Annotated in this window: 54 protein-coding genes, 1 tRNA gene and 3 pseudogenes (2 of these 58 cut by a window edge); 34 read left to right on the top strand and 24 right to left on the bottom strand. The window is 65.8% G+C overall.

Annotated features, from left to right (window positions below):
• Both nirB and M1248_RS24320 read right to left on the bottom strand, forming a co-directional pair.
• Positions 1-2,354 carry the 5' portion of a nitrite reductase large subunit NirB gene (nirB, locus tag M1248_RS24325; RefSeq protein WP_317149962.1) on the bottom strand. The gene continues 139 nt to the left of window position 1, outside the view, so 2,354 of the gene's 2,493 nt are visible here — the first part of the coding sequence; it begins with the start codon at positions 2,352-2,354; its stop codon lies off the left edge, out of view.
• A gap of 1 nt (position 2,355) precedes the next feature.
• Complete coding sequence (locus M1248_RS24320) at positions 2,356-2,709, bottom strand: molybdopterin oxidoreductase (protein ID WP_317149961.1); 354 nt, start codon at positions 2,707-2,709, stop codon at positions 2,356-2,358.
• 174 nt (positions 2,710-2,883) lie between these two features.
• Here M1248_RS24320 and M1248_RS24315 point away from each other — a divergent pair, with 174 nt between their 5' ends.
• Positions 2,884-4,299, top strand: coding sequence for a nitrate/nitrite transporter (locus M1248_RS24315; RefSeq protein ID WP_410506728.1), 1,416 nt, complete (start codon positions 2,884-2,886; stop codon positions 4,297-4,299).
• A 110-nt stretch (positions 4,300-4,409) separates the two neighbouring features.
• Positions 4,410-8,171, top strand: a complete 3,762-nt coding sequence (locus M1248_RS24310) for a bifunctional nitrate reductase/sulfite reductase flavoprotein subunit alpha (protein WP_317149959.1) — start codon at positions 4,410-4,412, stop codon at positions 8,169-8,171.
• Here the strand turns inward: M1248_RS24310 and M1248_RS24305 are convergent.
• A complete protein-coding gene (locus M1248_RS24305; RefSeq protein WP_317149958.1) occupies positions 8,168-8,788 on the bottom strand; it encodes an FMN-binding negative transcriptional regulator in 621 nt (206 codons plus the stop codon). The two genes, M1248_RS24310 and M1248_RS24305, sit on opposite strands and share 4 nt — an antisense overlap.
• 4 nt (positions 8,789-8,792) lie before the next feature.
• A tRNA-Leu gene (locus M1248_RS24300) sits at positions 8,793-8,878 on the bottom strand.
• Between the two features lie 107 nt (positions 8,879-8,985).
• On the opposite strand from M1248_RS24300, the gene M1248_RS24295 reads away from it, so the two are divergent.
• Together M1248_RS24295 and M1248_RS24290 are read left to right on the top strand one after the other, a co-directional pair.
• On the top strand, positions 8,986-10,329 hold the full coding sequence (locus tag M1248_RS24295; protein ID WP_317149957.1) for a M20/M25/M40 family metallo-hydrolase: 1,344 nt from the start codon (positions 8,986-8,988) through the stop codon (positions 10,327-10,329).
• A 31-nt stretch (positions 10,330-10,360) separates the two neighbouring features.
• Positions 10,361-10,897, top strand: a complete 537-nt coding sequence (locus tag M1248_RS24290; RefSeq protein WP_163727781.1) for a YbhB/YbcL family Raf kinase inhibitor-like protein — start codon at positions 10,361-10,363, stop codon at positions 10,895-10,897.
• Here M1248_RS24290 and M1248_RS24285 read toward each other — a convergent pair.
• The 3 genes from M1248_RS24285 to M1248_RS24275 are packed head-to-tail and all read right to left on the bottom strand — an operon-like array spanning position 10,894 to position 13,269.
• Positions 10,894-11,961, bottom strand: a complete 1,068-nt coding sequence (locus M1248_RS24285) for a quinone-dependent dihydroorotate dehydrogenase (protein ID WP_317149969.1) — start codon at positions 11,959-11,961, stop codon at positions 10,894-10,896. The genes M1248_RS24290 and M1248_RS24285 overlap by 4 nt on opposite strands.
• A 7-nt stretch (positions 11,962-11,968) precedes the next feature.
• On the bottom strand, positions 11,969-12,229 hold the full coding sequence (locus M1248_RS24280) for a DUF5703 family protein (protein ID WP_174262224.1): 261 nt from the start codon (positions 12,227-12,229) through the stop codon (positions 11,969-11,971).
• 5 nt (positions 12,230-12,234) lie between these two features.
• Positions 12,235-13,269, bottom strand: coding sequence for a hypothetical protein (locus tag M1248_RS24275; protein WP_163727787.1), 1,035 nt, complete (start codon positions 13,267-13,269; stop codon positions 12,235-12,237).
• A 131-nt stretch (positions 13,270-13,400) separates the two neighbouring features.
• Between M1248_RS24275 and M1248_RS24270 the strand changes: the two genes are divergently transcribed.
• From M1248_RS24270 to M1248_RS24230, 9 genes and pseudogenes are all read left to right on the top strand, one after another.
• Complete coding sequence (locus tag M1248_RS24270; RefSeq protein WP_163727790.1) at positions 13,401-13,709, top strand: hypothetical protein; 309 nt, start codon at positions 13,401-13,403, stop codon at positions 13,707-13,709.
• 44 nt (positions 13,710-13,753) lie between these two features.
• Positions 13,754-14,584, top strand: coding sequence for an undecaprenyl-diphosphate phosphatase (locus M1248_RS24265; protein ID WP_163737091.1), 831 nt, complete (start codon positions 13,754-13,756; stop codon positions 14,582-14,584).
• A complete protein-coding gene (locus tag M1248_RS24260) occupies positions 14,581-15,297 on the top strand; it encodes a histidine phosphatase family protein (protein WP_163727793.1) in 717 nt (238 codons plus the stop codon). Before M1248_RS24265 ends, M1248_RS24260 begins: the two co-directional genes overlap by 4 nt.
• A gap of 57 nt (positions 15,298-15,354) precedes the next feature.
• Positions 15,355-15,942 (top strand): DUF3090 domain-containing protein, encoded by a 588-nt coding sequence (locus tag M1248_RS24255; protein WP_083123296.1) that lies wholly within the window; start codon positions 15,355-15,357, stop codon positions 15,940-15,942.
• On the top strand, positions 15,926-16,771 hold the full coding sequence (locus M1248_RS24250; RefSeq protein WP_174262225.1) for an SCO1664 family protein: 846 nt from the start codon (positions 15,926-15,928) through the stop codon (positions 16,769-16,771). The genes M1248_RS24255 and M1248_RS24250 overlap by 17 nt, the downstream gene beginning before the upstream one ends.
• Positions 16,772-16,845: 74 nt before the next feature.
• Positions 16,846-17,619: a 3'(2'),5'-bisphosphate nucleotidase CysQ gene (locus tag M1248_RS24245; protein WP_163727797.1), complete on the top strand. Its 774-nt coding sequence runs from the start codon at positions 16,846-16,848 to the stop codon at positions 17,617-17,619.
• A gap of 58 nt (positions 17,620-17,677) precedes the next feature.
• Positions 17,678-18,916: a cysteine--1-D-myo-inosityl 2-amino-2-deoxy-alpha-D-glucopyranoside ligase gene (gene mshC / locus M1248_RS24240; RefSeq protein ID WP_163727800.1), complete on the top strand. Its 1,239-nt coding sequence runs from the start codon at positions 17,678-17,680 to the stop codon at positions 18,914-18,916.
• 41 nt (positions 18,917-18,957) lie between these two features.
• On the top strand, positions 18,958-19,833 hold the full coding sequence (locus M1248_RS24235) for an SDR family oxidoreductase (RefSeq protein ID WP_317149956.1): 876 nt from the start codon (positions 18,958-18,960) through the stop codon (positions 19,831-19,833).
• Positions 19,833-21,265 (top strand): annotated as a pseudogene (locus M1248_RS24230) (DUF1254 domain-containing protein). Before M1248_RS24235 ends, M1248_RS24230 begins: the two are co-directional and overlap by 1 nt.
• Positions 21,266-21,305: 40 nt before the next feature.
• Here M1248_RS24230 and M1248_RS24225 read toward each other — a convergent pair.
• Entirely contained in the window at positions 21,306-22,172 is an 867-nt protein-coding gene (locus M1248_RS24225; RefSeq protein ID WP_163737097.1) for a PAC2 family protein, read from the bottom strand.
• Positions 22,173-22,466: 294 nt separating this feature from the next.
• Between M1248_RS24225 and metH the strand changes: the two genes are divergently transcribed.
• The 7 genes from metH to M1248_RS24190 all read left to right on the top strand — a co-directional run bounded on the left by metH (position 22,467) and on the right by M1248_RS24190 (position 31,834).
• Entirely contained in the window at positions 22,467-26,234 is a 3,768-nt protein-coding gene (gene metH / locus M1248_RS24220; RefSeq protein WP_163727806.1) for a methionine synthase, read from the top strand.
• Positions 26,235-26,482: 248 nt separating this feature from the next.
• Complete coding sequence (locus M1248_RS24215) at positions 26,483-27,166, top strand: HAD family hydrolase (RefSeq protein ID WP_163727809.1); 684 nt, start codon at positions 26,483-26,485, stop codon at positions 27,164-27,166.
• 82 nt (positions 27,167-27,248) lie between these two features.
• A complete protein-coding gene (locus M1248_RS24210; RefSeq protein ID WP_317149955.1) occupies positions 27,249-28,724 on the top strand; it encodes a sugar porter family MFS transporter in 1,476 nt (491 codons plus the stop codon).
• 45 nt (positions 28,725-28,769) lie between these two features.
• The gene (locus tag M1248_RS24205) at positions 28,770-29,051 is read left to right on the top strand and encodes a phosphoribosyl-ATP diphosphatase (protein WP_163727815.1); all 282 of its coding nucleotides are present in this window, start codon (positions 28,770-28,772) and stop codon (positions 29,049-29,051) included.
• Positions 29,052-29,056: 5 nt separating this feature from the next.
• Positions 29,057-29,902, top strand: a complete 846-nt coding sequence (gene hisG / locus M1248_RS24200; RefSeq protein WP_163737099.1) for an ATP phosphoribosyltransferase — start codon at positions 29,057-29,059, stop codon at positions 29,900-29,902.
• 68 nt (positions 29,903-29,970) lie between these two features.
• On the top strand, positions 29,971-30,453 hold the full coding sequence (locus M1248_RS24195) for a DUF4126 family protein (RefSeq protein WP_163727818.1): 483 nt from the start codon (positions 29,971-29,973) through the stop codon (positions 30,451-30,453).
• A gap of 10 nt (positions 30,454-30,463) precedes the next feature.
• Positions 30,464-31,834, top strand: a complete 1,371-nt coding sequence (locus M1248_RS24190) for an FAD-containing oxidoreductase (protein ID WP_317149954.1) — start codon at positions 30,464-30,466, stop codon at positions 31,832-31,834.
• Here M1248_RS24190 and M1248_RS24185 read toward each other — a convergent pair.
• The 6 genes and pseudogenes from M1248_RS24185 to M1248_RS24160 form a co-directional block, all read right to left on the bottom strand.
• A pseudogene (locus M1248_RS24185) lies at positions 31,785-32,433 on the bottom strand (flavodoxin family protein). The gene M1248_RS24190 and the pseudogene M1248_RS24185 sit on opposite strands and share 50 nt — an antisense overlap.
• Positions 32,434-32,435: 2 nt before the next feature.
• Positions 32,436-32,933, bottom strand: a complete 498-nt coding sequence (locus tag M1248_RS24180) for an SRPBCC family protein (RefSeq protein WP_317149953.1) — start codon at positions 32,931-32,933, stop codon at positions 32,436-32,438.
• On the bottom strand, positions 32,930-33,247 hold the full coding sequence (locus M1248_RS24175) for a metalloregulator ArsR/SmtB family transcription factor (RefSeq protein WP_317149952.1): 318 nt from the start codon (positions 33,245-33,247) through the stop codon (positions 32,930-32,932). Before M1248_RS24175 ends, M1248_RS24180 begins: the two co-directional genes overlap by 4 nt.
• Before the next feature lie 105 nt (positions 33,248-33,352).
• A pseudogene (locus M1248_RS24170) lies at positions 33,353-33,508 on the bottom strand (DinB family protein); the annotation flags it as partial.
• On the bottom strand, positions 33,505-34,302 hold the full coding sequence (locus tag M1248_RS24165) for a thioesterase family protein (protein ID WP_317149951.1): 798 nt from the start codon (positions 34,300-34,302) through the stop codon (positions 33,505-33,507). The gene M1248_RS24165 and the pseudogene M1248_RS24170, both read right to left, overlap by 4 nt.
• Entirely contained in the window at positions 34,299-35,180 is an 882-nt protein-coding gene (locus M1248_RS24160) for a RecB family exonuclease (RefSeq protein ID WP_317149950.1), read from the bottom strand. The genes M1248_RS24165 and M1248_RS24160 overlap by 4 nt, the downstream gene beginning before the upstream one ends.
• Positions 35,181-35,264: 84 nt before the next feature.
• On the opposite strand from M1248_RS24160, the gene M1248_RS24155 reads away from it, so the two are divergent.
• Positions 35,265-36,104 (top strand): tRNA (adenine-N1)-methyltransferase, encoded by an 840-nt coding sequence (locus M1248_RS24155; RefSeq protein WP_163727836.1) that lies wholly within the window; start codon positions 35,265-35,267, stop codon positions 36,102-36,104.
• Between the two features lie 21 nt (positions 36,105-36,125).
• Here M1248_RS24155 and M1248_RS24150 read toward each other — a convergent pair whose 3' ends face one another.
• From M1248_RS24150 to M1248_RS24140, 3 genes are read right to left on the bottom strand one after another with little or no spacing between them, the layout of a single operon-like run.
• Positions 36,126-36,422 carry a DUF503 domain-containing protein gene (locus M1248_RS24150; RefSeq protein WP_317149949.1) on the bottom strand — a complete coding sequence of 99 codons (297 nt, stop codon included), beginning with the start codon at positions 36,420-36,422 and terminating at the stop codon, positions 36,126-36,128.
• Between the two features lie 10 nt (positions 36,423-36,432).
• On the bottom strand, positions 36,433-36,978 hold the full coding sequence (locus M1248_RS24145; RefSeq protein ID WP_317149948.1) for a hypothetical protein: 546 nt from the start codon (positions 36,976-36,978) through the stop codon (positions 36,433-36,435).
• A gap of 28 nt (positions 36,979-37,006) precedes the next feature.
• A complete protein-coding gene (locus M1248_RS24140) occupies positions 37,007-37,498 on the bottom strand; it encodes a hypothetical protein (protein WP_163727842.1) in 492 nt (163 codons plus the stop codon).
• Positions 37,499-37,644: 146 nt separating this feature from the next.
• Between M1248_RS24140 and arc the strand changes: the two genes are divergently transcribed.
• On the top strand, positions 37,645-39,477 hold the full coding sequence (gene arc, locus M1248_RS24135; RefSeq protein WP_163727845.1) for a proteasome ATPase: 1,833 nt from the start codon (positions 37,645-37,647) through the stop codon (positions 39,475-39,477).
• Between the two features lie 30 nt (positions 39,478-39,507).
• On the opposite strand, the gene M1248_RS24130 is transcribed toward arc, so the two are convergent.
• Positions 39,508-39,792 carry a DUF732 domain-containing protein gene (locus M1248_RS24130; RefSeq protein WP_163727847.1) on the bottom strand — a complete coding sequence of 95 codons (285 nt, stop codon included), beginning with the start codon at positions 39,790-39,792 and terminating at the stop codon, positions 39,508-39,510.
• Positions 39,793-39,991: 199 nt separating this feature from the next.
• Between M1248_RS24130 and M1248_RS24125 the strand changes: the two genes are divergently transcribed.
• Complete coding sequence (locus tag M1248_RS24125; protein ID WP_174262029.1) at positions 39,992-40,624, top strand: hypothetical protein; 633 nt, start codon at positions 39,992-39,994, stop codon at positions 40,622-40,624.
• On the opposite strand, the gene M1248_RS24120 is transcribed toward M1248_RS24125, so the two are convergent.
• From M1248_RS24120 to M1248_RS24110, 3 genes are read right to left on the bottom strand one after another with little or no spacing between them, the layout of a single operon-like run.
• Positions 40,621-41,775: a hypothetical protein gene (locus M1248_RS24120; RefSeq protein ID WP_163727849.1), complete on the bottom strand. Its 1,155-nt coding sequence runs from the start codon at positions 41,773-41,775 to the stop codon at positions 40,621-40,623. The genes M1248_RS24125 and M1248_RS24120 overlap by 4 nt on opposite strands.
• A 30-nt stretch (positions 41,776-41,805) precedes the next feature.
• The gene (locus tag M1248_RS24115) at positions 41,806-42,951 is read right to left on the bottom strand and encodes a hypothetical protein (protein WP_317149947.1); all 1,146 of its coding nucleotides are present in this window, start codon (positions 42,949-42,951) and stop codon (positions 41,806-41,808) included.
• Positions 42,944-43,117, bottom strand: coding sequence for a hypothetical protein (locus tag M1248_RS24110; RefSeq protein WP_163724386.1), 174 nt, complete (start codon positions 43,115-43,117; stop codon positions 42,944-42,946). The genes M1248_RS24115 and M1248_RS24110 overlap by 8 nt, the downstream gene beginning before the upstream one ends.
• 39 nt (positions 43,118-43,156) lie before the next feature.
• Between M1248_RS24110 and dop the strand changes: the two genes are divergently transcribed.
• From dop to prcA, 4 genes are all read left to right on the top strand, one after another.
• Positions 43,157-44,653: a pup deamidase/depupylase gene (dop, locus tag M1248_RS24105; RefSeq protein ID WP_163727853.1), complete on the top strand. Its 1,497-nt coding sequence runs from the start codon at positions 43,157-43,159 to the stop codon at positions 44,651-44,653.
• A gap of 104 nt (positions 44,654-44,757) precedes the next feature.
• On the top strand, positions 44,758-44,952 hold the full coding sequence (locus M1248_RS24100) for a ubiquitin-like protein Pup (RefSeq protein WP_014213325.1): 195 nt from the start codon (positions 44,758-44,760) through the stop codon (positions 44,950-44,952).
• A complete protein-coding gene (gene prcB, locus M1248_RS24095) occupies positions 44,949-45,845 on the top strand; it encodes a proteasome subunit beta (protein ID WP_163727855.1) in 897 nt (298 codons plus the stop codon). The genes M1248_RS24100 and prcB overlap by 4 nt, the downstream gene beginning before the upstream one ends.
• A complete protein-coding gene (gene prcA, locus M1248_RS24090) occupies positions 45,842-46,573 on the top strand; it encodes a proteasome subunit alpha (RefSeq protein WP_163727858.1) in 732 nt (243 codons plus the stop codon). Before prcB ends, prcA begins: the two co-directional genes overlap by 4 nt.
• 3 nt (positions 46,574-46,576) lie before the next feature.
• Here prcA and M1248_RS24085 read toward each other — a convergent pair whose 3' ends face one another.
• Together M1248_RS24085 and M1248_RS24080 are read right to left on the bottom strand one after the other, a co-directional pair.
• Positions 46,577-47,461, bottom strand: a complete 885-nt coding sequence (locus M1248_RS24085) for an alpha/beta hydrolase (RefSeq protein ID WP_317149946.1) — start codon at positions 47,459-47,461, stop codon at positions 46,577-46,579.
• Positions 47,462-47,509: 48 nt separating this feature from the next.
• Positions 47,510-49,111: an alpha/beta hydrolase gene (locus M1248_RS24080; protein WP_317149945.1), complete on the bottom strand. Its 1,602-nt coding sequence runs from the start codon at positions 49,109-49,111 to the stop codon at positions 47,510-47,512.
• A 152-nt stretch (positions 49,112-49,263) separates the two neighbouring features.
• On the opposite strand from M1248_RS24080, the gene pafA reads away from it, so the two are divergent.
• Positions 49,264-50,622 carry a Pup--protein ligase gene (pafA, locus tag M1248_RS24075; protein WP_174262030.1) on the top strand — a complete coding sequence of 453 codons (1,359 nt, stop codon included), beginning with the start codon at positions 49,264-49,266 and terminating at the stop codon, positions 50,620-50,622.
• Here pafA and M1248_RS24070 read toward each other — a convergent pair.
• Positions 50,615-51,205, bottom strand: a complete 591-nt coding sequence (locus M1248_RS24070; protein ID WP_317149944.1) for a class I SAM-dependent methyltransferase — start codon at positions 51,203-51,205, stop codon at positions 50,615-50,617. The genes pafA and M1248_RS24070 overlap by 8 nt on opposite strands.
• 22 nt (positions 51,206-51,227) lie before the next feature.
• Between M1248_RS24070 and M1248_RS24065 the strand changes: the two genes are divergently transcribed.
• The 6 genes in view from M1248_RS24065 to M1248_RS24040 are tightly spaced (at most 50 nt apart) and all read left to right on the top strand, a layout consistent with a single transcriptional unit that may run on beyond the window.
• Complete coding sequence (locus tag M1248_RS24065; RefSeq protein WP_317149943.1) at positions 51,228-52,232, top strand: YafY family protein; 1,005 nt, start codon at positions 51,228-51,230, stop codon at positions 52,230-52,232.
• Positions 52,229-53,197, top strand: coding sequence for a YafY family protein (locus tag M1248_RS24060; RefSeq protein WP_317149942.1), 969 nt, complete (start codon positions 52,229-52,231; stop codon positions 53,195-53,197). Before M1248_RS24065 ends, M1248_RS24060 begins: the two co-directional genes overlap by 4 nt.
• A gap of 29 nt (positions 53,198-53,226) precedes the next feature.
• Positions 53,227-53,508, top strand: a complete 282-nt coding sequence (tatA, locus tag M1248_RS24055; RefSeq protein WP_317149941.1) for a Sec-independent protein translocase subunit TatA — start codon at positions 53,227-53,229, stop codon at positions 53,506-53,508.
• Between the two features lie 50 nt (positions 53,509-53,558).
• Positions 53,559-54,509: a twin-arginine translocase subunit TatC gene (tatC, locus tag M1248_RS24050; RefSeq protein WP_317149940.1), complete on the top strand. Its 951-nt coding sequence runs from the start codon at positions 53,559-53,561 to the stop codon at positions 54,507-54,509.
• Positions 54,493-57,282, top strand: a complete 2,790-nt coding sequence (locus tag M1248_RS24045) for an RNA helicase (RefSeq protein WP_317149939.1) — start codon at positions 54,493-54,495, stop codon at positions 57,280-57,282. Before tatC ends, M1248_RS24045 begins: the two co-directional genes overlap by 17 nt.
• A gap of 37 nt (positions 57,283-57,319) precedes the next feature.
• A protein-coding gene (locus tag M1248_RS24040) for a DUF4333 domain-containing protein (protein ID WP_317149938.1) crosses the window boundary here: on the top strand, positions 57,320-57,535 show its 5' portion. 642 nt of this gene lie beyond the right edge of the window; only the first 216 of its 858 coding nucleotides appear in the window; it begins with the start codon at positions 57,320-57,322; its stop codon lies beyond the right edge, outside the window.

The raw sequence follows: 57,535 nt of genomic DNA, 5'->3' as shown, positions 1-57,535 counted from the left end.
GCGATGCCCTCGGCATCGTCGACGACGACGGCGCGGACCGTGTCGATACCAACACGAGGCACGAACGCGTACGTGCGCTCGAGCCAGTTCGCATTCTCCCGGTAGTACTGCAGGAACCGGCCGGTGAGTGTGATGACCGTTGCCGTGTCATCGACAGTGGCCAACAGGTCCCCCTTGCGGACGTGCGCACCCGCCGCGCCGCCGACGTAGATCTCCCAACGGCCGCCGTCGATCGCCACCACGCCGAGGTCCTTACACAGCGCCTCCGCGCAGTTTCGGGGGCAGCCCGTGACTGCCAGCTTCATCTTGGCCGGGCTGGCGAGGCCTTGATACCGTTCCTCGATCGCGATGCCCAGTGCCGTCGAATCGCCGACCCCGTACCGGCAGAAGTCAGTGCCGACACAGGTTTTGACCGTCCGGAAGCTCTTGCCGTAGGCGTATCCCGACGGCATGTCGAGGTCCGCCCAGACGGCGGGCAGGTCTTCCTTGCGCACACCCAGCAGGTCTATGCGCTGGCCGCCGGTCAGCTTGATCATCGGTATCTCGTATTTCTCTGCTACGTCGGCGATTCGGCGCAACTGCGCGACATTGGTGACCCCGCCCTTCATCTGTGGGACCACCGAGAAGGTGCCGTCGCGCTGGATGTTCGCGTGTACCCGGTCGTTGATGAACCGCGCGTCCCGCTCGTCGACGAATTCGTCGGCCCACATCGTCTCCAACAGCGAGGCCAAGGCCATCTTCGAGCTCGCGTCCTCCTTGCCATCCGGGGCAAGGGCGGCGAAAACTGATGACACAGAATGCAGTTCGAGTCCACGGATATGGCGCATCAATGTCGGCTTGTCATAGGGAATGCTCGGCACGTACCACGACGCGGACGGGTCATCGGCGACCGTGCCGCCTGCGGCCCACTCGACGATCTGACCGACGAGTTCCTTGCACGAGCCGCAGCCCTTCCCGGCCTTGGTTCTGGCCATCACCCCACTCACCGACGTCTCACCGTCCTGCACACATCGCACCAACGCCGCCTTGTTCACGCCGTTGCAATTGCACACCTGACCGTCGTCGGCCAACTCGGCAACACCGATCTCCACGTCGGGGGTGCCGATGTCGAACATCAGCGACACCCGCTCCTCGGGGAGTGGTAGACCGCTGTCAAACGCCTGGGTGAGGAACGACACCTTGCTGACGTCGCCGAGCAGCGTTGCGCCGACCAGTTTTCCGTCCCGGATGACGATGGTCTTGTAGACGCCGTGGCGGGGTTCGGAGTACTGCACGAACTCGTCTTCGGGAAGCTCGGGAGCCTTCAGTCCCATTGCCGCGACGTCGACTCCGGCGACTTTGAGCTTTGTCGCTGTTCGTGAGCCGTGGTATGAGGCGGTCCTGTCGGCGCCGGTCAGATGGTCGGCGAGCACTCCCGCCTGTTCCCAAAGCGGCGCGACGAGCCCGTACACCTGACCACGGTGCTGGGCGCACTCGCCGACGACATAGATGTGGTCGTCGTCGATCGAGCGCATGTGGTCATCGACGACGATCGCCCGCTCGACGGTCAGGCCCGACCTCTGCGCCAGGCCGACGTTCGGACGGATACCGGCAGCGATCACCAGCATGTCGCACTCGATGGAACTGCCGTCGGAGAACACGATTCCCGCCAGGCGGCCGTTCTCGTCGGTGCGGACCTCGGTGGTGCGCTTCGACGTGTGAACGAGAATTCCCAGCGCCTCCACCGAGCGGCGCAAGATCGCCCCGCCCATGTCGTCGAGCTGAGCGTTCATCAACACCTGCCCGGCGTGCACGACCTCGACGTGCAGGCCGCGGTTCTGCAGGCCGCGTGCGGCCTCGAGGCCGAGCAGCCCGCCACCGATGACGACTGCCCTTGTGCGGTGCTCGGCCTGGGTGATCATGCCCATGCAATCGTCGAGGCTACGGAAGCCGAAGACGCCGTCGGTCAGCGTCTTGTCGTCGGCCCACAAACCCGCCATCGGTGGGAAGAACGATCTGCTGCCGGTCGCCAGGATCAGGTGGTCGTAGCGGGTGACCGTCCCGTCGTCGGCCTGCACCAGTTTCGCGTAGCGATCAATACGGACCACCCGCACGCCTGCCCGCAGGTCGATCCGGTTCTGGGCGTACCAGTCCATCGCGTTCAAGAAAATATCGTCCGCATCGGCTTCAAGGCTCTGACTGCCGGCTAGGACGTTGCTCAGCAATATCCTGTTGTAATTTCCGTACGGCTCGTCGCCGAACACCGTGATCTGAAAAGGTTCAGCACATTTTCCGCGTTCCTGTCGGGCCAGAACCTCCTCGATCGCCCGCACGCCGGCCATGCCGTTGCCGACGACCACCAGTTTGGGGGCCATCTCAGACCTCCACCAGTCCGAGGTCGACGACTACCGTCCCCGTGCAGCCCGCGGGTGCGGCGACGAACAGTTCGAGAACCGTGTCCCCGAGGAGGTCTTCGACCACCCGCAGTGCCACGTGAGTCGCACCGCGGGCCGCAATAGGGAAGTAGCGCATCGGTTTTCCATCACGGAACAACACGACGGTGATCATGTCGTCGCTGGAATTGCCGCCGCGGAAATACACCGGCTGGGTTATGGAACCCGCGGGCACCACATACCGCAGTGAATCGTCGAGCAGCAACGGTTTGTCCAACCCGTTGCCCTCGAAATCGAAGGGGCCCTGCAGGAATCGGGGAGTGCTGCCGTCGCTCACCCTCCCTGAAGCTAGGGTGCATATGTTTCAGATTCGTTTCCGAAGTGAGTCGGCAATGAATCCCCTGGCGCACCCGGGCCTGTGCAGTGGATGTGAGCGGGTGTTGACATTGGCGACACTGCGGTGCAATCGAAGCGGAATGGCCGGGCCGTAGAAATAGCCCTCGTGACTACTTTGACCCGTACCCGCACCATCGAGCACTGGGACGCCGAAGACGTGGCGGCCTGGGAGGCCGGTGGCAAGCAGATTGCCAAGCGCAACCTGATCTGGTCCATCTTCGCCGAACACGTCGGCTTCTCGATCTGGTCGATCTGGTCCGTGATGGTGCTGTTCATGCCGCAGAACGTCTATGGAATCGACGCGGCGGGCAAGTTCTACCTGGTGGCGGTGCCCACATTGGTCGGCGCCTTCATGCGGATCCCGTACACGATCGCGCCCGCCAAATTCGGTGGTCGCAACTGGACGATCGTCAGCGCGCTGCTACTGCTGATCCCGACTGTCTTGACCTGGTGGGCGATGAAGAACCCCGGCACGTCCTACACCACGTTCATCGTGGTGGCGGCGTTCGCCGGCTTCGGTGGAGGAAACTTTGCCTCGTCGATGACCAATATCAATGCCTTCTACCCACAGCGGCTGAAGGGATGGGCACTTGGTCTCAACGCCGGCGGCGGCAACATCGGCGTGCCGGTCATACAACTCGTCGGCCTGCTGGTGATCGCCGCCGTTTCCAACACCGCACCAGAGATCGTCTGCGCCATCTACCTGGTGCTGATCGCGTGTGCCGCCATTGGCGCAGCGCTTTTCATGGACAACCTCGGCAATCAGCGTTCGAACCTCGGCGCGCTGGCAGAAGCGTTGCGCTACAAGCACTCCTGGGTGATGAGCTTCCTCTACATCGGTACGTTCGGATCTTTCATCGGATTCTCCTTCGCCTTCGGTCAGGTGCTGCAGATCAACTTCCTGGCCGGCGGCGACACCGCCGCGCAGGCGTCACTGCACGCGGCGCAGATCTCCTTCCTGGGCCCGCTTCTGGGGTCGATTTCGCGACCGTTCGGCGGCAAGCTTGCCGACCGGATCGGTGGCGGGCGGATCACCATGTACACCTTCGTGGCGATGATCTTCGCCGCCGGCATCCTGGTGGGGACCGGAATGCTCGACGACGGCATGGCGGGGGCGCCGACAGGTGGCCAGATGATCGCGTACGTCGTCGGATTCATCGTGCTGTTCATCCTGTCGGGCATTGGAAACGGATCGACGTACAAGATGATCCCCTCCATCTTCGAGGCGAAGGCGCAGGGCCACGACGACTGGAGCCCCGCGGAGAAGGCGGCATGGTCGCGCAGCATGTCCGGGGCGCTGATCGGGTTCGCCGGCGCCGTCGGAGCACTGGGCGGTGTGTTCATCAACGTTGTCCTGCGGGCCTCGTACGTCGGTGAAGCCAAGTCCGCGACAAACGCGTTCTGGGTGTTCATGGCGTTCTATGTGATCTGCGCCATAGTCACCTGGGCGGTCTTCCTTCGAATGAAGACTGCGCGCGTCGATACCGGAGAGCACATCGGCCGCCCGGCGGTGCCCGTCGCCGCGGGCTGACCTGCACAAACTGATGCTCACCGCGAGGACAACCCCGCGGTGAGCATCAGTTTTCCTCGCCATAACGTGCGCGGAAACATTCCGGAACAGTGCCCACACACCATGAACTCATGGCCGTCACCCGCACCGCGTGTTCGTACTGCGGAGTCGGCTGCGGCATAAAGGTCGAGACCACCACCCAGGACGGCCGCGCGGTGATTGCCCGCGTGTCGGGAGACAAGCTCCACCCCACCAACTTCGGCCGGCTCTGCACCAAAGGGTCGACACATGCCGAAATGATGGCGGCGGTCGACGGCCGGCTGACCTCCGCACTGCTGCGGCCCGCTCGAGGCGAGGAGGCAGTCCCCGTCCCGGTCGACGACGCGGTCGCCGAGGCGGGACGGCGGCTGCGCGCCATCGTCGACGAGCACGGAGCCGACGCGGTCGCGCTCTATGTATCGGGCCAGATGTCCATCGAGGCGCAGTATCTGGCCACGAAACTGGCCAAGGGCTTTCTGCGCACCGTGCACATCGAGTCGAACTCGCGGTTGTGCATGGCAAGTGCGGGAACCGGTTACAAGCAGTCGCTCGGCGCCGACGGGCCGCCGGGGTCGTACACCGACTTCGACTGTGCCGATCTGTTCTTCGTCACCGGCTCCAACATGGCCGACTGTCACCCGATCCTGTACCTGCGGATGGTGGATCGGCTGAAATCCGGCGCCAAGCTGATCGTCGTCGACCCGCGCCGCACCGCCACCGCCGAACGCGCCGACCTCTTCCTGCAAATCAGACCCGGCACCGACCTCGCACTGCTCAACGGGCTGCTGAACCTGCTCGTCGAAAACGAAGACATCGACGCCGATTTCATCGCCGACCACACCGAGGGCTGGGACACCATGCCCGCCTTCCTTGCCGACTACACACCCGAGGTGGTCGCCCAGATCACCGGCCTCGCCGAAGAAGACATCCGCACCGCCGCGAAGATGATCGGCGAAGCAGGTGAATGGATGAGCTGCTGGACGATGGGGCTGAACCAGAGCACCCACGGCACCTGGAACACCAATGCGATCTGCAACCTGCACCTGGCCACCGGCGCAATCTGCCGGCCCGGCAGCGGCCCGATGTCGCTGACGGGGCAGCCCAATGCGATGGGTGGCCGCGAAATGGGTTACATGGGGCCGGGTTTGCCCGGTCAGCGTTCTGTCCTCGCGGCCGCCGACCGAGCTTTCGTCGAGCGGCAATGGGGACTGGAACCGGGTACCATCCGGACCGACGTCGGACCCGGCACCATCGACATGTTCAGCCAGCTCGCCGACGGTCGCATCAAGGCGTGCTGGATCATCTGTACCAATCCGGTTGCCACCGTGGCTAATCGCGCGACGGTTATCACCGGTCTGGAAGCCGCTGAGCTCGTCATCACACAGGACACCTATCGCGACACCGCCACCAACCGCTACGCCGACATCGTGCTGCCCGCCTCGTTGTGGGCCGAGTCCGACGCGGTGATGGTGAACTCCGAACGTAACGTCACACTGTTGGCGCAGTCGCTGCCGCCGCGCGGGGAGGCACGGCCTGATTGGCAGTTGATCTGCCAGGTGGCAACGCATCTGGGATTTGGCGAGCACTTCGCCTACGAGTCCAGCGAGCAGATCTTCGATGAGATCCGCCGCTTCCACAACCCGAAGACCGGATACGACCTTCGTGGTGTGAGCTACGCACGGCTGCGCGAGACATCGTTGCAGTGGCCGTGCCCACCCGGTGACGACAACGACCGTCACCCGATCCGCTACCTCAATGACGGCGTCAGCCAGGATCACTTCGTCGACGAGAACGGCCACGCACCGCGGCTGGCGTTTGCGACGCCGTCTCGACGCGCGGTCTTTCATGCCCGACCGCACATGAATCCGCGCGAGCTGCCCGATGACGACTTCCCGATGGTGCTCAATACCGGCCGCCTGCAACATCAGTGGCACACCATGACCAAGACCGGCAGGGTCGACGCGCTCAACAAACTGAACAGCGGGCCGTTCGTGGAGATCCACCCACTAGATGCCGTCGCGCTTGACATCGTCGGCGATCAACCCGTCGAACTCAGCACGCGGCGCGGTCGCGCCGTGCTCCCCGCAGTCGTCACCGATCGAGTGCGTCAGGGCACCTGCTTCGTGCCATTCCACTGGAACGACGAACACGGTGAATATCTGACGGTCAACGCACTCACCAACGACGCCGTCGACCCCGACTCACTGCAGCCCGAATTCAAGGCCTGCGCCGTCAGCCTGCGACCGTTCGCCGCACCGCTGCGCAAGCCCACGCCTTTGACGCCTCCGGAACTGACCGAGGGGCCGCTGGTGCTGTGGGCGTCGCAGACCGGCACCGCCGAGGAGTTCGCGGGCAAGGTGGCCGCCGCCATCGGCGCGCCGAACCTGGTCAACATGAACGACATTGCCCTCGCCGACCTCGCCACGCGCGACGTTCTCATAGTCACCAGCACTTTCGGCGAAGGCGGACCGCCCGACAACGGTGCCGAGTTCTGGAACCGGCTGAACTCCCCGGACGCCCCCACGTTGACGGGTGTGCGCTACGCGGTTCTCGGCATCGGTGACCGCACGTACGACAACTTCTGCGGCCACGCCAAGGCCATCGACACACGATTGGTCGCGCTGGGCGCAGCACGCTTGCTCGAACGTGTCGAATGCGAAGCCTACGACGACGAACCGATGAGCCGATGGGTCGATCAGGTCGCCACCCTGCTGGGACGCTCGGTGTCCTCGACGCCCGCCTCCGTCGCCGAACCGTTCACCCGCGCGCATCCGATCGTCGCACCGTTGTGCAGGAACGTTCTACTGAGCTCGCCCTCGGCGCTGAAAGAGGTGCACCAGTTCGGCTTTGACATCTCCGGGTTCGACGTCGCCTACGCGGCGGGTGACTCACTCGGCGTGTATCCGACCAACGATCCGGCTGCCGTCGACGCCTGGCTGGCCGCCACCGGTATGCACGGCGAGCACCACGTCGTCGTCGACGGCACCGAGTTGTCGATGCGCGAGGCGCTCACATCGCGTTACGACTTCTGTCGCGTGACACCGGACCTGCTGCGGTTCATCACGGAGAACTGTCGCGACGCGAAGGCGCTACGCGCCCGCAAGGACAAGCTCGACAAGTGGCTCGTCGGCCGCAACGGACTCGACCTCGTACAAAAATTCGTCGTGCACGCCGACCCTGACCAATGGCTCGAGGTGCTCGTGCGGTTGACCCCGCGCAACTACTCCATATCCTCGAGCCCACTGGTGAGCCCGCACGAGGTGCAGCTGACGGTCTCGGTGGTGCGTTACCGAGGCGCCGACGGCGGCCGGCGTGGGGGAGTGTGCTCGACGTTCCTCGCCGACCGCGCGACCACGGCTCCGGTGTTCTTGCAACGATCCCCGCACTTCCGGCCTCCGGAAGACAGCGGAACACCGATGATCATGGTGGGTCCGGGAACGGGTATCGCGCCGTTCCGCGGGTTCCTGCAGGAACGTCGTGCGCTCGGCCACGCAGGCCGCAACTGGCTGTTCTTCGGCGATCAACATCGCAACGAAAACTTCTACTACCGTGACGATTTGGAGGACATGGCCCGTGACGGCTTTCTCAGCCGCCTCGATGTCGCGTTCAGCCGGGACCAGGCCAAGCGGGTCTATGTACAGCACAAGATGCTTGATCGCGGCGCCGATGTGTGGCGCTGGCTCGACGACGGCGGGCACTTCTACGTGTGCGGCGATGCCTCCCGGATGGCCAGCGACGTCGATGCGGCGTTGACGACGATCATCGAAAGACACGGCGGCATGTCACGCGAGCGGGCCCACGACTACAAACGCGAACTCGTGGCCGCGAAACGCTACGTTCGCGACGTGTACTAGAGATCCTGTTCCATCGCGGCGGCGACTTCGCCCGCCTCGTAATGACTTTCAGCGAGCAGACCGGCCACCACCCCACGGCGGTCGGCCTCCGAACGGTTCTGGCTCAGCTTCGCCTTGCCCTCGACGCGGGTAACGGTGATTTCGAGCCCCACGATTCCGCCGAGTTGGCCGTCGATGTAGCGCTCGGGCGCGTCGCTGACGCGCCACGGCTCACTACGCACGTTCTCGTGCACACCGGTCAATCGGGTGACGACGTCGCGCAGCCAGGCACGGTCCTCGTGCACGCGCACGGTGCCGGACAGGTGCACTGCGATGTAGTTCCACGTCGGCACCACGCGACCGTGTTCGGCCTTGGCCGCGTACCACGACGGGCTGATGTAGGCCTCAGGCCCCGTAGAGATCAACAGCGCCGGGCTGCCGGGAGCAATGGACTTCCACTGCGGGTTGGCCTTCGCCATATGCGCCACCACGACGTCGCCCTCCCACATGATCGGCAGCAGGGTCGCGACGGGAGTCCCGTCGCTGCCGACCGTTACGAACTCGGCCGATCTCGTCGCGGCGACGAAGCGCCGAATCTCGTCGTCGTCGTCGATACGGTTGGAAGACGGGATATACATCTTGTGTCCGAGGGGGGACTTGAACCCCCACGCCCGTTAATAGGGCACTAGCACCTCAAGCTAGCGCGTCTGCCATTCCGCCACTCGGACCAGTTCGAAGGCAGCTTAGGTTATCGGATCACCCTGGCCGGACCCAAACCAAGGGAGACACGACCTTGGGGCGGGGCGGAGTCCCCGGGGAAGGCCGAGTGGTACGAATGGTGACTGTGAGCCCTCCGTCTGCAGCCGAAGCCGAGGTGGTTGATCTCGTCAGCGCGCTCATACGCTTCGACACGTCGAACACCGGTGAGCCCGAAACCACCAAAGGCGAGGCCGAATGTGCCGCTTGGGTGGCCGGACAACTGCAGGAAGTCGGCTACGAGACCGAGGTCATCGAAGCCGGTGCCCCCGGACGCGCCAACGTGTTCGCGCGGCTGGAAGGGACTGATCGCCAGCGCGGCGCCCTGATGCTGCACGGGCATCTCGACGTGGTGCCCGCCGAAGCCGCCGACTGGAGCGTCCATCCGTTCTCGGGCGCAGTCGAGGACGGCTACGTGTGGGGTCGCGGTGCCGTCGACATGAAAGACATGGTCGGGATGATGATCGCCGTCGCCCGCCATTTCAAACGCTCGGGCACCGTCCCCCCGCGTGACCTCGTTTTCGCCTTCGTCTCCGACGAGGAGGCGGGCGGCAACTACGGCTGCAAGTGGCTGGTCGACAACCGTCCCGACCTGTTCGAGAGCGTCACCGAGGCGATCGGCGAGGTCGGCGGTTTCTCGCTGACGATCCCGCGGCGTGACGGCGGTGAGCGGACGCTGTACCTGATCGAGACGGCCGAGAAGGCGATGCTGTGGATGCGGCTGACGGCGCGCGGGCGTGCCGGCCATGGGTCGATGATCCACGACAACAACGCCGTCACCGCGGTCGCCGAAGCGGTCGCAAAGCTCGGCAAGCACCAGTTCCCGGTGGTCCTCACCGAGTCGGTGGAGCAGTTCCTGACCGCCGTCACCGACGAGACCGGCTACACGTTCGACGTCGCCTCACCCGATCTCGAGGGCGCCATCGCCAAACTCGGCCCGATCGCCCGCATCGTCGGCGCGACGCTGCGTGACACCGCCAACCCGACGATGCTCAAGGCGGGCTACAAGGCCAACGTCATCCCGGCTACGGCCGAGGCGGTCGTCGACTGCCGCGTACTGCCCGGCCGGCTGGCCGCCTTCGAACGCGAGGTCGACGAGATCATCGGCCCCGACGTCACCCGCGAATGGATCACCAACCTGCCGTCCTACGAGACCGGCTTCGACGGCGAGCTGCTCGAGGCGATGAACGCCGCGATCCTTTCCGCAGACCCCGACGCCCGCACAGTTCCGTACATGCTGTCCGGCGGTACCGACGCGAAACACTTTGCGCGGCTAGGCATTCGCTGCTTCGGCTTCGCTCCGCTCAAACTGCCGCCGGACCTCGACTTCGCCGCCCTGTTCCACGGCGTGGACGAACGGGTACCCGTTGACGCATTGACGTTCGGTACCCGCGTTCTAGAACATTTCCTGCTGAACTGCTGACCGCACGACTGACCACTCGAAAGGATCGAAAATGGCGTTCGACTACAACCCCTACGACTTCCTGCCGCAGCTTCCGACGTTCACGGTGACGTCGGAGACGTTCAGCGACGGTCAAGCGTTCGGTAACGACCAAGTCAGCGGCATCATGGGCGCAGGCGGTTCGGATGTGTCCCCGCAACTGTCTTGGTCGGGATTCCCCGAGGCGACGCGCAGTTTTGCGGTAACGATGTACGACCCCGACGCGCCGACGGCGTCAGGCTTCTGGCACTGGGCAGTGGCCAACCTGCCCGCCACCGTCACCGACCTGCCCGCCGGGGTCGGCGACGGAAGCACCAGCGGATTTCCCGGCGACGCACTCACTTTGGCCAATGATGCAGGCCTGAAGCGCTTCATCGGCGCTGCACCACCGGCCGGACATGGCATGCACCGCTACATCATCGCCGTGCACGCCGTCGGTGTGGAGAAGCTTGACCTTCCCGCGGAGGCCACCCCCGCCTATCTCGGCTTCAACCTGTTCGGGAACGCGATCGCGCGCGCAATCATCACCGGGACCTACGAACAGAACTAGTTCTCGCGAACGGCCGAGCCCACAGCATCGGCCAACGACGCGAAACCTCCGTCGTGCAGGCGGTGAGCCAGGCCGTCGTGAATGCGCTTGGCCCACAGCCCGCCGCCGTAGATGAAGCCGGTGTAGCCCTGCAGCAGTGATGCGCCCGAAACGATGCGGTCCCAGGCATCCTCTGCGGTTTCGATGCCGCCGACGCTGATGAGCACCAACTGGCCGCCCACGCGCCGGTACAGCCGCCGCAGCACCTCCGCCGACCGCTGCGCGACGGGCGCTCCGGAGATGCCGCCCGAACCGAGCTCATCGACTCCCGGCGACTTCAGTCCCGCTCGAGACACCGTGGTGTTGGTGGCGACGATACCGGCCAATCCCAATTCGACTGCAAGATCAGCGATCTCGTCGATCTCCTCGTCGGCCAAATCGGGCGCGATCTTCACCAGCACGGGAGTGGTCGTCTCCGCCCGGACCGCCGCGAGGATGGGCCGCAGTGATTCGACCGCCTGCAGATTGCGCAGACCCGGCGTGTTCGGCGAGCTGACGTTCACCACTATGAACGACGCCAACGGCCCTAGCTGACGGGCGCTCTCGGCGTAGTCTTCGACCGCCGACTCGGCCGGGGTGGTCTTGCTCTTGCCGATGTTGACGCCGATCGGCACCTCGGGGTTTTGGCGTGCGAGCTGAATGGCCAACTCACCGGCCCCGTGGTTGTTGAACCCCATCCGGTTGAGCAGGGCCCGGTCTTCGGGCAGCCGGAACATCCGCGGCTGCGGGTTGCCCGGTTGCGCGACCGCGGTCACCGTGCCGACCTCGGCGTAACCGAAACCCAGTGCGCCCCAGGTCTTCAACCCCCGGCCGTCCTTGTCGAAGCCGGCGGCCAAGCCCAGCGGAGCCGGGAACCTAACCCCGAACACCGTGCTCGCCAATACCGGGTCGTGGGGCGCCAGCCATCGCGTCAGCGGACGGCGCGTGACCGCCAAGGCCGTGACGGCCCGCAACACCGCGAAGACCCAGGTGTGAATGCGTTCGGGCGCGATCAGAAACAGCACCCGCTGCAGCGCGCGGTACATCATGGGCTCACAGCGCGGGCTGCTCCGGGACGACAGTTTCTCGAGCCGCAGACTTCTTGCGGCGCAGCAGCACCCGCCGCGACCCATCGGTATAGAGCCGCACGCGGGTCAGCTCCCATCCGCGGTATTCTGCCTCGATCGACAAGCGGGTCGAGGCGTTGATCCGCGTCAGATCGGGCGGCAGCCGCAACGGAATCCATTCGTAATCGTCGGACAGATCAGCCGCAATCACGTCCGCCCAGCCCTCGGGCATCCGGCCGCGCTGCATCGTCGTCACGAGCCCACCGCCGCACCCGGGATCACCTGCACGCCCGCCCCTGAGCCCGACACCACGTACAGGGTGCCGGAGGATTCATCGAATACCAGGGAGTTCGGCTGCTGCACGGTTCGATAGCGCACCTTCTCGACGGGGATGCCGGTTGACAGATCGTAGCCAACCACAGCGTTCGACGCAGTCTGCGACACCCAGGCCAGCGTCGGAGTTCCGGCCAGACCATACGGCGCGTCCCGCACCGGATAAGCCTGGCGAAGGATCAGCGGGTCGAGGCCGTACACCAGTAGCTGGCCGCCGCGAGTGTCGGCCACCAAAACCCTGCCCGCGTCGTCCGCCGCCATCGTGGTCGCGCCCTCGCCGGCGCGCAGTGCGTGCTCACCCTCGGCGCCGTCTTCAGACAGAGCGGTGACGGATGTCTGCCCACGGTCCAGCACCACCGCGGTATTTCCTTGTGTGACAAGGTCATCCACTCGGGCGAAGATCTTCAGCTGCGCGCCGACAGCGGTGTCGGAGCTCAACGTGAAGACGGTGCCGTCGGCGCTGCCGAGTACCAATTTGCCGTCCTCGCGGCGCGCTATCGCGGTGAAGTCGGTGTCCTGCTGCCCGTCGACATCGACCAGCGTCGCGGTGTCCTCGACGAGGTCGACCCGGAAATAGCCTCCGCGCGTCGTTACGTACAGCAGACCTTCGTCGTCTCCGGTCATCGCGGTGCCGTCTCCCGGCAGGGGTACCGCCCGGGAGCCGTCGAACTCGCCGAGGACTGTGACCACAGACTCCTCGGCGGATTTCGGGCTGAGCACGGCCAACGACGCGGTTCTCGCGTCGAATATCGCGGCGATCGCATGCTCGGGCAGCGGCTCCACCGAACCGTCCGGTTTTCCCGCCGCCGCCGGCGACACCGCGGCCTGAGCAGGGGTGATAGTCGGCGGAGGCGCATCGGATGGGGTCGACGCGCACGCCGAGATTCCGACGGTTGCGAGCCCGATAGCCAATAAACGAAGAATCTGATCTTGGCTGTTTACGCGAATCGGCAAGGGGTAGCTCTCGGACGTGCGAATTGATCTTCTCTCGACCTGCAGTCTAGGCAGATCCCGAAGCGAGATATTGCGGGCAGCTTCCCGCGCCCGCCTGTCTCACCGGCATGAGTAGAGTTATGGTCAATGTCATGACCCTTGCCGCAGACCGGGAACTGGGAAGCCAAGAGTTTGCTATCGAAGACATTTCCACTGGTGTACACGCTAGTGGGTTTGGCCAAGTTGGCGACGGCCGGAGCTTTTCATTTCACGTCGAACGCCAGTCACTGATGATCGAGGTGTACCGCCCACGGCTGACCGGGCCCGTCCCGCAGAGCGAGGACATCGTCGCGGTCGGCACCCGCAAGCTCATCGACATCGACCTCTCCGACAGGCGAAGCCTGGCGGCGGCGGTCCGTGACGCGGTGGCGGCAGCGCAACCGGTGCGACCCATCCGCTGACACCGCCCCCCGGTACGGTCGTCGTCGTGACGGACGTAGCGGCGATGTCGTGGGTCCAGGTGATCGTTCTCGCGATCCTGCAGGGCCTGACGGAGTTCCTGCCGGTGTCGTCGTCCGGACACCTGGCGATCGCGTCGCGGGTCTTCTTCACCGACGACGCCGGCGCCTCGTTCACCGCGGTCACCCAGCTCGGCACCGAGGTGGCGGTGCTCATCTACTTCGCACGTGACATCGCCCGCATCATCAAGGCGTGGTTCAACGGCCTCTTCGTGACCGCCCACCGCACCGCCGACTACTGGCTGGGCTGGTGGGTCATCATCGGAACGATCCCGATCAGCGTGCTCGGCCTACTGTTCAAAGACCAAATCCGAACGGGCGCACGCAATCTGTGGTTGATCGCGATAGCGTTGATCGTGTTCTCGGCGGTCATCGCCGCGGCGGAATACTACGGCCGTCAAGCGCGACAAGTCGAACAGCTCACGTGGAAGGACAGCATCATCGTCGGCCTCGCGCAGTGCCTTGCCCTGATTCCGGGTGTGTCGAGATCCGGCGCAACGATCAGCGCCGGCCTGTTCCTCGGCATGGACCGTGAACTCGCCGCACGCTTCGGCTTCCTGCTCGCCATCCCAGCGGTGTTCGCGTCGGGCCTGTACTCGCTACCCGACGCGTTTCATCCGGTCGGCGAGGGAATGAGCGCCACCGGCCCACAGCTGTTGGTCGCGACGGTGATTGCGTTGGTCGTCGGCTATGCCGCCGTCGCCTGGTTCCTGCGCTTCCTCATCCGACACAGCATGTACTGGTTCGTCGGATACCGCGTGCTGCTCGGCACCGTCGTGCTGATCCTGCTCGGCACCGGGGTGGTGTCGGCGGTATGACGGTCATCCTGCTGCGCCACGGGCGGTCGACCTCGAACACCGCCCACACCCTCGCCGGCCGCAGCGAGGGTGTCGACCTCGATGAAAAGGGCCAGGAACAGGCTGAAGGTCTGATTGCGCGCATCGGCACTCTGCCGGTCCGCGCGATCGTGCGATCACCGCTGCTGCGGTGCGAACGCACTGTCGCGCCGCTGGCTGCCGTGCTGGGCCTCGATCCCGTCGTCGACGAGCGCATCTCCGAGGTCGACTACGGCGCGTGGACGGGGCGCAAGATCGGCGAATTGGTCAAGGAGCCGCTGTGGGCGGTTGTGCAGCAGCAGCCCAGCGCGGCGGTGTTCCCAGACGGCGAAGGACTCGCCGCGGTCCAGGCGCGCGCTGTGGGCGCGGTACGAGAGCACGACCGGCGGCTGGCCGAACAGCACGACGGTGACGTGTTGTGGATCGCCTGTACGCACGGCGACGTGATCAAGGCCGTCGTCGCCGACGCGCTGGGAACGCATCTCGACAGCTTCCAGCGGATCACCGCGGACCCCGCCTCGATGAGTGTGATCCGTTACACGGCGATGCGTCCGTTCGTCATCCACGTCAACCACACCGGTGATCAACTGACCGCCGGCCTGCTGGCAAAACCGCCGAAGGACGGGGCCCAGGAGGCGTCCAAGGACGGTGAGGTGCCACCCGAAGACGCGGTCGTGGGTGGCTCGACCGACTGACCGGTGAACCCCCGGGATTGCGGCTGACGCGGCCGTTACCGGTATTTTGGAGATGCCATGGCCCGCGCTATTCACGTCTTCCGAACACCCGACCGCTTCGTGGCCGGGACCGTTGGGCAACCGGGAAACCGGACCTTCTACCTGCAGGCCGTTCACGACAAGCGGGTGGTGTCGGTGATCCTGGAGAAGCAGCAGGTTGCGGTGCTCGCCGAACGTATCGCCGCGTTGCTGCTCGAGATCAACCGGCGATTCGGCACGCCGGTGCCGCCCGAGACCGGCGAGGTGGACGACCTGAGTCCGCTGATCACCCCGGTGGACGCCGAATTCCGGGTCGGGACCATGGGGCTCGGCTGGGACTCCGAGGCGCAGACCGTCGTCGTCGAACTGCTCGCGGTGTCCGAGACCGAGTTCGACGCGTCCGTGGTGCTCGACGACGCGGAAGACGGCCCCGATGCGGTGCGGGTCTTCCTGACGCCGGAATCCGCGCGTCAGTTCGCGACGCGCTCCAACCGGGTCATCTCGGCGGGCCGTCCGCCATGCCCGCTGTGCGACGAACCGCTCGATCCCGAGGGCCACATCTGCGTACGCACCAACGGTTATCTGCGTGGCGCCATCACCGGTTCCGACGATGACGCCGTCGAGTAGCGGATCGGACTCCGCTCGTGAAGCCAACGAGGTGCTGCGGCGCGGTGAGCTGACCGTCATCGGACGCATCCGCTCCGCAAGCAACGCCACCTTCCTGTGCGAGGCGCATCTCAATGAGCGGCAAGCGCATTGCGTCTACAAGCCGATCAAGGGGGAGGCGCCCCTTTGGGACTTTCCGGACGGGACGCTGGCCGGTCGCGAACTCGGCGCGTACCTCGTGTCGGACGCGCTGGGGTGGAACATCGTGCCGTACACCATTATTCGAGATGGCCCCGCCGGGCCGGGCATGTTGCAGCTCTGGGTCGACCAACCAGGCGAGAGCCTCGGAGAGGTCGGCGATGAACCCGAAGCGGGACCGGACCTCGTCGACCTGTTGCCCGCCGGGCAGATTCCGCCGGGCTTCCTGCCGATCCTGCAGGCCTACGACTACGCAGGCGACGAGGTGACGCTGGTGCACGCCGACGACATCCGGCTACGCCGGATGGCCATCTTCGACGTGCTGATCAACAACGCCGACCGCAAGGGCGGCCACATCCTGTCCGGAGTCGACGGGCATGTGTACGGCGTCGACCACGGCGTCAGCCTGCACGTCGAGGACAAGCTCCGAACGGTGCTGTGGGGCTGGGCGGGCAAGCCGGTGGATGAAGAGAGCCTGGAAGCCGTCGCCGCTCTGCGTGACCAGCTGGCCAATGGCTTGGCGGACACACTCTGTGCGCACATCACCGAACGTGAGATCGCCGCCCTGAAAGCGAGAACTGTTGCACTGATTGATGATCCGGTGATGCCCACCCCGGACCGACGGCGCCCGATACCGTGGCCGGCGTTCTAGTCCACCCGGCGCGTGCGACGAGTCTGAGGATTCCAACGCGGTGCCGAGTCGAACCTTCATGATCTACTGAGCCGGTGAGTGCGACCGATGCGGCGCTTGCTGCCGAGGTAGCCAAGGACGCCGGCGAGATGCTGCTGGGGGTGCGTGAGGAGATCGGCTTTTACGATCCCTACGAACTGGGCGACGAGGGCGATAGGCGCGCCAACACCTTGATCCTCAACCGGCTGCGGGCCGAGCGTCCCGACGACGCGGTGCTGTCCGAAGAGGCGGCCGACGACATTTCCCGTGTTCAAGCCGAACGCGTCTGGATCGTCGACCCCGTCGACGGCACCCACGAGTTCTCGATGCCCGGCCGAACCGACTGGGCCGTGCACATCGCACTGTGGCAACGCAACGACGGCCCGAACGGCGGCGGCATCACCGACGCCGCGGTCGCCCTGCCCGCCCGCGGCGAGGTGTACCGGACCGACACGGTGGTCCCTCCGCCGCCCCGTGCCGAGGGGCCGATCCTCATCACGGCCAGCGCCAACCGTCCACCACCGGTGCTGTGGTGGCTACGGGACCGGCTCGACATCAGGCTGGTGCGGATTGGGTCGGCAGGCGCCAAGGCCATGGCCGTGGTCCGCGGTGACGTCGACGCATACCTGCACGCCGGCGGTCAGTGGGAGTGGGATTCGGCGGCACCCGCCGGCGTGGTGGCGGCGGCCGGCATGCACGCGACCCGCCTCGACGGCTCGCCGCTGATCTACAACCGGGCCGACCCGTACCTGCCTGACCTGCTGATGTGCCGGGCCGAGTTGGCCGATGTGCTGCTCGAAGGCATCCTGTCGGCCTACCGCAACCGCTGAGGCGGGAATGAATCGGCCGCACGCGGTGTCCAATTCCGTGATGCCTAGAGTCGACGCTATGAATTCGTGGCCCGCGCCGACCGTCCCGGTCCTTAACGGCCGCGGTCCGCAGCTACGGCTCTACGACAGCGCCGACCGGCAGGTGCGCCCCGTCACCGCCGGCGAAGTCGCCACCATGTACGTCTGCGGCATCACCCCGTACGACGCCACCCACCTGGGCCACGCAGCCACCTACCTGACGTTCGACCTCGTCCACCGGGTGTGGCTGGATTCGGGTCATCAGGTGCACTACGTGCAGAACATCACCGACATCGATGACCCGTTGTTCGAGCGGGCCGAGCGCGACGGCATCGGCTGGCGCGAGCTGGCCGACCGCGAGACCGAGCTGTTCCGCGAGGACATGGCGGCGCTGCGGGTACTACCGCCACACGAGTATGTGGCCGCCACGGAGGCGATCGCCGAGGTCATCGAAGTGGTCGAGAAGCTGTTGGCCGCGGGCACGGCCTACGTCGCCGATGACGCCGAGCACCCCGACGTCTACTTCCGCGCCGACGCCACACCGCAGTTCGGCTACGAGTCGGGATACGACCGCGACACCATGATGCGGTTGTTCGCCGAACGCGGCGGCGACCCGGATCGCGCGGGTAAGGGCGACGCGCTGGACGCGCTGTTATGGCGGGCGCAGCGGCCCGGCGAGCCGAGCTGGCCGTCGCCGTTCGGCGCCGGACGGCCGGGCTGGCACGTTGAATGCGCCGCGATCGCGCTGAGCCGCATTGGCACCGACCTGGACATCCAGGGTGGTGGTTCCGATCTGATCTTCCCTCACCACGAATTCTCCGCCGCGCACGCCGAATCCGTCACGGGGGAGCGGCGATTCGCCCGTCATTACGTGCACGCAGGCATGATCGGGTGGGATGGGCACAAGATGAGCAAGAGCCGGGGCAACCTGGTCTTGGTGTCCCAGTTGCGCGCAGACGGCGTCGATCCCGGGGCGATCCGACTTGGGCTGTTCGCGGGTCATTACCGCACCGATCGCTTCTGGAGTCCTGCGGTGCTCGACGAGGCGAATGACCGGTTGCAGCGCTGGCGACGCGCGGTGGCCCAGCCCGCGGGGCCCGACGCCGCCGACGTGGTGGCCCGGGTTCGACGCTATCTGGCTGACGATCTCGACACCCCGAAAGCCCTTGCCGCACTTGATGGCTGGACGACCGACGCGCTTACCTACGGCGGTCACGACCCGCAGGCGCCGCAGGTTGTGGCCGATGCCGTCGACACGCTGCTCGGTATAAAGCTGTAGGCCCGCCAAACGCGGCGCAGCGCAGAGTACGTTTGACCGACATGAGTTCAGTCAACGGAAAAGTCGTCCTCATCACCGGTGGCGCCAACGGCATCGGCGCGGAGGTGGCCCGACGCCTGCACGACAAAGGCGCCAAGCTGGTACTGACCGACCTGGACAAAGACCTTCTCGAAGGCGTGGCGGCCCGGTTGGGCGGCGATCGGGTGCTGACGGCTGTCGCCGACGTGCGCGATCTGGCCGCCATGCAAGCCGCCGTCGCCGCGGGCGTGGAGCGGTTCGGCGGGATCGACGTCGCAATGGCCAATGCGGGAATCTCGACCGTCGGATCCCTGCTCGCCGTCGATCCGGATGCGTTCAAGACCCTGATCGATGTGAACGTCGTCGGGGTGTTCAACACGGTGCGCGCGGCGCTGCCGTCGGTGATCGAGCGACGCGGCTACGTCCTGATCGTGTCGTCGGCGGCCGCGTACGCCGCTGCCGCGGGCATGGTGCCCTATGACACTTCCAAGGCCGGCGTCGAGCACTTCGCCAATGCGCTGCGGTTGGAGGTCGCACATCTTGGGGTCGCCGTCGGGTCGGCACACATGTTGTGGATCGACACCCCTCTGGTGCGCGAGGGCAAGGCCGACTCGGAGGCGTTCCGGGAGATGCTGCGCAGACTGCCCGGCCCGTTGGGTAAGACCACATCGATCGAGAAGTGCGGTGAAATCTTCGTGGCGGGCATCGAGGCGCGCAAGCGCCAGATCAACTGTCCCCGCTTCGTCGGCCTGTTGCGCTGGTTGAAACCACTGCTCTCGTCCCGGCTGGGCGAACCGCTCACCCTGAAGCATGTTCCGGAGCTGTTACCGAAGATGGATGCTGAAGTCGCGGCGCTCGGCCGGAGTTTCAGTGCACGTACCGAGGCATTGGAGAAGTAGTGCTGCGTTACCTCGCAATCGTCGTCGCATCGCTGATGCTGTTGGTGGGCTGTAGCACGAAAAAGGACGAGGAGGCCGCGACGTCGACTCCGCCACCGGCGCCGGCCACCGTTACACCCGAGCAGACCCGTGCGATCGCCAAGGAGGCCTACATCTACGGCTTCCCGATGGTCGACAACTACCGGGTGATGTACTCCTATTTCGTCAACAAGGAGGATCCTGAGTACAAGGGCGGTTGGAACGAAATACACAACAGCGCACAGGTTTACACGCCTGCGGACAAGGCGATCCAAACGCCGAACTCCGACACACCGTACTCCGCCGTCGGCGCCGACCTGCGCGCCGAACCACTGGTGCTCACGGTTCCTCCCATCGAGCAGGACCGCTATTACTCTCTTCAGTTCACGATCTCTACACCTACAACATCGCCTACGTAGGGAGCCGAACGACGGGTAACGGCGGAGGGAAATACCTTCTGGTAGGCCCGAACTGGCAGGGCGAGAAGCCCGAGGGCATCAACGAGGTGATCAGATCCGACACCGATCTCGCCATGGTGCTCTACCGCACTCAACTGTTCGGCCCGTCCGACATCGACCAGGTCAAGAAGATCCAGGCCGGCTACCAGGTGGCGCCACTGTCGGTGTTCCTCAACCAACCATCACCCGCGCCTGCCCCGCCGATCGACTTCGTGCCGCCCCTGACCCGCGATCAGCAGAAGACCTCGCCGCAGTTCTTCGAGATCCTGAATTTCCTGCTTGGATTCGCGCCGACGCCGCCGTCTGAGCAGGAGTTGCGCGCCCGGTTCGCCACCATCGGGATCGGACCCGACGGCAGTTTCGACGCCGACAAGATGACGCCGGAGACGAGATCGGCGATCGAGGGCGGAATGGCCGACGCCTGGGCCGAATTCGACACTTTCAAGAAGGACAAGCTGGATACCGGCCAAGTGACATCGGGTGACATCACCGGCAACCGGGAAACGATTGGCACGAACTATCTGTATCGGATGGCCGCCGCGGTGGTCGGTATCTACGGCAACTCCAAGGACGAGGCGATCTATGTGGGTGCGTTCAACGACTCCACGGGTGCGCCGTTGACCGGAGCCAACAACTACACCTACCGGTTCGCCAAGGATCAGCTGCCGCCGGTCAACGCATTCTGGTCGTTGACCATGTACGAGCTTCCACAGAGCCTGCTGGTCGAGAACCCGATGAAGCGCTATCTGATCAACTCGCCGATGCTGCCCAGCCTCGTGCCCGACGCCGACGGCGGCTACACGATTTACATCCAGAACTCGTCGCCGGGAATCGAGAAGGAAGCCAATTGGCTACCGGCGCCCCAGGGCCCGTTCCAGATGGTGCTGCGGTTGTACTGGCCGAAGCCCGATGCGCTCAACGGAACCTGGAAACCGCCACAACCCGTGAAGACCTGACCCACCCACCGCCGAAATCAGGTTCTGACCTCACCGGAGATCAACCCCGAAAACCCGGCCCGCGACGGCGCAGATAGCGCTCGAACTCGGCGGCAAGGGCGTCGCCGTCGATCTTGCCGATCGCCTCGTGCATGTCGACTTCCGCGTCGCCGCGTTCTTCCAGCGACTGCACGTATTCGGCGATGTCGTCATCCTCGGAGGTCATTTCGGTCACCGCCAATTCCCATTCCTCGGCCTGCGTCGGCAGGTCGGCGAGTGGCACCTCGATGTCCAGGACGTCCTCGACGCGGCGCAACAGCGCGACGGTGGCCTTGGGGTTCGGCGGCTGCGACACGTAGTGCGGGACGGCGGCCCAGAACGTCACCGCGGGAATGCCGGCCTGCACACAGGCGTCCTGGAACACCCCGGCGATGCCCGTCGGCCCCTCATAGCGCGTCTCCTCGAGGCCGAACGCCTTCGCCGAGTCGGGGGAGTAGGCCGCTCCCGACACCGGAACCGGGCGCGTGTGTGGGGTGTCGGCCAGCAGCGCGCCGAGGATGACGACTGTCTGCACGTTGAGCTTGTCCGCGATCGCCAGCAACTCGGCGCAGAACGTGCGCCAGCGCATATTGGGCTCGACGCCATGCATCAGCACGATGTCGCGGTCCGAGCCGGGCGGACGGCAGTGCGAAATTCGCATCGACGGCCACACCAGCTCGCGGGTCACCCCATCGACCTGCCGGATCACCGGCCGGTTGACCTGGTAGTCGTAGTACGCCTCGTCGTCGATCTCCACAATCGGCTCGGCTTCCCAGATCGCGTCCAGGTGCTCCAGCGCATCGCTCGCGGCATCCCCGGCATCGTTCCAGCCCTCGAAGGCCGCGACGACGATTGTGTCGCTCAAGTCGGGCAGGTTCGGCGTCACCAGGCCAGCGTAAGCCCTGTGTGGTGGCTTGGAGCGGCATCGCCACACGGGCTGAATCGGCGGCGGCCCGTCGAGGCGAAATACGCTGGACGGCAATCTGGTTAATGTTGATACTTAGGCCATCGCCATAAGCTCCACGAGCTGCCGACCACGGCGATGAGTTGGGCGTCCAGACGTCGATTGGGTGACGGCGTAGACTTTTCTGGTCGAGAGGCGTTGCAACGGTTCCGGGTCATTGCCGGATTCCGCCACGCTCGGCGAAGTCAAGGACGCCTTCCGTTACGGAAGGAGTGCATTGTGGCCGCCCCGGAAAGCGTCTCCGAGTCGAAGACCTTCACGCCGAACGTCCGCCCCGACTGCACCGAAGAACTCACGGCTGCTCTGCGCCAGCGGATCATGGTCATCGACGGCGCGATGGGGACGGCGATCCAGCGGGACCGGCCGGACGAGGCCGGCTACCGCGGCGACCGGTTCACGGAATGGCCGACTGCGCTTCAGGGCAACAACGACCTGCTCAACCTGACGCAGCCCCAGATCATCGAGGGAATCCACCGCGAGTACCTCGAAGCGGGCGCCGACATCCTGGAGACCAACACGTTCAACGCGAACGCGGTCTCGCTCGCCGACTACGACATGGCCGACCTGAGCTACGAGCTGAACTACGCGGGCGCCGCGCTGGCCCGCAAAGCCGCCGACGAGTTCAGCACCCCGGAAAAGCCACGCTATGTCGCGGGCGCCCTGGGGCCCACGACACGCACGGCGTCGATCTCACCGGACGTCAACGATCCGGGAGCCCGCAACGTCTCCTACGACCAGCTGGTCGCGGCCTACCTCGAAGCTGCCAACGGCCTGGTGGACGGCGGTGTCGATATCCTCATCATCGAGACGATCTTCGACTCGCTGAATTCCAAGGCGGCGGTGTTCGCCGTCGAGACGCTGTTCGAGGAGCGCGGGCGCCGTTGGCCGGTGATCATCTCGGGCACCATCACCGACGCGTCAGGGCGGACGTTGTCCGGTCAGGTCACCGAAGCATTCTGGAACGCGATCAGACACGCCAAGCCCATCGCGGTCGGCCTCAACTGTGCCCTGGGGGCACCGGAGATGAGGCCCTACATCGCCGAGATGTCGCGGATCGCGGACACCTTCGTCTCCTGCTACCCGAACGCGGGACTGCCCAACGCATTCGGCGAATACGACGAGTCTCCGGAACGGCAGGCCGGCTACATCGCCGACTTCGCCGAGGCTGGTCTTGTCAACCTGGTCGGTGGTTGCTGCGGGACGGCGCCGCCGCACATCGCCGAGATCGCCAAGGTCGTCGAGGGCAAACCGCCCCGCGAGTTGCCCGAGATCCCGGCGGCTACCCGGCTTTCGGGGCTCGAACCCCTCAACATCACCGAAGACTCCCTGTTCGTGAACATCGGTGAGCGCACCAACATCACCGGCTCCGCCCGGTTCCGCAACTTGATCAAGGCCGAGGACTACGACACCGCGCTATCGGTCGCCCTGCAGCAGGTCGAGGTCGGTGCACAGGTCATCGACATCAACATGGACGAGGGCATGATCGACGGCGTCGCCGCGATGGACCGGTTCACCAAGCTGATCGCGGCCGAGCCGGACATCAGCCGGGTCCCGGTGATGATCGACTCCTCCAAGTGGGAGGTCATCGAGGCGGGCCTGAAGAACGTTCAGGGCAAGCCGATCGTCAACTCGATCTCCATGAAGGAGGGCGAGGAGAAGTTCATCCGCGAGGCACGGCTGTGCCGCAAGTACGGCGCCGCCGTCGTCGTGATGGCCTTCGACGAGCAGGGTCAGGCCGACAACCTGGAGCGCCGCAAGGAGATCTGCGGGCGCGCCTACCGGATCCTGACCGAAGAGGTCGGGTTCCCGCCCGAGGACATCATCTTCGACCCGAACTGCTTCGCGCTGGCGACCGGCATCGAGGAGCACGCGACCTACGGGATCGACTTCATCGAGGCCTGCGCCTGGATCAAGGAGAACCTCCCCGGGGTGCACATCTCGGGCGGCATCTCGAACGTGTCGTTCTCGTTTCGCGGCAACAACCCCGTGCGCGAGGCCATTCACGCGGTGTTCCTGTTCCACGCCATCAAAGCCGGCCTGGACATGGGCATCGTCAACGCCGGCGCGCTGGTGCCCTACGACTCGATCGACCCCGAACTGCGGGACCGTATCGAGGACGTGGTCCTGAACCGTCGCGAGGACGCGGCCGAGCGGCTGCTCGAGATCGCCGAGCGGTTCAACACGAAGAACTCGGGCGAAGGCGACGATAAGACCGCCGCCGAGTGGCGCAGTCTGCCGGTGCGCGAGCGGATCACGCACGCTCTGGTCAAGGGCATCGATGCCCACGTCGACGACGACACCGAGGAGTTGCGCGCCGAGATCGCCGCCGCGGGTGGCCGCCCTATCGAGGTGATCGAGGGCCCGCTGATGGACGGCATGAACGTCGTGGGTGACCTTTTCGGCTCGGGCAAGATGTTCCTGCCGCAGGTCGTGAAGTCGGCGCGGGTGATGAAGAAGGCCGTCGCCTATCTGCTGCCGTTCATCGAGGCGGAGAAAGAGGAGGCCGGGACCACCGGCACCAAGGACACCAACGGCACGATCATCATGGCGACCGTGAAGGGCGACGTCCACGACATCGGCAAGAACATCGTCGGAGTCGTGCTGCAGTGCAACAACTTCGAAGTGATCGATCTCGGTGTGATGGTGCCTGCCCAGAAGATCCTGGATGCGGCGAAGGAGCACGACGCCGACATCATCGGCTTGTCCGGCCTGATCACTCCGTCGTTGGACGAGATGGTCAACTTCGCCGTCGAGATGGAACGCGAGGGGCTGGAGATCCCGCTGCTGATCGGCGGCGCGACCACCTCCCGCGCCCATACGGCGGTGAAGGTGGCGCCGCGTCGCAACGGGCCGGTGGTCTGGGTCAAGGACGCGTCCCGCTCGGTGCCGGTCGCCGCGGCCCTCCTTGACGACAAGCAGCGTCCGGCTCTGCTGGAGGCCACCGAGGCCGACTACGCCTCCCTGCGCGAACGGCACGCCCAGAAGAACGAGCGGCCGATGCTGACGCTGGAAAAGGCGCGCGCCAACCGGACGCCGATCGAGTGGGACGGCTACACGCCGCCGGTGCCCGCTCAGGGCCTCGGCGTTCGGGAGTTCTGCGACTACGACCTCGCCGAGCTACGCGAGTTGATCGACTGGCAGCCGTTCTTCAACGCCTGGGAGATGAAGGGCAGGTTCCCCGACATCCTCAACAACCCGGCGTCGGGCGAGACCGCCCGCAAGCTCTACGACGATGCCCAGCAGATGCTCGACACCTTGATCAAGGAGAAATGGCTGACCGCCAACGGGGTGATCGGGTTCTTTCCGGCGAACGCCGTGGGCGACGACATCGAGGTGTACACCGACGACACCCGCACCGAGGTGCTCACCACGTTGCGCAACCTTCGACAGCAGGGCGCGCATCGCGACGGCGTCCCGAACAAATCGCTGGGGGACTTCGTCGCCCCGAAAGAATCGGGTCTCCGGGACTACATCGGTGCCTTCGCCGTCACCTCGGGGCTCGGCGGCCAGGAGAAGATCGCGGAGTTCAAGGCGGCCCTCGACGACTACAGCGCGATCCTGCTGGAGTCGCTCGCCGACCGACTGGCAGAAGCCTTCGCCGAACGCATGCACCAGCGCGTCCGTAAGGAGTTCTGGGGGTTCCAGCCGGACGAGGAGCTGGACAACGACGCACTCATCGCCGAGAAATACGTGGGAATTCGCCCCGCCCCCGGCTATCCCGCCTGCCCGGAGCACACCGAGAAGGCGACGCTGTGGGAGCTGATGGACGTCAAGGAACGGACGGGCATCGAGCTGACGGAGTCGATGGCGATGTGGCCCGGTGCCGCCGTCAGCGGCTGGTATTTCTCGCATCCGCAGTCGCAGTATTTCGTGGTCGGCCGGTTGGCTCAGGATCAGGTCGCCGACTACGCGAAACGTAAGGGCTGGACCTTGAAGGAGGCCGAGCGTTGGCTGGCTCCCAACCTGGGCTACAACCCAGAGGACTGAGCCCTGGCTCGTCGAGCACTTCTCGGCCGCTGACATCGCTATCCACTTTCCGCAGAGGGCTTCTCGCATTTTCTCTGCGAAACGTAGAAAGCGATGGGCACTCAGGCTACCCGGTAAGGGCACGAATATCGTTGGCGCCCTAGCTGATCAGATGGTCCACGACGCGGCGACCGATGCTTCCTGTTGCCCCGGTCACAAGAATTCTCATGAATTTCACCGTTCGTGTCACCCATGACAGAATTCGAAACATGCGTGCGGTGCTGTTCGACATGGATGGGACCCTCGTCGACTCCGAAAAACTCTGGGACATTTCACTGACGGCGCTGTACGAACGCCACGGCGGCATCATGACACCCGAGGTGCGGGCATCGCTGGTGGGCGGCTCGGCGGAGGACACGATCCAGACGGTCTACACCGACCTCGGTCTCGCCCTCGATCCGGACGCGATGGCCGAATCCATCCGCTGGCTGCACGACTACACCGGAGAGTTGTTCGACGGCGGGCTGCCGTGGTGCGACGGCGCGCACGAACTACTGGAAGCCCTTGCTGCCGAACGCATTCCGATGGCTCTGGTCACCAACACCCAGCGACAGCTGACCGAGCGCGCTCTCAACAGCATTGGTAAACACTACTTTTCGGTGTCGGTCTGCGGCGACGAAGTGCCGAGGGGCAAGCCTGCCCCGGACGCCTATCGGCGAGCGGCCACGCTGCTCGGGCTGGAGCCGTCAGCGTGCCTGGCGGTCGAAGACTCGGTCACCGGCACTGCCGCTGCGGAGAGCGCGGGATGCCCGGTGCTGGTGGTACCCAATGACGTCGAGGTGCCCGCAGGAGGGCGCCGGGCGCATGTGAGTTCGCTGGCCGGGGTCGGCGCCGGCGATCTTCGCGAGGTCTATGACCGCCTCAACCGCGGCATCGGAGAACGCTCAGCGTAAGTCCGCCCGCAGCGCGCTTGCCAGTGGTAAGACGGGGGTACTCACGTGACCCGGATCACGCAACGCTGCGAAAGGGACGCACATGGCAGGCTCCAATGCCCCCGCTGGAGACGAATCCGCACTACCTATCGCCGACAATGACTTCTCGTCGGGCGGCACCGCGGTCCGAATCGCGTCGGTCGCCGCGCTGGGAGGGCTGCTGTTCGGCTACGACAGCGCAGTGATCAACGGTGCGGTCGACTCGATCCAAGAGGATTTCGGCATCGGCAACGCCGAACTCGGCTTCGCGGTGGCCTCGGCGCTGCTGGGGGCCGCGGCAGGAGCCATGACCGCCGGACGGATCGCCGACTGGATCGGCCGCATCGCGGTCATGAAGATCGCGGCGGTGCTGTTCCTGGTCAGCGCCTTCGGAACGGGCTTTGCGCATGAGGTGTGGTCGGTCGTGCTGTTCCGCATCGTCGGCGGCATCGGCGTCGGCGTTGCCTCGGTCATCGCGCCGGCCTATATCGCCGAGACTTCGCCACCGCGAATCCGCGGCCGACTGGGGTCCTTGCAACAGCTGGCCATCGTGTTGGGCATCTTTGCGTCGTTCGTCGTCAACTGGCTGCTGCAGTGGGCAGCGGGCGGCCCGAACGAGGCGCTGTGGTTCGGGCTCGACGCGTGGCGCTGGATGTTCCTCGCAATGGCGGTCCCTGCCATCGTGTACGGGGTGTTGGCGTTCACCATTCCCGAGTCACCGCGGTATCTCGTTGCCAGCCACAAGATTCCGGAAGCACGCAGGGTGCTGACCATGCTCCTCGGCGAGAAGAACCTGGAAATCACGATCGATCGCATCAGGGAGACGCTGGAGCGCGAGGACAAGCCGTCGCTGCGCGATCTGAAGAAGCCGACGGGCGGCATCTACGGCATCGTGTGGGTTGGCCTCGGTTTGTCGATCTTCCAGCAGTTCGTCGGGATCAACGTGATCTTCTACTACTCGAACGTGCTGTGGCAGGCCGTCGGGTTCAGCGCCGACGAGTCCGCGGTCTACACCGTGATCACGTCGGTCATCAACGTGTTGACAACGCTGATCGCCATCGCGCTGATCGACAAGATCGGGCGCAAGCCGCTGCTGCTCATCGGATCGTCGGGCATGGCGGTCACGCTCATCACGATGTCCGTCATCTTCGCCAACGCGACCATCGGCCCCGATGGCAACCCGAGTCTGCCGGGAGCCTCCGGGGTGATCGCATTGATCGCGGCCAACCTGTTCGTGGTGGCGTTCGGCATGTCGTGGGGCCCCGTCGTCTGGGTGCTGCTCGGCGAGATGTTCCCCAACCGCATCCGCGCCGCAGCGCTCGGCATCGCCGCGGCAGGCCAATGGGCCGCCAACTGGCTCATCACGGTCACGTTCCCCGGGTTGCGCGAGCATCTCGGACTGGCCTACGGGTTCTACGGCCTGTGCGCCGTGTTGTCGGGCCTCTTCGTATGGCGATGGGTGATGGAGACCAAGGGCGTGTCGCTGGAGGACATGCACGGCGAGATCCTGCATCAGGCGCCACCGAAGGCCGCCACCTGAGCGCGATGACCGCGGCGTAACTGCCGTGACTTTGCTCGCGGCCCCGTGACACAATCGCCTCCCGTGAAGACCTTCGACGCCCTGTTCGCCGAACTGAGCGAGCGTGCTCGCACCCGGCCCGCGGGCAGCGGCACGGTCGCCGCGCTCGATGGCGGCGTGCACGGCCTCGGCAAGAAGATTTTGGAGGAAGCCGGCGAGGTGTGGCTGGCCGCCGAACACGAGAGCGACGAGGCGCTGGCCGACGAGATCAGCCAGCTGCTGTATTGGACGCAGGTGCTGATGATTTCCCGCGGTCTATCCCTCGACGACGTCTACTCCAAGCTATGAGCGACATGTTGCGCGTCGCGGTGCCCAACAAGGGTGCCTTAAGCGAGTCCGCCGCCGAGATCCTGTCCGAGGCGGGCTATCGCAGGCGGCGGGACCAGAAGGACCTGACCGTCATCGACCGGGCGAACAACGTCGAGTTCTTCTTCTTGCGTCCCAAGGACATCGCGATCTACGTCGGTTCGGGTCAGCTGGACTTCGGGATCACCGGTCGCGACCTGGCCGCCGATTCCGACGCGCCCGTGCGGGAGCGATTGGCGCTCGGCTTCGGCAATTCGACGTTCCGATATGCGGGCCCGATCGGCCGGGAGTGGACCGCCGCCGACCTGGCGGGCAAGCGGATCGCGACATCCTTTCCGAACCTGGTACGAAAAGACCTCGTCGCCAAGGGAATCGAGGCAACCGTTATTCGCCTCGACGGCGCTGTCGAGATTTCAGTCCAGCTCGGCGTGGCCGACGTCATCGCCGACGTCGTCGGATCCGGACGGACGCTCGCGCTACACGATCTGGTGGCGTTCGGTGATCCGCTGTGTGACTCCGAAGCCGTGCTGATCGAGGGCGCCGAAGCCGGGAACTCCGCGGCCCGTGACCAACTGGCGGCACGGGTACAGGGTGTGGTGTTCGGGCAGCAGTACCTGATGCTCGACTACGACTGCCCGCGCACGGTACTGGACGAGGCCGCTGCCGTCACCCCGGGACTGGAATCGCCCACCATCGCCCCGCTCGCCGATCCGGCGTGGGTGGCGGTGCGCGCACTCGTGCCACGGCGCGACGTCAACGCGATCATGGACAAACTCGCCGCGATCGGTGCGAAGGCGATTCTGGCGTCTGACATTCGGTTCTGCCGCTTCTGATTCAACAGGTCATCGCACTGCACGCGTGTTAGCGTCCGGGTGTCGTTTTCACCGGTACGGAGGTTGGCATGACGCAGGTCCTCGTCATATTGCTCGCGCTGCTGATCGGCGTGATCGCCGGATTGCGGGCGATGACCGCCCCGGCGGTGGTCGCTTGGGGGGCCATGCTCGGCTGGATCGACGTCGACGGCAAGTGGTCGGAGTGGGTGGCCCATCCGATCACCGTCACCGTCCTGACGATCTTCCTGCTGGTGGAACTCGTCACCGACCAGCTACCGAAGACCCCGAGCCGCAAGACGGCGCCACAGTTCGCCACCCGACTCATCATGGGCGCTTTCGCGGGGGCGGTGATCGGCAGCGCGTTCTTCCACACGTTCAGTTGCATCGGCGCAGGCATCGTCGGAGCGGTGTTGGGCACGCTGGGCGGCGCGGCGGTCAGAACCAAGCTCTACGAAGCCAACAACGGCAAGGACCGGCCGGGCGCGTTCATCGAGGACGTCGTGGCCGTCGGCGGTGGCTTCCTGGTCGCCTTCCTCGTCAGCCTCGTCTGAACCGCGGCCGATGACTGAAAAGTTCGACGCGGTCATCGTCGGCGCGGGCCAGGCCGGACCGCCGCTGGCCGGCAGGCTGACCCAAGCGGGTTACACGGTCGCCGTCATCGAACGCAAGCTCGTCGGCGGCACGTGCGTCAACTCAGGCTGCATTCCGACCAAGACCCTGGTCGCCAGCGCGTACGCCGCCCGCGTCGCCCGCCGCGGAGCCGAATACGGCATCGGCACAGGCGATATCAGCGTGGATATGGCCGCCGTGAAGGCGCGCAAGGACAAAATCGTGGTCGGTGACCGCGAAGGGGTCGAGTCCTGGATCGAGGGGATGGACGGGGCAACGTTGATCCGCGGCCATGCCCGGTTCGAGAGCCCACACACCATCCGGGTGGACGACCGCGTCCTGGAAGCGGACCGGATCTTCCTCAACGTCGGCGGCCGGGCGGTGGCGCCCGACCTGCCCGGGCTCGCCGACATCGACTACATGACCAACGTCGGAATCCTCGAACTCGACACGGTGCCAGAGCATCTGGTGGTCATCGGGGGAAGTTACATCGCCCTGGAATTCGCACAGATGTACCGCCGGTTCGGTGCCCGCGTCACCGTCATCGAGAAGGGGCCACGACTCACCTCCCGCGAGGACGAAGACGTCTCGGCGACCATCAAGGAGATCCTGCAGGCCGAGGGCATCGACGTCGTCGTCGACGCCAGCGACATTCGGTTCACCAAGCGCAACACCGGCTTCGAGGTCACACCGCGCGAGGGAGCCGAACCCGTCGCAGGCACCCATCTGCTGATGGCGGTCGGGCGTCAGCCCAACACCGACGACCTCGGGCTCGAAGCGGCCGGCGTCGAGACGGACCGCCGTGGCTATATCGTCGTCGACGATCAGCTGCGCACCAACGTCGAACACATCTGGGCCATGGGGGACTGCAACGGACGCGGCGCCTTCACGCACACCTCGTACAACGACTTCGAGATCGTCGCGGCCAACCTACTCGACGACGACCCGCGCCGGGTGAGCGACCGGATCACGACCTACGCCCTCTACATCGACCCGCCGCTGGGGCGGGCAGGCCTGACGGTCGACGAGGTGCGCAAGTCAGGACGAAAAGCGTTGGTGGGCAAGCGGCCCATGACGCGCGTCGGCCGCGCCGTCGAGAAGGGCGAGACACAGGGGTTCATGAAGGTCGTCGTCGATGCCGAGACCGAACAGATCCTCGGCGCCACCATCTTCGGGGTCGGCGGCGATGAGGTCATCCACTCGATTCTCGACATCATGACGGCAAAGAAGCCCTATACCGCGATCTCGCGCACGATGCACATTCATCCCACCGTCAGTGAGCTGGTGCCGACGATGCTCCAGGACTTGCAGCCGCTGGACTAGCGGCACGGCCGACGTTGAGCTGTCGCGTGACGTGCGCGACCCGCCAACCGAGATGGCGGCACGTGCGCACATCGGCGGGATGGACTTGATCGGAGTTCGCATCGACATCGGTCTGCGCGCCCGCGCCGAGAAAGAACGCCAGGCGGTTGAGGTCGTGTTCGCTGCCTGCCGAACTGTTCCAGCCAGGTCCCAAACCCAGGTTGACCCAGTGCATGTGATGCTGCGCGGCGAATACCGACAACGACACCAACGTGTTCAGCTTGTCGCCGCTCTTGCCGCCTGAGTTGGTGAACCCGGCCGCGACCTTGTCCCGCCAGATGCCGTCGATGCAGCGGCGCCCGGTCTGTTCGGCGAACGCCTGGAAGGCCGCCGACACGTTGCCCATGTAGGTCGCCGAGCCGAAGACGATGCCGTCGGAGGAGTCCAGGATGTCCCCAGTCCGTTTCGCTCATCCGGTCGACTGGGATCACCGTGACGTCGGCGCCCGCCTCGGTGGCTCCGGCGGCGACAGCGTCGGCCAGGGTGGCCGTGTGCCCATATCCGGAGTGGTAAGCGATCGCCAACGTAGGCGCGGCGATGTCAGAACCGTTGTGTGCCATAGCTATTGTCCCTTCGCGGATTCGGCCACCTCGCGGTAGCGCTGTGCCCAGTCGGGCAGGGAATCACCGGCCAGGTGAGCCTCGAGCCGGTCCAGGTAGGCATGTGTGCCGGGGCGGAATCCCTCTGCGTTGCGGATGCCGAGTCCACGATGGGTGAACCGCAACAGCGTGCCGTCGCCGTCGGCGCTCAGTTCGTACCGCACAACGCTGTCCTCGATGATCCGTTGACGCCATTCGTGTTCGAACACGTGCGGCGGGTCCCACACGCGGATGCGGCCGGTCATCTTCTTGTGTTCAGGTGGCGCCGGGGGGCCGTCGGGCAGCATCTCGATGACACCCCCCTCGCGCGCGTCGATGGTGGTCTGGCCGATCCAATGGTTTCGGTGCTCCGGATCGGTGATCGCGGCCCACACGGCTTCGATCGGAAACGACAGGCGGCGTTCGAACGTCAGCATCGCCCGATCGCCCTCGATCGTCAGTCGTCCCTCACGTTCGTTCACGGCCCCTCCCGATGAGTCGCCTGCAGGTGCCGTTCGAGGGCATCGAGGTGATCGGCCCAGTAGCGGCGGTAGCGGTCGATCCATTCGTCGATCGCGACCAGCCCGTCGGCCCGCAACGCATAGATGCGGCGCTGCGCGTCAGGGCGGACTTCGACGAGGCCCACCTCGCGCAGCACGCGCAGATGGCGTGACACCGTCGGCTGGGTCAGGTCCGGCAGCGTCGCCACGAGCTCACCCGCGGTGCGCTCACCCGCGGTCAGCGCGTCGAGCAGCGCCCTGCGGCTCGGCTCGGCGACGGCTTCAAAGACGTCCATAGGGCAAGTATGGCACTACATCTATATAGATACAAGCGTATGTAACCAGCTCAGGTCCCGGCTGCGGTGACCTTGTCGATGGTGGTCGACCACCACCAGATGACCGGCCCAGTCGGCACGCCAGACCCCGGCGGTATCGGGCCGTACCGTCCAGCACAATGCAGCCGGCTCCCAAAGGAAGTCGTCTTCGACAAGGGCGGTCAAGTGCAGGTCCGCGAGCGCCCACGTGAGATCGAACTGCCACAACAGTTCGGGGTTCATGTCAGTCGCTGAACCAACAGTGTCTGCGCGCAGGTGCCGATGAACCCTTGCTGGTCGAAGAGTTCCGCGGTGGTGACGCCGATCGCGTCGGGCCCGATCGAACCACGGGCCCGAAGCGCGAAGTTCTCGCCGGCAGGCAGCCGGTGCAGGTGGACGACCGTGTCGGTGTTCATGAACATGAACGCCTCCGGGTCCAGTGCGGCGCCCGCGCCGTTCGCCGAGTCGACCACCATCGCGAGCCGCTGCAGCGCCGTCGTCGGCTCCGAATCCACCAGCGGCACAAGGGGACTTATCCACACCACGTTGCCCGTCTCGCCGGTCTCGGGCTGCCGTCGCCAGCTCACCGTCTCGAGATAGCCCGTCGCGCCGACCCAGCTGTGTGGCACTGCCGCGGCCTCACCTTCGAGGAGCGGGGGATAGCGGTCGGTGGCCACGTCGGTCGTGTCGCCCGGGGCCAGCAGCCACGCGGTGACCCGCGCGACCGCGCGATCGGCGCCGTCGGACCTGGCCGCCGACATCTCCGCCATCATCAGCGAGATCCGTCTGCCCGGACGCTCCACCCAGGCTCGCACCTTCACCGAAGCAACGGGAATCGCGCCGAGAATGTCCAGGGTCAGACGTCCGATTCGCAGCCCGGTATCGGCCGCCAACTCCTCGATCAACTTCGTCATCAGCGCGAGAGGCGGTGAGCCGTGCTGGATTTCGGGATCCCAATTGCTCCGGGTGCCGTCGGTGGATTCGAACACCGAGAAGTCCCCGTCGGTGTCGAGCCGACGGTAGTGGCAATCAATCACGCAGCCGACTCCCGGGTGTGCAACACCGTGTCATCATCGCCTTCGTCGGGGACAGTCGGCCAGCCGGGGTACGGAGGTGGCGTGCCACCGAACACCGGGCAATGTGCGTGGTGCGCACACCAGTCGCACATCCGGGACGGGTTGGGACGGAAATCGCCTGTGATACCCGCAGATTGGATCGCCCGCCAGATAGCCATCAACGTCTTCTCGAAGCGCAAGAGCTCGTCGAGATCGGGCGTGTAATCCAGTACCTGACCATCGGCGAGATAAAGCAGCCGCAGCCGCGCGGGCAGAATGCCGCGGGACCGCAGCAGCGCCACGGCATAGAACTTCATCTGGAACATGGCCTTGAATTCGGCCAGCGCCCTGGCCTCTGGTGGCGCCTTACCGGTCTTGTAATCGACGACCCGCAACTCGCCGGTGGGCGCGACATCGATGCGGTCGACGAAGCCGCGCAGCAGCGTGCCGTCCTCGAGTTCGACCTCGACGCGCTGCTCACAGCTCTGCGGGTCGAAGCGAGTCGGATCTTCCAGCCGGTAGTACCCCGACAGCAGTGCCCGCGCCTCCTCGAGCAGTTCGGCGCGCAGCCCAGGTTCGAAATCGTCGGCGAGGTTGGGCCGCTCGGCGACGAGGCGCTCCCACGCCGGATCAACGAGCGTCATCGCCGTATCGGGGACCCGCTCGGCCGCAGGCAGCCCGTACAACTGTTCCAGCGCGGCGTGTACCACCGAACCACGCACCTGCGCGGTGGACGACGGCTCGGGCAACCTGTCGATGGCACGGAACCGGTAGAGCAGGGGGCACTGCTTGAAGTCCGCGGCCCGGGACGGCGAAAGCGCGGGGCGCCGAGAGGCTGTCGACTCCTGCCCGTCGGTCATGAGTCCAGCGTATGGCGACACCCCGACAAAGCCCGGTAGACCCGCGCACCCGCGACGGCCCGTTGACTGGCAGGCTGAACAGCTGTGAACAGGACCGGACCCTTCGCAATCGGTGATCGAGTGCAGCTCACCGACGCGAAGGGCAGGCACTACACCATGGTCTTGACTCCCGGCGGGGAGTTCCACACCCACCGCGGCATCATCGACCTCGACAGCGTGATCGGGCTGCCCGAGGGGAGCGTGATCAAGTCCACCAACGGTGATCAGTTCCTCGTGTTGCGCCCGCTGCTCGTCGACTACGTGATGTCGATGCCCCGCGGCGCACAGGTCGTCTACCCAAAGGACGCCGCCCAGATCGTGCACGAAGGGGACATCTTCCCCGGTGCACGCGTGCTGGAGGCCGGCGCGGGCTCCGGTGCGCTGACGTGCTCGCTGCTGCGCGCCGTCGGCCCCGAGGGAAAGGTCACGTCGTACGAGGTGCGTGAGGATCACGCCGAGCACGCGGTGCGCAACGTCACGACCTTCTTCGGGGGACGTCCTGATAACTGGGAGCTGGTGACCGCGGACATCGGCGACTACGCCGGGCCTGAAGTGGATCGCGTCGTGCTCGACATGCTGGCGCCCTGGGAGGTGCTCGGCTCCGTCGCGAACGCGCTGGTGGCCGGCGGGGTCCTGATGATCTACGTCGCGACGGTGACCCAGTTGTCGCGAACGGTCGAGGCCCTCCGCGAGCAGAAGTGCTGGACCGAACCGCGAGCATGGGAGAGCATGCAGCGCGGCTGGCACGTCGTCGGGCTGGCCGTGCGTCCGCAGCACACGATGCGGGGGCACACGGCATTCCTGATCAACGTACGCAAATTGGCGCCGGGTGCGATTGCGCCGATGCCGCTGCGGCGCAAGCGCCAACTCGGCGGCGGAATCTGATTCGTCGGCTCGTACGAGTGCCTAGTCGTCGGTACTGCGACGCAGATCCCGCCGCGCCGAGAGCAGCTCCACCTCGGGGCGTGCCGCCACGAGCCGCTCGGCGGCGTCGAGCACCTCGACGACATGGCTGCGATCGGCCGACACCATCGCGATGCCCACGCCTGCACGGCGATGCAGGTCCATCGAGCCGGTTTCCGCAGCCGACACCGCGAACCGGCGGCGCAGTTCGGCGATGAGCGGACGGATGACCGACCGCTTCTGCTTGAGCGAGTGCACATCCCCGAGCAGGAGGTCGAATTCGAGCGAGCCGATCCACATCCGCCGGTTCCTAGCGCGGGGGTGACGGAGGCGCAGGCCCGCTGGGTGTCTGGGGCCCCGCACTCTCGCCCGGTTGCAGCAGCTCGTCAGCGGTCTTACGGGTCAGCTGCCACGAATTGTCGACGAAGACGAACTCCATCGGGAAGCTGAAGTCGCCGGCTTGCGGATTGCCGGTCTTGAGGCTGATGAGAGCCGACACCGTGCCGGGCGGATCCTGGACCCAGCGCAGATCTCGAGCCTCGAACGTGGCCGGTGCGTAGCCGTTCTGGATCAGCGCCTGTCCGAACTTGTCCATCGCGGTCGCGTCAGCCTGCGTGCCGGATTCGATCAGCCCGTCCTTTTCCGCGCCCGGGATGTTTGCATCTGCTATGCGGTTCATCACATCGGACAGCGCTTCCGGCGGCGGCAGCGGCGCACCGGGCGGGCCGGGCGGCTCCTGAACGAGGGGCGAGGTCGCCGACGTCGCGGTCGCCGCCTCCGGTTGTTTCTGCTCGGTGTCCGCACTACATGCGCCAAGCCCGAGCGCCGCCGCAATTGCGGCGGCGCTCAGGATCACGGCACCGGTCGTGCGGTGCGTTGATTGTCTAGCCGACAGCCGACATCAACGCCATGAGCGACTGCTTGGACATCTGCCAGCCGGTGGGGCTGGGTCCGGGAACGAACGTGATGTTCTGGCTCGCGACGCCGCCGTTGGCGGCCGTTGCCGTCACGTCGGCGGTGAAGCCGGGACCGCTCGGAACGATATTGGCCAGGCTGAACGAAAGTGGGAACTTGCCTTCGGCCTGCGCCTCGCGCAACTTGTTGTCGGCGACGCGGCCTTCGATCCGGCCGATGCCGCCCTGGATGTACGGCGCCTTGGACGCGGAGAGACCGGGAGCCCCGAGCGCCTGAAGCGTCGCAAGCAGCGGGCCCTGCACGTCAGACTGGGGCTGTTGCGGCAGCGGGATGTCCCACACGACCGGCGCCACGCGAGGTGAGGTCATCGCATCCGAGGATGCAATGGAAGTCACACCTACCGCGGCACCGGCGATGACGGCGGCTGCTGCCGCGCCGCTAACGAGGGCTTTCAGGGTCACGTTTGTCCTTTCGATGGGCCCAACTCAGGAATGAGGTTAACAAGTGACGCTGGTGTGTCGAATTGCTAGAGCGCACACAAAGGCTGAATCGCCGGTAGCTTTGAAGTTGTTACTGCACCAACATCGGGTGCGGGGAGGAGCGCAATATGAGCGAGTCCGAGCGTTCTGAAGGATTTGGGACACCCCATGAGTCCGGCATGTCCAGCGATGAGGCAGCCGAACTCGAAGAGCTGCGCCGCGAGGCCGCCCTGCTACGCGAGCAGCTCGAGAGTGCCGTAGGACCGCAAAGCGGTTTGCGCAGCGCGCGCGATGTGCACCAACTCGAAGCCCGGATCGACTCCCTTGCCGCCCGAAACGCCAAGCTGATGGAAACCCTCAAGGAAGCGCGGCAGCAATTGCTCGCGCTACGTGAGGAAGTCGACCGACTGGGTCAGCCGCCCAGCGGATACGGTGTGCTGCTGTCGGTCCAGGACGACGAGACGGTGGACGTCTTCACCTCGGGCCGCAAGATGCGGCTGACGTGCTCGCCGAACATCGACATCGAGACCCTCAAGCAGGGTCAGACGGTTCGCCTCAACGAGGCGCTGACTGTGGTCGAGGCCGGCCACTTCGAAGCCGTCGGTGAGATCAGCACCCTGCGCGAGATCCTTGCCGACGGGCACCGCGCGCTCGTGGTGGGACATGCGGACGAGGAGCGCATCGTCTGGTTGGCTGAGCCGCTGGTCGCCGCCGAGTTCCTGCCCGACGAACCAGAAGCCGAAGACGGTGACGACGACCGTCCGCGCAGGCTGCGGCCGGGCGACTCACTGCTGGTCGACACCAAAGCTGGGTATGCGTTCGAGCGCATCCCCAAGGCCGAAGTCGAGGATCTGGTCCTCGAAGAGGTCCCCGATGTGAGCTACAACGACATCGGCGGTCTGGGCCGGCAGATCGAGCAGATCCGCGACGCCGTCGAGCTGCCGTTCCTGCACAAGGAGCTCTATCGCGAGTACTCGCTGCGGCCCCCGAAGGGTGTGCTGCTGTACGGCCCTCCGGGCTGCGGTAAGACGCTGATCGCCAAAGCGGTGGCGAACTCGCTGGCGAAGAAGATGGCCGAGGTTCGCGGCGACGACGCCCGCGAGGCGAAGTCGTACTTCCTCAACATCAAGGGCCCCGAGCTGCTGAACAAGTTCGTCGGCGAGACCGAACGTCATATCCGGTTGATCTTCCAGCGGGCTCGGGAAAAGGCGTCCGAAGGCACGCCGGTGATCGTGTTCTTCGACGAGATGGACTCGATCTTCCGTACCCGCGGCACCGGTGTGAGCTCCGATGTGGAGACCACGGTTGTCCCGCAGCTGCTATCGGAGATCGATGGTGTCGAGGGTCTGGAGAACGTGATCGTCATCGGTGCCTCCAACCGTGAGGACATGATCGATCCCGCGATCCTGCGGCCCGGCCGTTTGGATGTGAAGATCAAGATCGAGCGCCCAGACGCCGAAGCGGCACAGGACATCTTCTCGAAGTATCTGGTCGAGGAACTTCCCGTTCACGCCGATGATCTCGCCGAGTTCGGTGGCGACCGAGCGGCATGCCTGAAGGCGATGATCGAGAAGGTCGTCGACCGGATGTACGCCGAGATCGACGACAACCGGTTCCTCGAAGTCACCTACGCCAACGGTGACAAGGAAGTCATGTACTTCAAGGACTTCAACTCCGGCGCCATGATCCAGAACGTGGTCGACCGGGCGAAGAAGAACGCGATCAAGTCGGTGCTGGAGACGGGGCAGCCTGGTCTCCGCATACAGCATCTGCTCGACTCGATCGTCGACGAATTCGCCGAGAACGAAGACCTGCCCAACACCACCAATCCTGATGACTGGGCACGGATTTCGGGCAAGAAGGGCGAGCGGATCGTTTACATCCGCACGCTGGTCACCGGCAAGTCGTCGAGCGCTTCACGCGCGATCGATACCGAGTCGAATCTGGGCCAGTACCTGTAACTGCACTGGCCCAGATCAACACGTCTCGGACTATTCGCAGAGGTTGGCGGCGGCCGCGTCGTAGAGCACCTGTGCGTGCTCCGCGGTGATGTCGTTGCTGGTGTTTGTGTAGATCGAGACCACAGTGGTGCCCTCCGGGATGCCCGCTGCGATCTCGTTGCATACCGCCTGGCCCATCTGCAGGGCCGCGTCGTTGGGTTCTATACCGCCCGCCTGGACTGCGTCGAAAAAGGCTGCGTCATCCGCGTAGGCCGGTGCCGCGAGGGCGAGGCCAAGTGCCAACGCTCCAATTGACGAGACTACGAGCTTCTTCATAGTCGAATTCCCTTCACCCTTTTGTTGCGCAGCGTTTTCCGAACCCGGGTGCGATCAGGGCGATCACTCGGCACGTTGCATTGGCGGAGTTTATGGCGAAATAGTCGTTACCGTCAATTTATTGTGTTGTTATCGTCCCTTTATTGCGATAACCACAATTGACCTGCGCGAACGCCCGATACCTGGGTAATTTCGCGGTATGTCTGACGACGGTGTCACGCTGATAGGCGACGTATTCGGGAAGCGCTACGGCGAGGTGTTACTGGTCCGGAACGGCGATTCGGGGCCCGAGGCCACCGTGTACAACACATTTCCGCTCAACGACTGTCCGGCCGAACTGTGGGACAAGTTGGACGCCACCGCCATCGCGGCGGAAAACGACGCGGTCGCCGCGCTTCTCAACGGACCTCGTTATTGGCTGATGAGTAGCATCGGCAAGCGTGATCGAAATGACTTGGAACACAAAAGCTTCGGCGGGCTCGAGATGCTCCGACAGGCGACTGTGAAACTTTCGTCGATGAATCCCGCGCCCTACCAGCCGAACCGGGTCGACCGAAAGGCACTGTTCACGTTCGATGCAGGTCGCGAGATCTATGAACTCATCGATCCCGACGGCAGGCGCTGGGTGATGCAGACGTTCAGCCAGACCGTCGACCCCAACTTGGCGCTAGCCGATCTGCCGGGTCTTGCCAATCGCCTGTCGCTGCCGGACGGCTGGCGCTACGAAGCGCGCACACCCACATCAACGCTCCGTGTCGACACCACGAACTCCGACGCCAGCGTGACGCAGGACGACCTGGCGAACAGTTATTCGCTTCAGGCGCAGTCCTAGCCTGTGTCCATCGCGAGATAGGCGTCGCGGCCTGCCAGGCTCACTGCCACGTCGGAAATCAGCGGGTCGAAGAAACGCTCCCGGTAGATCGGGTCGACGCTGGTGCTGACGGTGAAGTACAGGCCCGACAGCACCGCCACAAACAGCGAGACGTGCACGATGGTTTGTGCCACCGGCACATGAACACCGAACCACGTTCCCGCGCAGGGCGGTTCGCCGACCGGGCACGACTCCTCGGCAGACCACAGCACCGCGACGTCGTCGGGCACCGCGACGATCCCGAGCGCCACGAAGAACACAAACAGGCCCGTCGTGAAGAGCACCACCTGGATCGCCTGTGCCACCACCATCACCGCAACGACATTGACCTGCTCGGCGAATGACAGCGCGGTGCGCGGGGGCGCGTGGCCATCGGAGGTCTCGAGCGGCGTCCCTTCCAGCAGTTTGGCCGGGTCTCTTTGTCCGGCCCGGTCTTCACGCAACGCCTTCACTTCGTCGCGGATGGTCGCCACCATGAACAGGATCGCCACGACGGCAAGGAATCCGATGGTCTGCCAGAGCCTTTCGCGAGTCATCCGGGCCGCCAGCTGCCACAGCTCACCGGTGAAATACACCACCACCGTCAGCATCAGAAGCGGCAGCGCACGGCTCATCAACGTGCCGAGCGCGCCCACCTGTAACCATGCGAACCTGAACGCCCACAGCGCAATTGAACCGATGCCGATGTAGGTCAGCCAGATCGCAAGCACCGCAACGAACGCGAATCCGACGATCTCGGCCATGGCGATCCCGGAGAAGCCGCTGTCGGCGAACGGCAGTCCGAGCACGAACAGAGCCATCACGAGCAGGGCAGCCGTCCTGCGGCCCGCCTCGCCGCGCGTGGTACCGGAGCGGTGCAGCAGGTAGAGCGCAAACGGGGCGGCGATCAAGGCCAGGGTGAGAACGCCGAGCCGGATCGCGTAGCCGTAGTCGGGGTCGCCATCGGTCAGCTCGGTCAGCGTCATCGTCAGCGCGATCAGCGCGCCGATACCGCTGACCATCGGGGCCGACCGGTCAATCAGCGCGCGCGACCGGACCCGCCGCGTCAAGACCAACGGCAGCCCGCGATGGAGAAACCATTCGTGGACGCCCCGCATGTCGGACACGCGCATATTGTGCGGGAAACCGCGGCTGAGTAGGCGTCAGCGCGCCGGAACTGCCGCCCGGTAGCGGCTGCGGGCCACCAAGGTGAGCCTGAGTTCGTCGCTCAGCGGATCGAGGAACTGCTTTCGGTATTCGCCGTCGCCCGCGGATTTTGCGCTGACGTACATGAATGTCAGCGCGCCGAGGAACATCGTGACCTGAATCAACGACTGGGGCACCGGGATCGTCATCCCGAGGAATGTTCCATCGCTCGACCCCTCACCGCGGGTCCACGCCGACAGCAACTCAGGCGACAGCAGGATCAGACCGAGAATCAGGAAGATCAACGCCGTGACGATGGCAACGACGAAGATGTGGGCGAGTTGCGAAACCGCAAGCACAAACATCACATTGAGCCGTTCGGCGCGATTGAGGGTCTGCGTCCCGGACGGATCCGGCATCGCCGAAAAGGGAGTGTCGGCCAGTTCCGCACCACGATCGGCAGCAGCATCCGGAGCCTCTATCACCGGCCGGAAACGGTCGATGGTGACGGCCACCACGAAGGCCGCGGCGATCAGCGAGAGGAACATCAAGGCCAGCCACAACCGGCTGCGCGAGATGCTGGCCGCCATCAGCCACACCGGCGAATTGAAGAACACCAAAAACGTCAGAAGCAACACCGGCAGCGCGCGAATCATCAGCGTGCCCACCGCGGCCAGGTGGGACAAGGTCTTGCGCGCGGTCCACGACAGAATGGATCCAAGGCCGGTCGCGGTCATCGCCAAGATGGTGGCGACCACCACCGCTTCGAAGATCAGATCTGCCAGCACCCGGGGGCTCGGACCGCCGATGATGCCGCCCGCAATCCCAAACACCAGCGCGGCGGTCGCCGCGACGGTGCGGCCCCGCACGGTGGAGATTCTGGACACCAGCCAGCCCACCAGCGACGCAATGGGCAGAACGAGGACGACCAATCCCAGTACGAACCACTCGGTGCGGGTCGGCCCACCCTCGATGTCGATCGTGTGCTTACCGGTCACCTCGACGACGACGGCGGAATTGACCATGAACACCGCGAATGCCGCCAGCGCCGGCGCCGATCGCGGCCAGAGGCGGCGCACCAGCCGTCCTGGTCGCAACACCGCGGGCAGCCCGCGGTCGAGGAACCAGGCGTCCGCCGCCCGCCGTTGTTGAACGTCAATCATGGAGCACCCGCCGCTGCGGGTTGTCGGTCAACTGGATCGCCGCCCGCCACAACAACAGTCCGGTCTGCACGCCGACGGCGATGGACATCATCGAGATCAGCGTCGCGGTGAACGGACTCTCGGTCGCGTAGTGCTCAGCGGCGGAGGCGTCCCTGTCAGACGGCACGGTCGCAGGCTACTTCGGTCCGTCCCCTAGGCTGGGCAGATGCAACGGATTATCGGAACAGAGGTCGAGTACGGCATCTCGTCGCCGTCCGATCCCACCGCGAATCCGATATTGACCTCCACCCAAGCGGTGCTGGCGTACGCGGCGGCCGCGGGCATTCAGCGAGCCAAACGTACGCGCTGGGACTACGAGGTCGAATCGCCCCTTCGCGATGCCCGCGGGTTCGATCTGAGCCGGTCAGCAGGTCCGCCGCCGGTGGTGGACGCCGACGAGGTCGGCGCGGCCAACATGATCCTTACCAACGGCGCCCGACTGTACGTCGACCACGCACATCCGGAGTACTCCGCGCCGGAGTGCACCGACCCGCTGGACGCGGTGATCTGGGACAAGGCCGGCGAGCGGGTGATGGAGGCCGCAGCGCGCCACGTCGCGAGCGTGCCAGGAGCCGCCAAGCTGCAGCTTTACAAGAACAACATCGACAACAAGGGCGCCTCCTACGGGTCCCACGAGAACTACCTCATGAGCCGTCAAACGCCGTTCTCGGCGGTCATTGCCGGGTTGACGCCGTTCCTGGTGTCGCGTCAGGTGGTGACGGGATCGGGCCGCGTCGGAATCGGGCCGTCGGGTGACGAGCCGGGCTTCCAGCTGTCACAGCGCTCCGACTACATCGAGGTCGAGGTCGGGCTCGAGACGACGCTCAAGCGCGGCATCATCAACACCCGCGATGAACCGCACGCCGACGCCGACAAATACCGCAGGCTCCACGTCATCATCGGCGACGCCAACCTGTCCGAGACGTCGACCTATCTCAAGCTCGGCACCACCGCGCTGGTGCTGGACCTGATCGAAGAGGGCATGGACCTCACCGATCTGGCCTTGGCCCGTCCCGTGCACGCCGTCCACGTCGTCAGCCGCGACCCGTCGTTGCGGGCCACGGTCGCACTCGCCGACGGCCGTGAGCTGACTGCCCTTGCGCTGCAACGGATCTATCTGGACCGGGTGGCCAAACTAGTGGACAGTCGCGACCCCGACCCGCGTGCCGCGCATGTCGTCGAAACGTGGGCCGACGTGCTCGACCTGTTGGAGCGCGACCCGATGGAGTGCGCGGAGATCCTGGACTGGCCTGCCAAGCTGCGGCTGCTGGAAGGCTTCCGCAACCGGGAGAACCTCGGCTGGTCGGCACCGCGTCTGCACCTGGTCGACCTGCAGTACTCCGACGTCCGGCTGGACAAAGGCCTGTACAACCGGCTCGTCGCACGCGGGTCGATGAAGCGACTGGTCACCGAACAGCAGGTGATCGACGCCGTGGACAACCCACCCACCGACACGCGGGCATACTTCCGTGGCGAATGTCTTCGGCGGTTCGGCGCGGACATCGCCGCGGCCAGCTGGGACTCGGTGATCTTCGACCTCGGCGGAGATTCGCTCGTCCGGATTCCCACCCTCGAGCCGCTACGCGGCAGCAAGGCCCACGTCGGCGCCCTGCTCGATTCCGTGGACAGCGCTGTCGAACTGGTGGAACAGCTCACCAACTGAGCCTCGAGGTGGCGCACTATCCACGGCATCCTGTGCGTTGACCGGTAGGGTGGAGTCACGGCGGGCTGCTATAGGCCCGCCGCAGACATACGCAGGAGGCGGCGATGGCGCAGGAGCAGACGAAGCGTGGTGGCGGCGGCGGCGATGACGACGACCCCACCGGTAGCGCAGGCGCAGGCCAGGAGCGTCGCGAGAAGCTCGCCGAAGAGACCGATGACCTGCTTGACGAGATCGATGACGTGCTGGAAGAGAACGCTGAGGACTTCGTTCGCGCGTACGTCCAGAAGGGTGGCCAGTGACCTGGCCGAATCGCGAACAGCTGGCCTTTCCCTCCCCACTCCCAGGCGTGCCGTCCGTTCCCGTGGACCTGTCGTCCTTCTCTGAGCTGCTACGGCGCCAGGCACCTGAATTGCTTCCGGTGAACAAGCACGGCGTCGTGCCGACGGATGCGGTTCCGCACGGTACGACGATCGTGGCGTTGAAGTACCCGGGCGGCGTGGTGATGGCGGGTGACCGCCGTTCGACGCAGGGCAACATGATCGCCGGTCGCGACGTGCAGAAGGTCTACATCACCGACGACTACACCGCGACGGGCATCGCAGGCACCGCGGCCATCGCGGTGGAATTCGCTCGGCTGTACGCCGTCGAACTCGAGCACTACGAAAAGCTCGAGGGCGTCGCACTGACGTTCGCAGGCAAGGTGAACCGGTTGGCCACCATGGTCCGGGGCAATCTCGGTGCGGCACTTCAGGGCTTCGTCGCGCTGCCGTTGCTCGCTGGCTACGACCTGGACGACCCCAATCCGGTGGCGGCGGGCCGCATCGTGTCGTTCGACGCGGCGGGCGGCTGGAACTTCGAAGACGAGGGTTACCAGTCGGTGGGCTCGGGTTCGATCTTCGCCAAGTCGTCGATGAAGAAGCTCTATGCACAGGTCTCCGACGCCGACTCCGCACTTCGGGTCGCCGTCGAAGCGCTCTACGACGCCGCTGACGACGACTCCGCGACGGGCGGGCCGGATCTGGTGCGCGGCATCTACCCGACCGCGGTCGTCATCGGCGCGGACGGAGCCGAAGAGGTTCCGGAGGAGCGCATCGCGCAGTTTGCCCGACAGATCATCGAAAGTCGTTCCAGAGCAGACACATTCGGCCCGGATGCGACGCATCGATCCACGGACGCCCGGGGAGAGTCGTGAGCTTTCCGTATTTCATCTCGCCCGAGCAGGCGATGCGCGAGCGCTCGGAGCTCGCGCGCAAAGGTATTTCCCGCGGACGCAGCGTGGTCGTACTGGCGTACGCCGACGGTGTCCTGTTCGTTGCCGAGAACCCGTCGCGCTCACTGCAGAAGGTCAGCGAGCTGTACGACCGCGTCGGCTTCGCGGCCGTCGGTCGGTTCAACGAGTTCGACAATCTGCGCCGCGGCGGAATTCAGTACGCCGACACTCGGGGCTACGCCTACGCCCGTCGCGATGTCACCGGACGTCAGCTGGCCAACGTATACGCCCAGACGCTCGGCACGATCTTCACCGAGCAGGCCAAGCCGTACGAAGTCGAGCTCTGCGTGGCCGAGGTGGCACATTTCGGTGAAACGAAAGCGCCTGAGCTGTACCGGATCACCTACGACGGGTCGATCGCCGACGAACCGCATTTCGTGGTCATGGGCGGCACCACCGAACCGATCGCCGAGAAGCTCAACGAGTCCTACACCGAAAACGCCGGCCTTTCGGACGCCGCGAAGATCGCGATCGAGGCGTTGAAGGCCGGCGGCAACGGTGAGCCGCGCACGCTAGGGGCAGCGACCCTCGAGGTCGCCGTCCTGGATGTGAACCGGCCGCGTCGCGCCTTCCGGCGGATCACCGGCTCGGCGCTGGAGGCGCTGTTGCCCGTAGCGGACGCCGGGGAAGGCGAACCGGAGGCGACGTAGTCCTCAGGCGGCGTCGCTCGGGCGCGCCCGAATGAGGACGAGCTCGGCGAATTGGTCGGGACATTCGAGTGGCGTGAAATGCCCGGCATCGAACGCGAAATGCAGCTCCACATCGCTGAAGTAGGAGTCGAGGCGGTCGGACCACTCACGCGGGAACAGCGGATCATGCTGGGGCCACAGCACATCGGTGGGCACATGTATTTTTATGGCGCGATCCGGCGGCAATTCGGAGAGTGACTGGGCGATCATTCCCGCGCCGGCGCGGTACCACGCGATGGACGCGGTGAATGCTCCGGGCAGCGCATAGTCGGATACCAACCGCTCCAGATCATCCTCGGGGACAACGAAATTCGGTGCGGACCAATGCGACCAGAAGTGCCGAAGATATTCCCTGACGGCGTCGGGATTGCCATCGATCAGCTGCGCGGCGAGCGGCAGTTGGTGGAACCCTTGATACCAGAACTCGCTCTGCGCCCGGGCGGTCAGCACCCGGTCACCGGCACCGGGCAGTGGGGGAGAGAGCACCAACGCCGACACCAGGTCGGGTTCCATCCGGGCGACGCTCTGGGCGACCCGGCTGCCGACGTCATATCCCGCGAGCACCACCTGGGAAAGCCCGAGTTCTTTGATGAGACCGATGATGCTGGCCGCTTGCGCGGTGGCGCTGTAGAAGTGGCGGACGGCGACGGCGTGCTTGTCGGATCCGCCGAATCCGCGCAGGTCGGGGACGACGACATCGGTGGCCCCGGACAGCAGCGGCGTGACCCGTCGATAGTCGTGGCGGTTGCCGGGCCAGCCGTGCAGCAACACCACCGGCGGCGCGCCCTTGACGCCGAATCGGTCAAATGCGAGCCGGAAACCGTCCACCGGGGCGCTGCGCGACGACATCGGCCCATTCTGGCCGTCGTTCGACGGTAATGGCTGGTTTTGCCACCGTTAACCGGTCATCTGGATTCGCTCACGGTCGCCGGTGATCACCGCCAGGATGTTGCGCCAGGAGTCAGAAGGCGCATTCAGCACATCGGAATGCGCATCGATTCCGGCCATGAGTCGGCCGTCGTCGTAATAGCCTGTCGCCAAATGGATTACGCCCGGCATCTCATCCGGGTCGGCGCCGTGCGGACCACGCGGCAGGCCCTGCACGACCTGGATGAAGTCACCTGGCGCTGTCATCGAGTAGCGCACCACGTCGGGATTACGGTTGTGCCATTCACTCGGCTCCTGAACTCCGACACCCGCGCCCGCGGCCGCGACATACATCGTCTGGTCGGCGGTGAGGCCCAACGCTTCGGCGGTGCCCAGGATCGAGCCGCCGTAGGAGTGGCCGATGTAGGTGACCGGCACGGGCGCACGGCCCGCCGCCTGCGTGTCGACGGTGCGGTCGACGTCCTCGCTGAACGCCACCAACCGAGGTGCCATGTCCAGCGCGTATCGCGGGCTGGCGGCGTCTACGACACCCGAAACGAGATTGCCGCGGGGAAACGGTCCACCCAGGTACGTCAGGACCGCCACATCGCCACCGCCGGCAGCGACAAAGCGGCGGGCCGTCGCCGTGTTTGCGGCCGACCCCTCGATCGTCGTGTTCATGCCTGGAATCAGCACCGCGACGCTGCGGGCCGACGCCAGATCGCCGGTGAGCTCCACGAGCGAGGCTCTCGCCGGGTCGAACGCCACGATCTGCCGGTCGACGCGACGCCCGCCGCCTGCCGGATCGTCGACCTCACCGAGCAGCGTGCGGTAGAAGGCGGCGCGGTGCGGATCGGGTTCGTCAAGGATCGCCTGGGCGATGTTGGTGCGATTCGCCGCGATGCGCATGCCCCAGGGCACACCATCCGTATTGCCGACCTGGCGAGGGAAGTCGGCGACGAGCCTGTCCCGCTGTTCGGGCGTCATGGCCGCGATCTGGTCAGCGATCCGATCCTGACCCATCACGGGCCAGCCGGCCACGACGTCGCCGGCCGCAGCCGCGGCGGGCATTGTCGCGGCGGGCACCGAAACCGGGGTGGCGAGCGCCTCCTCGATGTCGCGGGCGGCATCCGCGTCCGCCGCCCCGAGCCGGTCGAGCGCGTCGACCAGGTGCCGGGTCAGCTCTTGAGCCCGGACGAGGAGCAGGTCGTCGGCCACCCCCGCGTTCCCGCCCGACAGTGCGATCAGCAACGATGACGGCGCGTCGTGGACGGATACCGTGCCGTCGTCGGAGACCGCGAAGCCTCCGGACTCGGCGATCCCCACCAGATCCAGCACTGCGGAGCGGGCGATCGCGATCTGCTCGGCAGCGTCATGGGCCGCAATCGCGGCGAGCACCATCGCCCGGGCCAGCGCATCGGAGGCCCGCCCCACCGTGAGGGCTTCGTCACGGGCGGCCTCGGCCGCCGAGCCCGTCCACACCTGCTGCGCGCCGACGACCCCCTGGATCACGCCGTCGACACCGGCGTGCACATCGGTCACCGCGGCCTGCCAGCTGGCTGCGGCCTCACGCAGCGAGTTCGGTTGCCACGCTTGCGCATCGGACACAGTCGGACGCGTTCTGCCCCCCATGCCTCATGCTGACAGATCGGACCCCAGCGGCGCCCGAGTTATCCACAGGGGCGGAGCCCCGCTGCGCCTCTCCCAAACCAACGGCACCGTCAACAGCTTTGTTCCGCGCGGCAGCACTCCGCGTCCGACCAGCAACCAGTAGTCTCGAACAGGTGCAGCGACGAATCATGGGCATCGAGACCGAGTTCGGTGTCACCTGCACGTTCCACGGCCACCGTCGGCTCAGCCCCGACGAGGTCGCCCGGTACCTTTTCCGGCGCGTGGTGTCGTGGGGCCGCAGCTCCAACGTATTTCTGCGCAACGGCGCCCGGCTCTATCTCGATGTGGGCTCTCATCCTGAGTACGCCACCGCCGAATGCGACAGCCTCGTCCAACTGGTCACCCATGACCGCGCCGGTGAGCGCGTGCTGGAAGACCTGCTGATCGACGCCGAGCAGCGACTGGCCGACGAGGGCATCGGCGGCGACATCTACCTGTTCAAGAACAACACCGACTCGGCGGGCAACTCGTACGGCTGCCACGAGAACTACCTGATCGTGCGTGCCGGCGAGTTCTCCCGCATCTCCGACGTGCTGTTGCCGTTCCTGGTGACCCGCCAGCTGATCTGCGGCGCGGGCAAGGTGCTGCAGACGCCGAAGGCGGCGACGTTCTGTCTGTCCCAGCGTGCCGAGCACATCTGGGAAGGCGTCTCCTCGGCGACGACGCGGTCCCGGCCGATCATCAACACCCGCGACGAGCCGCACGCCGACGCCGAGAAATACCGCAGGCTGCACGTCATCGTCGGCGACTCCAACATGTGCGAGTCGACCACCATGCTCAAGGTGGGTACGGCGTCGCTGGTGCTCGAGATGATCGAGGCCGGCGTCGCATTCCGCGACTTCTCGCTGGACAACCCCATACGGGCGATCCGCGAGGTCAGCCATGACCTCACCGGCCGGCGGCCCGTCCGGCTGGCGGGTGGCAGGCAGGCCAGCGCCCTCGACATCCAGCGCGAGTACTACGCCCGCGCGGTCGAGTATCTGGAGAGCCGCGAGCCCAACACTCAGATCCAGCAGGTGGTCGACCTGTGGGGCCGGCAGCTCGATGCCGTGGAGAGCCAGGACTTCGCCAAGGTCGACACCGAGATCGACTGGGTCATCAAGCGCAAGCTGTTCCAGCGCTACCAGGACCGCTACAACATGGAACTGTCCGACCCGAAGATCAGCCAGCTGGACCTGGCCTACCACGACATCAAGCGGGGCAGGGGTGTTTTCGACCTGCTGCAACGCAAGGGGCTGGCCGCGCGGATCACCACGGACGAGGAAATCGAGGCCGCGGTGAACACCCCGCCCCAGACCACCAGGGCCAAGCTGCGCGGCGAGTTCATCTACGCCGCACAGGAGGCGGGTCGCGATTTCACCGTCGACTGGGTCCACCTCAAGCTGAACGATCAGGCGCAGCGCACCGTGCTGTGCAAGGACCCGTTCCGGTCGGTCGACGAACGCGTCAAGCGGTTGATCGCCTCTATGTGAGGCGGCGGTGCAGCGACACCGCATAGTCGCCGCCGTCGAACGGTTCGCGATCCCAGGTCGCCCAGCGATCGACCAACTCCAGGCCCGCGGCGGCGCAGGCCGTGTCGTAGTGCTCGAGGGTCAGCCGGCCTGTGGTGAGCTGGAATCCCGCGACGAACAAACCGCCGGGCGCCAGATGCGATGCGAGCTGGGAGATGACCGTCGCCTCGGTTCCGCGGGCGACGAAGATCATCACGTTGCCCGCCAGCACGACGACGTCGAACTCCGAGTCCAGATGCGCGCTGGCTTCGCTCAGATCGGCCAGGATCCACCGCAGGTCAGGTGCCTTGGCGCGGGCCGCGGCGAGCATGGCCTCGTCGAGGTCCATGCCGGTCACCGAGAATCCGCGGGCCGCGAGCTCGATCGCCACCCGGCCGGTCCCGCACCCCGCATCGAGCACGCGACGTCCACCCGTCACGCGGAGCAGCGACTCGACGAGATCGGCCTCGCCGTGGACACTCTGACCTGCGGCGGCCAGCTGACGCCACCTCGCGTCGTAGGCGTCGCCGCGGGGCGCGTCGGTGTCCTGCCAACGACTGCTCACAACTCACCCTAAGCTCATACGAGTGGCGATTTCCAAAGTCGAACGGTTGATGAACCTCGTCATCGCCTTGCTGTCGACACGCACCTTCATCACCGCCGAGCGAATCCGCGAGACGGTGTCCGGTTACTCCGACAGCGCGAGCGACGAGGCGTTCTCCCGCATGTTCGAACGCGACAAGAACGAACTGCGCGATCTGGGCATCCCGTTGGAGACGGGCCGGGTATCGCAGTTCGATCCCACCGAGGGGTATCGCATCAACCGCGAGGCGTACGCGTTGCCCGCCGTCGAGTTGACCGCCGACGAGGCCGCGGCCGTCGCCGTGGCCACGCAGCTGTGGGAGTCTCCGGAGCTCATCACCGCGACGCAGGGCGCGCTGCTCAAGCTGAGGGCCGCGGGTACCGACATCGAGGCCGACGACGTCGCTATCGCGATCACCTCGACCGGAGCGTTGCCGAGCATGCGCGGTTCGGAAGAGGTGCTGGGAATCCTGTTGTCCGCCATCGATTCCGGGCAGGCAGTGCAGTTCCCACACCGGCCTACCCGCAGCGACCCTTACGTCACGCGAACCGTCGAGCCATGGGGCGTCATCACCAACAGGGGACGTTGGTACCTGGTGGGACACGATCGCGACCGTGACGACACGCGCACGTTCCGGCTGTCCCGCATCGGCGCCGAGGTGACGCCGATCGGCCCGCAAGGTGCGGTGAAGCGGCCCCAGGGGGTCGATCTGCGCGAAACCGTCGAACGTGCGGTGGGCGAGTGGCCCGCGGCCGGTGAGGCGAAGGTATGGGTCGCAGACGGGCGCGCCACCGCGTTACGACGCCGCGCCACGGTCATCGGACCGCGCACCATCGGCGGCCGGACCGGTGAGGAGATCCAGCTGGACATCGGGATGATCGACCGATTGGCCCGAGAGGTCGCGAGCTACGGGCCCGACGCGGTCGCCCTGGAACCCGAAGCGCTGCGGGCCGACGTGATGAACCGGCTGCGTGCCCAAGCAGAACAGGCGAACGAGGTGCGCGCATGACCGCCATTTCGACGCGGCTGGTGCGGCTGCTGAACATGGTCCCGTATTTCCAGGCCAATCCGCGGATCACCTACGCCGAAGCGGCATCCGACCTCGGCGTCAGCGTCAAGCAATTGCGTGACGACCTGAACCAATTATGGATGTGCGGGCTGCCCGGTTACGGGCCGGGCGACCTGATCGACTTTGAATTCTCCGGCGACACAATCGAAGTCACATTCAGCGCCGGTATCGATCATCCACTTCGGCTGACATCGCCCGAGGCGACGGGCGTCCTGGTGGCGTTGCGTGCGCTCGCCGATGTGCCCGGCATGGTGGATCCCGAGGCCGCCCGCAGCGCCATCGCGAAGATCGAATCGGCCGCGGGTGTGGTCGGGCACGGCGAAGGTACGCCAGTGGCGGCCGTCGACGAGCCTGCTCCCATCGAGAGTGAGGCGGCCGCCGCAGTGCGGGCAGCGACGCGCGACGGACGCGCGCTCGCGATCGAGTACTACTCGGCATCGCACGATGTGCTGTCCAGTCGCATCGTCGACCCTATCCGCGTCGTCCTGGTCGCCGACCACAGCTACCTGGAGGCGTGGTGCCGCTCGGCCGAGGGTGTCCGGCTGTTCCGCTTCGACCGCATCGTCGACGCGCGCGTGCTCGACGAACCGTCGGCGCCGCCACCGCCCGCCGTGCAGGCCGGACCCGACACGTCGCTGTTCGACGCCGACCCATCGCTGCCGTCGGCCACGCTGCTGATCGAGCGATCGGCGTCCTGGATGTTCGACTACTACCCGCTGCGGGAGATCCGCGAACTGCCCGACGGCGCATGTGAGGCCGCGATGACCTACGCCTCCGAGGACTGGATGACCCGGTTTGTGCTCGGCTTCGGTTCGGCGGTGCGGGTCTCCGAACCCCAGTCGCTGGCCGACCGGGTTCGGGAATCCGCCGCCGCGGCGCTGAGCGCCTACGCGGACGCCGGGTAGACTGTCGTTGTCGTCTGGAGGTAACCAAATTGGGTGGTCTACAACCCTGGCATTGGCTGATCGTCATCGCCGTGTTCGTCCTGCTCTTCGGTGCCAAGAAGCTCCCGGACGCGGCGCGTTCGCTCGGCAAATCGATGCGCATCTTCAAGTCCGAGATCAAGGAGATGCAGTCCGACTCCAAGCCGGACACGCCGTCTTCGGATGTCGTCGGCCGGGCGGCTCCGGCTGCAACCCCGATCGCCTCGGAACGCGCCGACTCCGCCGCTATGCCGGCCCCGGAGACCGCGCCACCGGACCAACGGCCGGCCTGACCGACGCAGATCAACCGCACGCGGCCTGAGGCCGCGTCATAGGCATCGCCGTGCAGACCCCCGGAATCTTCAAGAAACTCGATCCTCGTCGGCGTCGCTCGCGCGTCAACCCCGACGGCACGATGTCGCTGGTCGAGCATCTCCACGAACTGCGGACGCGCCTACTGCTCTCCGTCTGCGCGATCGTGGTGACGACGATCCTCGGCTTCCTCTGGTACACCCACGGTGTCTTCGGGCTGCCCAGCCTGGGCGACTGGCTGCGGGGACCCTACTGCGCACTGCCCGCGTCGGACCGCGCGACCATCGCGCCCGACGGCGCCTGCCGACTGCTCGCCACCGCCCCGTTCGACCAGTTCATGCTTCGTCTGAAGGTTTCGCTGACGGCGGGGATCGTGATGGCATGCCCCGTCTGGCTGTATCACCTGTGGGCGTTCATCACCCCTGGCTTGTACAAGAAGGAACGGCGCTTCGCCGTCGCGTTCGTCGCCATCGGCGCCATCCTGTTCATCGCGGGAGCGGTGCTGGCCTACGTGGTGCTGTCGACCGCCCTCGGATTCCTGTTGACCGTCGGCAACGACGTCCAGGTGACGGCGCTGTCCGGCGACCAGTACTTCGGATTCCTGATCAACCTGCTGCTGGTGTTCGGCTTCAGCTTCGAGTTCCCGCTGCTGATCGTCATGCTGAACTTCGTCGGAATCCTGCCCTACGAGAAGCTCAAGAAGTGGCGACGCGGCCTGATCTTCGGGCTCTTCGTGTTCGCCGCGTTCTTCACGCCCGGCTCGGATCCCTTCTCGATGCTCGCACTGGCAATGGCGCTCACGGTGCTGCTCGAGTTCGCGATCCAGATCGCGCGCCTCCACGACAAACGCAAGGCGCGTCGCGAGGCCCTCGAAGAGATTCCCGACGAACAGGCCGCACCCATCGGCGGTGTCGAGCAGATCGACGCGCCCGCCGCCGTGCCGACGGCCTCGCGGCTCGTGGTCGATGACGACGCCACCTGACGGGCCCCTCCTGGCCGGCTTCACCGAAGGGCTGCCGTTCAGTCTCGACCCGTTCCAGCGGACCGCGTGCGAGGCGCTGGAGAACGGCCACGGCGTGCTGGTCTGCGCGCCGACGGGTGCGGGTAAGACCGTGGTCGGGGAATTCGCCGTCCACCTGGCGCTGGCGGCGGGCCGGAAGTGCTTCTACACCACGCCCATCAAGGCGCTGAGCAACCAGAAGCACAACGATCTGGCGCGCCGGTACGGTGCCGAGAAGATCGGCCTGCTGACCGGCGACCAGTCGATCAACGGCGACGCCGACATCGTGGTGATGACCACCGAAGTGCTTCGGAACATGCTGTACGCGAATTCTCCTGCACTACATGGACTTTCCCACGTCGTGATGGACGAGGTGCACTTCCTGGCCGACCGGATGCGCGGTGCGGTCTGGGAGGAAGTGATCCTGCATCTACCGGACGACGTTCTGCTGGTGAGCCTTTCGGCGACAGTGAGCAACGCCGAGGAGTTCGGCGGTTGGATCCAGACGGTGCGCGGCGACACCACGGTGGTGGTCGACGAACACCGCCCCGTCCCGCTGTGGCAGCACGTCATGGTCGGCAAGCGGGTGTTCGACCTGTTCGACTATCGCGCGACGGGCGCGAAGCAGGCATCCCGTCGACCTGGGCGCGAATTGCTGGTCGATCCGGAGTTGTTACGTCACATCTCACATCGACTTGAAGCCGACCGGCTTGCCGATTGGCAGCCGCGTGGCCGGGGTCGCAATCGTGACCGTCCGAGCATCTACCGGGGCCCGAGCCGGCCCGACGTGATCGGCACCCTGGAGCGGGAGAACCTACTCCCCGCGATCACGTTCATCTTCTCGCGGGCCGGGTGCGACGCCGCCGTCAAGCAGTGCCTGCGCTCGTCGCTGCGGCTCACGACGAACGAAGAACGCGCCCGCATTGCCGAGGTGATCGACCGCCGGTGCGCTGACCTGCCCGAAGCCGACCTGATCATTCTCGACTACCACGAATGGCGCGAGGGGCTGCTGCGCGGCCTCGCGGCCCACCACGCCGGCATGTTGCCGGTGTTCCGCCACACCGTGGAGGAGTTGTTCGTCGCAGGACTGGTAAAGGCTGTTTTCGCTACGGAGACACTGGCTTTGGGAATCAACATGCCCGCGCGGACAGTGGTGCTCGAACGTCTGGTGAAGTTCAACGGCGAACAGCACATGCCGTTGACGCCGGGGGAGTACACGCAATTGACCGGCCGCGCCGGACGCCGGGGTATCGACGTGGAGGGCCACGCGGTGGTGCTGTGGACTCCCGATGTCGATCCCGCCGAGGTCGCCGGTCTCGCGTCCACCCGTACCTTCCCCCTGCGCAGTTCCTTTGCGCCGTCGTACAACATGACCATCAACCTGGTGCACCAGATGGGCCCCGCACAGGCACACAAGCTGCTGGAGAGTTCGTTTGCGCAATATCAGGCGGACCGGTCGGTCGTGGGTTTGGTGCGCGGCATCGAACGTGGTGAGAAGATGCTCGAGGAGATCGCGGCCGAACTGACCGACGGTGAGCCGATCAAGGGTCGAGAGATTCCGATTCTGAACTACGTGCGGTTGCGGCTGCAGATCTCCGAACGCGAGCGGGCACAGTCCAGAGCGTCACGGCTGCAACGGCGCAAGGCTGCCGACGACGCACTGGAGTCGCTGCGCCGCGGTGACATCATCACCATCACGCAGGGCAGGCGAGGCGGGCTGGCCGTGGTCCTGGAACCTGCGCGGGACAGCGAAGATCCACGACCGCTGGTGCTGACCGAACACCGCTGGGCCGGACGGATCTCGTCCGCGGACTACTCAGGGGCATCGGCACCGCTGGGGTCCATGTCGCTGCCCAAGCGAGTGGAACACCGCAACCCCCGAGCGCGGCGCGACCTCGCCTCGGCGTTGCGGTCGGCCGCCGCCGGACTCGACGCTCCGGCGGGCAAGCGCAAGCGCAGCGGTGAGCCCGCCGAACGCGACGTCGATCCCGAATTGGCGTCGCTGCGTGAGCAGGTTCGCCGGCATCCCGCACATCAACTGGCCGATCGAGAGGAAAAGGCGCGGCTTGCCGAGCGGTATCTGCGCGTCGAGCGGGACAACGAACAGATCCGGCAGAAGGTCGCGGCGGCGACGAACTCACTGGCGCGAACGTTCGACAAGATCGTGACGCTGCTGACCGAACGGGGCTTCATCGAGGCCGGCGCGAGCGAGGCCGACCCGAAGGTCACCGCCGACGGCCGCGTGCTGGCCCGGATCTACAGCGAGAGCGATCTGCTGGTCGCCGAATCCCTGCGCAGCGGCATCTGGGAGGGTCTGGACGCCGCGGAGCTGGCCGCGGTGCTGTCGGCGGTGCTCTACGAGTCACGGGGCGACACGCCGACCGCACCGGGCGGTGCCGACGTCGCGACCGGCAAGATGCGGCGCGCGCTGAATCAGACCCGCAGGCTGTGGACCGAACTGCGCGCCGACGAACAGCGCCACCGGATCAGTCACAGCCGCGAACCTGACGAAGGATTCGTCGCCGCCATTTATCGCTGGGCTTCCACGGGCGACCTCACCAGGGCGCTGGCGGCAGCGGACACCGGCGGCACCGGGTCCCCGCTGTCGGCAGGTGATTTCGTACGCTGGTGCCGCCAAGTTCTGGACCTACTCGATCAGGTGCGTAACGCAGCGCCCGACCCAGCGCTGCGGGCGACCGCGAAACGCGCGATCAACGACGTTCGGCGAGGCGTCGTAGCTGTTGATGCGGGGTAGGGTGTGGCAAGCAAGCACCGGGTGATCAAGGAGTGAGATGAGCGGACCGCAGGGATCTGACCCGACGCAGCACTGGACCGGCGGCCAGCAGCCGGACCAGCCCGCGGAGCAGCCGGCAAGCGATCCGACCAACCAGTGGCAGCAGCAGCCTGCGGCCAGCGAGCCGACCACGGCCGCGCCGCAGTGGCAGCCGCCGGCGTATGACCCGTCGCAACAACAGCAGCCGCCGGCGTACGACCCGTCACAGCCGCAA

This window comes from Mycobacterium sp. 29Ha, from assembly GCF_032883055.1.
Lineage (GTDB): Bacteria > Actinomycetota > Actinomycetes > Mycobacteriales > Mycobacteriaceae > Mycobacterium > Mycobacterium gallinarum.
The sequence above is the reverse complement of the archived record's forward strand: the minus strand, read 5'-3'. Positions and strand labels throughout refer to the sequence as shown.

What these genes read in the sequence shown, in the direction of transcription:
- M1248_RS24100 (WP_014213325.1), top strand. Translation starts at nt 44,758, where the DNA reads ATGGCGCAGGAGCAGACGAAGCGTGGTGGCGGCGGCGGCGATGACGAC.
- arc (WP_163727845.1), top strand. Translation starts at nt 37,645, where the DNA reads ATGAGCGAGTCCGAGCGTTCTGAAGGATTTGGGACACCCCATGAGTCC.
- M1248_RS24265 (WP_163737091.1), top strand. Translation starts at nt 13,754, where the DNA reads ATGTCGTGGGTCCAGGTGATCGTTCTCGCGATCCTGCAGGGCCTGACG.
- M1248_RS24290 (WP_163727781.1), top strand. Translation starts at nt 10,361, where the DNA reads ATGGCGTTCGACTACAACCCCTACGACTTCCTGCCGCAGCTTCCGACG.
- M1248_RS24255 (WP_083123296.1), top strand. Translation starts at nt 15,355, where the DNA reads ATGGCCCGCGCTATTCACGTCTTCCGAACACCCGACCGCTTCGTGGCC.
- M1248_RS24120 (WP_163727849.1), bottom strand. Translation starts at nt 41,775, where the DNA reads ATGCGCGTGTCCGACATGCGGGGCGTCCACGAATGGTTTCTCCATCGC.
- M1248_RS24045 (WP_317149939.1), top strand. Translation starts at nt 54,493, where the DNA reads ATGACGACGCCACCTGACGGGCCCCTCCTGGCCGGCTTCACCGAAGGG.
- M1248_RS24215 (WP_163727809.1), top strand. Translation starts at nt 26,483, where the DNA reads ATGCGTGCGGTGCTGTTCGACATGGATGGGACCCTCGTCGACTCCGAA.
- M1248_RS24150 (WP_317149949.1), bottom strand. Translation starts at nt 36,422, where the DNA reads ATGTGGATCGGCTCGCTCGAATTCGACCTCCTGCTCGGGGATGTGCAC.
- M1248_RS24130 (WP_163727847.1), bottom strand. Translation starts at nt 39,792, where the DNA reads ATGAAGAAGCTCGTAGTCTCGTCAATTGGAGCGTTGGCACTTGGCCTC.
- M1248_RS24250 (WP_174262225.1), top strand. Translation starts at nt 15,926, where the DNA reads ATGACGCCGTCGAGTAGCGGATCGGACTCCGCTCGTGAAGCCAACGAG.
- M1248_RS24190 (WP_317149954.1), top strand. Translation starts at nt 30,464, where the DNA reads ATGACTGAAAAGTTCGACGCGGTCATCGTCGGCGCGGGCCAGGCCGGA.
- mshC (WP_163727800.1), top strand. Translation starts at nt 17,678, where the DNA reads ATGAATTCGTGGCCCGCGCCGACCGTCCCGGTCCTTAACGGCCGCGGT.
- M1248_RS24195 (WP_163727818.1), top strand. Translation starts at nt 29,971, where the DNA reads ATGACGCAGGTCCTCGTCATATTGCTCGCGCTGCTGATCGGCGTGATC.
- M1248_RS24310 (WP_317149959.1), top strand. Translation starts at nt 4,410, where the DNA reads ATGGCCGTCACCCGCACCGCGTGTTCGTACTGCGGAGTCGGCTGCGGC.
- M1248_RS24280 (WP_174262224.1), bottom strand. Translation starts at nt 12,229, where the DNA reads ATGCAGCGCGGCCGGATGCCCGAGGGCTGGGCGGACGTGATTGCGGCT.
- M1248_RS24060 (WP_317149942.1), top strand. Translation starts at nt 52,229, where the DNA reads ATGACCGCCATTTCGACGCGGCTGGTGCGGCTGCTGAACATGGTCCCG.
- M1248_RS24160 (WP_317149950.1), bottom strand. Translation starts at nt 35,180, where the DNA reads ATGACCGACGGGCAGGAGTCGACAGCCTCTCGGCGCCCCGCGCTTTCG.
- dop (WP_163727853.1), top strand. Translation starts at nt 43,157, where the DNA reads ATGCAACGGATTATCGGAACAGAGGTCGAGTACGGCATCTCGTCGCCG.
- M1248_RS24115 (WP_317149947.1), bottom strand. Translation starts at nt 42,951, where the DNA reads ATGATTGACGTTCAACAACGGCGGGCGGCGGACGCCTGGTTCCTCGAC.
- M1248_RS24260 (WP_163727793.1), top strand. Translation starts at nt 14,581, where the DNA reads ATGACGGTCATCCTGCTGCGCCACGGGCGGTCGACCTCGAACACCGCC.
- M1248_RS24125 (WP_174262029.1), top strand. Translation starts at nt 39,992, where the DNA reads ATGTCTGACGACGGTGTCACGCTGATAGGCGACGTATTCGGGAAGCGC.
- hisG (WP_163737099.1), top strand. Translation starts at nt 29,057, where the DNA reads ATGTTGCGCGTCGCGGTGCCCAACAAGGGTGCCTTAAGCGAGTCCGCC.
- M1248_RS24175 (WP_317149952.1), bottom strand. Translation starts at nt 33,247, where the DNA reads ATGGACGTCTTTGAAGCCGTCGCCGAGCCGAGCCGCAGGGCGCTGCTC.
- M1248_RS24085 (WP_317149946.1), bottom strand. Translation starts at nt 47,461, where the DNA reads ATGTCGTCGCGCAGCGCCCCGGTGGACGGTTTCCGGCTCGCATTTGAC.
- M1248_RS24210 (WP_317149955.1), top strand. Translation starts at nt 27,249, where the DNA reads ATGGCAGGCTCCAATGCCCCCGCTGGAGACGAATCCGCACTACCTATC.
- M1248_RS24080 (WP_317149945.1), bottom strand. Translation starts at nt 49,111, where the DNA reads ATGGGGGGCAGAACGCGTCCGACTGTGTCCGATGCGCAAGCGTGGCAA.
- M1248_RS24295 (WP_317149957.1), top strand. Translation starts at nt 8,986, where the DNA reads ATGGTGACTGTGAGCCCTCCGTCTGCAGCCGAAGCCGAGGTGGTTGAT.
- M1248_RS24270 (WP_163727790.1), top strand. Translation starts at nt 13,401, where the DNA reads ATGACCCTTGCCGCAGACCGGGAACTGGGAAGCCAAGAGTTTGCTATC.
- M1248_RS24235 (WP_317149956.1), top strand. Translation starts at nt 18,958, where the DNA reads ATGAGTTCAGTCAACGGAAAAGTCGTCCTCATCACCGGTGGCGCCAAC.
- M1248_RS24305 (WP_317149958.1), bottom strand. Translation starts at nt 8,788, where the DNA reads ATGTATATCCCGTCTTCCAACCGTATCGACGACGACGACGAGATTCGG.
- M1248_RS24285 (WP_317149969.1), bottom strand. Translation starts at nt 11,961, where the DNA reads ATGTACCGCGCGCTGCAGCGGGTGCTGTTTCTGATCGCGCCCGAACGC.